The 57,671-nt window shown below is 35.6% G+C and carries 49 protein-coding genes, 5 tRNA genes and 1 riboswitch (1 of these 55 running past the window's edge); of the genes, 34 read left to right on the top strand and 20 right to left on the bottom strand.

The features are described 5' to 3' along the window. A protein-coding gene (dprA, locus tag BLW20_RS02435; protein WP_091095950.1) for a DNA-processing protein DprA crosses the window boundary here: on the bottom strand, window positions 1–152 show its beginning. The gene continues 955 nt to the left of window position 1, outside the view; the window shows 152 of its 1,107 coding nt (coding positions 1–152); its start codon is at window positions 150–152; its stop codon lies off the left edge, out of view. 162 nt (window positions 153–314) lie between these two features. Here dprA and BLW20_RS02430 point away from each other — a divergent pair, with 162 nt between their 5' ends. From BLW20_RS02430 to BLW20_RS02420, 3 genes are all read left to right on the top strand, one after another. Continuing rightward, window positions 315–1,259: an HU domain-containing protein gene (locus BLW20_RS02430; protein ID WP_091095948.1), complete on the top strand. Its 945-nt coding sequence runs from the start codon at window positions 315–317 to the stop codon at window positions 1,257–1,259. A 64-nt stretch (window positions 1,260–1,323) separates the two neighbouring features. Continuing rightward, entirely contained in the window at window positions 1,324–1,833 is a 510-nt protein-coding gene (locus BLW20_RS02425) for an acyl-CoA thioesterase (protein ID WP_091095946.1), read from the top strand. 62 nt (window positions 1,834–1,895) lie between these two features. Beyond that, window positions 1,896–2,684, top strand: coding sequence for a S1/P1 nuclease (locus BLW20_RS02420; RefSeq protein ID WP_091095944.1), 789 nt, complete (start codon window positions 1,896–1,898; stop codon window positions 2,682–2,684). A 48-nt stretch (window positions 2,685–2,732) separates the two neighbouring features. On the opposite strand, the gene BLW20_RS02415 is transcribed toward BLW20_RS02420, so the two are convergent. The 3 genes from BLW20_RS02415 to BLW20_RS02405 all read right to left on the bottom strand — a co-directional run bounded on the left by BLW20_RS02415 (window position 2,733) and on the right by BLW20_RS02405 (window position 5,183). After that, complete coding sequence (locus BLW20_RS02415) at window positions 2,733–3,776, bottom strand: TerC family protein (RefSeq protein ID WP_091095942.1); 1,044 nt, start codon at window positions 3,774–3,776, stop codon at window positions 2,733–2,735. A 6-nt stretch (window positions 3,777–3,782) separates the two neighbouring features. Next, window positions 3,783–4,778, bottom strand: a complete 996-nt coding sequence (locus BLW20_RS02410; RefSeq protein WP_091095940.1) for an NAD(P)H-dependent glycerol-3-phosphate dehydrogenase — start codon at window positions 4,776–4,778, stop codon at window positions 3,783–3,785. 171 nt (window positions 4,779–4,949) lie between these two features. Next, window positions 4,950–5,183: a DUF6341 family protein gene (locus BLW20_RS02405; protein WP_091095938.1), complete on the bottom strand. Its 234-nt coding sequence runs from the start codon at window positions 5,181–5,183 to the stop codon at window positions 4,950–4,952. A gap of 109 nt (window positions 5,184–5,292) precedes the next feature. Between BLW20_RS02405 and BLW20_RS02400 the strand changes: the two genes are divergently transcribed. Beyond that, complete coding sequence (locus BLW20_RS02400) at window positions 5,293–6,222, top strand: DUF6427 family protein (RefSeq protein WP_091095936.1); 930 nt, start codon at window positions 5,293–5,295, stop codon at window positions 6,220–6,222. Here BLW20_RS02400 and upp read toward each other — a convergent pair. Continuing rightward, the gene (upp, locus tag BLW20_RS02395; RefSeq protein ID WP_091095934.1) at window positions 6,217–6,858 is read right to left on the bottom strand and encodes a uracil phosphoribosyltransferase; all 642 of its coding nucleotides are present in this window, start codon (window positions 6,856–6,858) and stop codon (window positions 6,217–6,219) included. The genes BLW20_RS02400 and upp overlap by 6 nt on opposite strands. A 67-nt stretch (window positions 6,859–6,925) precedes the next feature. On the opposite strand from upp, the gene BLW20_RS02390 reads away from it, so the two are divergent. From BLW20_RS02390 to BLW20_RS02380, 3 genes are read left to right on the top strand one after another with little or no spacing between them, the layout of a single operon-like run. Beyond that, window positions 6,926–7,531: a DUF4254 domain-containing protein gene (locus tag BLW20_RS02390; protein WP_091095931.1), complete on the top strand. Its 606-nt coding sequence runs from the start codon at window positions 6,926–6,928 to the stop codon at window positions 7,529–7,531. Between the two features lie 41 nt (window positions 7,532–7,572). After that, window positions 7,573–7,872, top strand: coding sequence for a hypothetical protein (locus BLW20_RS02385; RefSeq protein WP_091095929.1), 300 nt, complete (start codon window positions 7,573–7,575; stop codon window positions 7,870–7,872). Next, entirely contained in the window at window positions 7,873–8,898 is a 1,026-nt protein-coding gene (locus tag BLW20_RS02380; RefSeq protein WP_245725260.1) for a glycosyltransferase family 9 protein, read from the top strand. Window positions 8,899–8,990: 92 nt separating this feature from the next. On the opposite strand, the gene dnaG is transcribed toward BLW20_RS02380, so the two are convergent. Together dnaG and BLW20_RS02370 are read right to left on the bottom strand one after the other, a co-directional pair. Beyond that, a complete protein-coding gene (gene dnaG / locus BLW20_RS02375; RefSeq protein ID WP_091095927.1) occupies window positions 8,991–10,958 on the bottom strand; it encodes a DNA primase in 1,968 nt (655 codons plus the stop codon). A 30-nt stretch (window positions 10,959–10,988) separates the two neighbouring features. Beyond that, window positions 10,989–11,936: an ADP-ribosylglycohydrolase family protein gene (locus BLW20_RS02370; protein ID WP_091095925.1), complete on the bottom strand. Its 948-nt coding sequence runs from the start codon at window positions 11,934–11,936 to the stop codon at window positions 10,989–10,991. A gap of 145 nt (window positions 11,937–12,081) precedes the next feature. On the opposite strand from BLW20_RS02370, the gene BLW20_RS02365 reads away from it, so the two are divergent. Beyond that, complete coding sequence (locus tag BLW20_RS02365) at window positions 12,082–12,441, top strand: DUF488 domain-containing protein (RefSeq protein ID WP_091095923.1); 360 nt, start codon at window positions 12,082–12,084, stop codon at window positions 12,439–12,441. Between the two features lie 7 nt (window positions 12,442–12,448). Beyond that, window positions 12,449–13,087 carry an alpha/beta hydrolase family protein gene (locus BLW20_RS02360; protein WP_091095921.1) on the top strand — a complete coding sequence of 213 codons (639 nt, stop codon included), beginning with the start codon at window positions 12,449–12,451 and terminating at the stop codon, window positions 13,085–13,087. Window positions 13,088–13,144: 57 nt separating this feature from the next. On the opposite strand, the gene BLW20_RS02355 is transcribed toward BLW20_RS02360, so the two are convergent. Continuing rightward, window positions 13,145–14,554, bottom strand: coding sequence for an MBL fold metallo-hydrolase (locus BLW20_RS02355; RefSeq protein WP_091095919.1), 1,410 nt, complete (start codon window positions 14,552–14,554; stop codon window positions 13,145–13,147). A 73-nt stretch (window positions 14,555–14,627) separates the two neighbouring features. Continuing rightward, entirely contained in the window at window positions 14,628–15,428 is an 801-nt protein-coding gene (locus BLW20_RS02350) for a sulfite exporter TauE/SafE family protein (RefSeq protein WP_091095918.1), read from the bottom strand. A gap of 110 nt (window positions 15,429–15,538) precedes the next feature. Between BLW20_RS02350 and BLW20_RS02345 the strand changes: the two genes are divergently transcribed. Together BLW20_RS02345 and mscL are read left to right on the top strand one after the other, a co-directional pair. Next, the gene (locus BLW20_RS02345; RefSeq protein WP_091095915.1) at window positions 15,539–17,965 is read left to right on the top strand and encodes a bifunctional UDP-N-acetylmuramoyl-tripeptide:D-alanyl-D-alanine ligase/alanine racemase; all 2,427 of its coding nucleotides are present in this window, start codon (window positions 15,539–15,541) and stop codon (window positions 17,963–17,965) included. Window positions 17,966–18,040: 75 nt separating this feature from the next. Beyond that, window positions 18,041–18,478 carry a large conductance mechanosensitive channel protein MscL gene (gene mscL / locus BLW20_RS02340; RefSeq protein ID WP_091095914.1) on the top strand — a complete coding sequence of 146 codons (438 nt, stop codon included), beginning with the start codon at window positions 18,041–18,043 and terminating at the stop codon, window positions 18,476–18,478. Between the two features lie 122 nt (window positions 18,479–18,600). On the opposite strand, the gene BLW20_RS02335 is transcribed toward mscL, so the two are convergent. Together BLW20_RS02335 and BLW20_RS02330 are read right to left on the bottom strand one after the other, a co-directional pair. Further along, window positions 18,601–18,673 (bottom strand) — tRNA-Gly (locus BLW20_RS02335). Window positions 18,674–18,709: 36 nt separating this feature from the next. Next, window positions 18,710–18,782, bottom strand: a tRNA-Gly gene (locus BLW20_RS02330). Window positions 18,783–19,011: 229 nt separating this feature from the next. Here BLW20_RS02330 and BLW20_RS02325 point away from each other — a divergent pair. The 6 genes from BLW20_RS02325 to BLW20_RS02300 all read left to right on the top strand — a co-directional run bounded on the left by BLW20_RS02325 (window position 19,012) and on the right by BLW20_RS02300 (window position 26,410). Continuing rightward, window positions 19,012–19,491, top strand: coding sequence for a GbsR/MarR family transcriptional regulator (locus BLW20_RS02325; RefSeq protein WP_091095912.1), 480 nt, complete (start codon window positions 19,012–19,014; stop codon window positions 19,489–19,491). Further along, window positions 19,488–20,651, top strand: a complete 1,164-nt coding sequence (locus BLW20_RS02320; RefSeq protein WP_091095910.1) for an efflux RND transporter periplasmic adaptor subunit — start codon at window positions 19,488–19,490, stop codon at window positions 20,649–20,651. The genes BLW20_RS02325 and BLW20_RS02320 overlap by 4 nt, the downstream gene beginning before the upstream one ends. A gap of 12 nt (window positions 20,652–20,663) precedes the next feature. Then, complete coding sequence (locus tag BLW20_RS02315) at window positions 20,664–23,807, top strand: efflux RND transporter permease subunit (protein WP_091095907.1); 3,144 nt, start codon at window positions 20,664–20,666, stop codon at window positions 23,805–23,807. A gap of 2 nt (window positions 23,808–23,809) precedes the next feature. Then, the gene (locus BLW20_RS02310) at window positions 23,810–25,210 is read left to right on the top strand and encodes a TolC family protein (RefSeq protein ID WP_091095905.1); all 1,401 of its coding nucleotides are present in this window, start codon (window positions 23,810–23,812) and stop codon (window positions 25,208–25,210) included. 83 nt (window positions 25,211–25,293) lie between these two features. Next, entirely contained in the window at window positions 25,294–25,872 is a 579-nt protein-coding gene (locus BLW20_RS02305; RefSeq protein ID WP_091095904.1) for a hypothetical protein, read from the top strand. Then, window positions 25,850–26,410: a hypothetical protein gene (locus BLW20_RS02300; RefSeq protein WP_091095902.1), complete on the top strand. Its 561-nt coding sequence runs from the start codon at window positions 25,850–25,852 to the stop codon at window positions 26,408–26,410. The genes BLW20_RS02305 and BLW20_RS02300 overlap by 23 nt, the downstream gene beginning before the upstream one ends. On the opposite strand, the gene cls is transcribed toward BLW20_RS02300, so the two are convergent. Beyond that, on the bottom strand, window positions 26,405–27,871 hold the full coding sequence (cls, locus tag BLW20_RS02295; protein ID WP_245725259.1) for a cardiolipin synthase: 1,467 nt from the start codon (window positions 27,869–27,871) through the stop codon (window positions 26,405–26,407). The genes BLW20_RS02300 and cls overlap by 6 nt on opposite strands. 106 nt (window positions 27,872–27,977) lie before the next feature. On the opposite strand from cls, the gene pth reads away from it, so the two are divergent. The 5 genes from pth (at window position 27,978) to BLW20_RS02270 (ending at window position 32,558) form a co-directional block, all read left to right on the top strand. Continuing rightward, window positions 27,978–28,544: an aminoacyl-tRNA hydrolase gene (gene pth, locus BLW20_RS02290; RefSeq protein ID WP_091096077.1), complete on the top strand. Its 567-nt coding sequence runs from the start codon at window positions 27,978–27,980 to the stop codon at window positions 28,542–28,544. A 113-nt stretch (window positions 28,545–28,657) separates the two neighbouring features. After that, window positions 28,658–29,173, top strand: coding sequence for a hypothetical protein (locus tag BLW20_RS02285; protein ID WP_143037719.1), 516 nt, complete (start codon window positions 28,658–28,660; stop codon window positions 29,171–29,173). A gap of 55 nt (window positions 29,174–29,228) precedes the next feature. Beyond that, window positions 29,229–29,422: riboswitch (cobalamin riboswitch) on the top strand. 93 nt (window positions 29,423–29,515) lie between these two features. Further along, on the top strand, window positions 29,516–30,637 hold the full coding sequence (locus BLW20_RS02280; protein ID WP_091095895.1) for a T9SS type A sorting domain-containing protein: 1,122 nt from the start codon (window positions 29,516–29,518) through the stop codon (window positions 30,635–30,637). A 250-nt stretch (window positions 30,638–30,887) separates the two neighbouring features. After that, the gene (locus tag BLW20_RS02275) at window positions 30,888–32,396 is read left to right on the top strand and encodes a carboxypeptidase-like regulatory domain-containing protein (protein ID WP_177165015.1); all 1,509 of its coding nucleotides are present in this window, start codon (window positions 30,888–30,890) and stop codon (window positions 32,394–32,396) included. 75 nt (window positions 32,397–32,471) lie between these two features. Further along, window positions 32,472–32,558 (top strand) — tRNA-Ser (locus tag BLW20_RS02270). A gap of 112 nt (window positions 32,559–32,670) precedes the next feature. Here BLW20_RS02270 and BLW20_RS02265 read toward each other — a convergent pair. From BLW20_RS02265 to BLW20_RS02230, 8 genes are all read right to left on the bottom strand, one after another. Next, a tRNA-Met gene (locus BLW20_RS02265) sits at window positions 32,671–32,743 on the bottom strand. Between the two features lie 123 nt (window positions 32,744–32,866). Further along, a complete protein-coding gene (locus BLW20_RS02260) occupies window positions 32,867–33,187 on the bottom strand; it encodes a hypothetical protein (protein ID WP_091095891.1) in 321 nt (106 codons plus the stop codon). Window positions 33,188–33,255: 68 nt separating this feature from the next. Then, window positions 33,256–34,485, bottom strand: a complete 1,230-nt coding sequence (locus tag BLW20_RS02255) for a hypothetical protein (RefSeq protein ID WP_143037718.1) — start codon at window positions 34,483–34,485, stop codon at window positions 33,256–33,258. A gap of 62 nt (window positions 34,486–34,547) precedes the next feature. Beyond that, a complete protein-coding gene (locus BLW20_RS02250) occupies window positions 34,548–34,961 on the bottom strand; it encodes a hypothetical protein (RefSeq protein ID WP_091095887.1) in 414 nt (137 codons plus the stop codon). Between the two features lie 12 nt (window positions 34,962–34,973). After that, complete coding sequence (locus BLW20_RS02245) at window positions 34,974–35,486, bottom strand: hypothetical protein (protein ID WP_091095884.1); 513 nt, start codon at window positions 35,484–35,486, stop codon at window positions 34,974–34,976. Window positions 35,487–35,710: 224 nt separating this feature from the next. Further along, on the bottom strand, window positions 35,711–35,935 hold the full coding sequence (locus BLW20_RS02240) for a hypothetical protein (RefSeq protein WP_091095882.1): 225 nt from the start codon (window positions 35,933–35,935) through the stop codon (window positions 35,711–35,713). 81 nt (window positions 35,936–36,016) lie between these two features. Then, window positions 36,017–37,171 carry a hypothetical protein gene (locus BLW20_RS02235; RefSeq protein ID WP_091095880.1) on the bottom strand — a complete coding sequence of 385 codons (1,155 nt, stop codon included), beginning with the start codon at window positions 37,169–37,171 and terminating at the stop codon, window positions 36,017–36,019. 157 nt (window positions 37,172–37,328) lie between these two features. Continuing rightward, window positions 37,329–37,401: transfer RNA gene (locus tag BLW20_RS02230), tRNA-Met, on the bottom strand. Between the two features lie 116 nt (window positions 37,402–37,517). On the opposite strand from BLW20_RS02230, the gene era reads away from it, so the two are divergent. From era to BLW20_RS02170, 12 genes are all read left to right on the top strand, one after another. Further along, entirely contained in the window at window positions 37,518–38,402 is an 885-nt protein-coding gene (gene era / locus BLW20_RS02225; RefSeq protein ID WP_091095878.1) for a GTPase Era, read from the top strand. A gap of 83 nt (window positions 38,403–38,485) precedes the next feature. Next, window positions 38,486–39,796 (top strand): ribosome biogenesis GTPase Der, encoded by a 1,311-nt coding sequence (der, locus tag BLW20_RS02220; RefSeq protein ID WP_091095877.1) that lies wholly within the window; start codon window positions 38,486–38,488, stop codon window positions 39,794–39,796. Window positions 39,797–39,866: 70 nt separating this feature from the next. Further along, on the top strand, window positions 39,867–40,301 hold the full coding sequence (locus tag BLW20_RS02215; RefSeq protein WP_091095875.1) for a DUF1801 domain-containing protein: 435 nt from the start codon (window positions 39,867–39,869) through the stop codon (window positions 40,299–40,301). 75 nt (window positions 40,302–40,376) lie between these two features. Further along, on the top strand, window positions 40,377–42,521 hold the full coding sequence (locus BLW20_RS02210; protein WP_091095873.1) for a TonB-dependent siderophore receptor: 2,145 nt from the start codon (window positions 40,377–40,379) through the stop codon (window positions 42,519–42,521). Continuing rightward, the gene (locus tag BLW20_RS02205) at window positions 42,521–43,720 is read left to right on the top strand and encodes a PepSY-associated TM helix domain-containing protein (protein ID WP_091095871.1); all 1,200 of its coding nucleotides are present in this window, start codon (window positions 42,521–42,523) and stop codon (window positions 43,718–43,720) included. Before BLW20_RS02210 ends, BLW20_RS02205 begins: the two co-directional genes overlap by 1 nt. Before the next feature lie 82 nt (window positions 43,721–43,802). Further along, window positions 43,803–46,610 carry a TonB-dependent receptor gene (locus BLW20_RS02200; protein ID WP_091095869.1) on the top strand — a complete coding sequence of 936 codons (2,808 nt, stop codon included), beginning with the start codon at window positions 43,803–43,805 and terminating at the stop codon, window positions 46,608–46,610. A gap of 191 nt (window positions 46,611–46,801) precedes the next feature. Beyond that, window positions 46,802–47,611, top strand: coding sequence for a siderophore-interacting protein (locus BLW20_RS02195; RefSeq protein WP_091095867.1), 810 nt, complete (start codon window positions 46,802–46,804; stop codon window positions 47,609–47,611). Between the two features lie 370 nt (window positions 47,612–47,981). Beyond that, window positions 47,982–50,747, top strand: a complete 2,766-nt coding sequence (locus tag BLW20_RS02190; protein WP_245725258.1) for a TonB-dependent receptor — start codon at window positions 47,982–47,984, stop codon at window positions 50,745–50,747. Window positions 50,748–50,750: 3 nt separating this feature from the next. Next, the gene (locus BLW20_RS02185; RefSeq protein WP_091095865.1) at window positions 50,751–51,977 is read left to right on the top strand and encodes a DUF4876 domain-containing protein; all 1,227 of its coding nucleotides are present in this window, start codon (window positions 50,751–50,753) and stop codon (window positions 51,975–51,977) included. Window positions 51,978–51,986: 9 nt separating this feature from the next. Next, window positions 51,987–53,531 (top strand): DUF6850 family outer membrane beta-barrel protein, encoded by a 1,545-nt coding sequence (locus BLW20_RS02180; protein ID WP_091095863.1) that lies wholly within the window; start codon window positions 51,987–51,989, stop codon window positions 53,529–53,531. Window positions 53,532–53,533: 2 nt separating this feature from the next. Next, window positions 53,534–54,676 carry a cytochrome-c peroxidase gene (locus BLW20_RS02175; protein ID WP_091095861.1) on the top strand — a complete coding sequence of 381 codons (1,143 nt, stop codon included), beginning with the start codon at window positions 53,534–53,536 and terminating at the stop codon, window positions 54,674–54,676. Window positions 54,677–54,782: 106 nt separating this feature from the next. Then, window positions 54,783–57,557, top strand: coding sequence for a TonB-dependent receptor (locus tag BLW20_RS02170; RefSeq protein WP_091095859.1), 2,775 nt, complete (start codon window positions 54,783–54,785; stop codon window positions 57,555–57,557). The last annotated feature ends 114 nt before the right edge of the window (window positions 57,558–57,671 follow it).

The following is a 57,671-nucleotide window of genomic DNA, read 5'->3' as shown; positions in this document are numbered from 1 at the left end:
GAAACAGAAAATTCTTCAAATATTTTCTGGTTGCCTGGATCAAAGATGGCATTTACATCTTTAAAGACATCAAGTAATTTGCGGGCATTTAAAACACCTATTCCGTCACAGGCCAATAATTTCAGGTAAGATGTTAAAGTTTGATGATTCATTTACTTTTTTGATTATCATTCTTTTATAAATATAAATCATTTTTTACATTTGAAAAACTGTTCAACCTAACAATTCAGAAAAATGTTAACAATGGTTAAAAATTGTTGATAACATTTGTGAATAAATTTCTTTAAACTGTATTGTTTCATTATTTTTGCCTTATGATGATCGAGAAACACATTTCAGCATTATTGTATCGTTACCAATGTGTAACTGTACCGGGTTTTGGTGCTTTTATTACAGAAGCCGTTTCGGCACGTTATAATACAACGACCAATACTTTTATTCCGCCAAAAAAAACCATTTTGTTTAACAGTTTGTTGAAGCAAAACGATGGATTGTTGGCGAATCACATAGCACTGGAAGAGCATATTACATTTCATGAAGCAGTAGCTGTGATTCAGGAGCAAGTTGCTTTATGGAATGATAATTTAAAGGAAAATCAAGCTGTTTATTTGAAAAACATAGGGGAACTTTCTTTAAATGCAGAACAAAAAATTCAGTTTGAACCGGTGGGATCTACCAATTATCTGACGTCTTCTTTTGGATTGACTGCAGTTATGGCAACTGCCTTGCAACACGATATGCAGAAAGAAGAAACTAAAGTTGTTGAATTACCTGCAGCCGTTCAAAAAAGCAAACCACGTTTACAATGGATGCGTTATGCAGCAGTAATTGCCGGAGGTATTGGTTTATACACTTCTGTTTCAACATATCAGGAATATGAAGTGTATCAGGATAAAAAAATAGCCGTTGAGAAAGAAGTTCAAAATCAAATTGAGCAGAAATTGCAACAGGCAACCTTTGTGATTGAAGCTCCAAAAGTGGTTAAAGAAAAAATAGCCGAAGTAACAGAAAATGTTACCACATCTGCAAAACCTTTCCATATTGTAGCAGGTGCTTTCAAAACAGAAGCCAAAGCTCAGATTTTAACAGATGAGTTAAAAGCCAAAGGTTATACAAACGCTAAATACCTGTCAAAATCTAAACATAATATGCGACAAGTGGTTTATAACAGCTACGCTACACAAGAAGAAGCCCAGAAAGATTTACGTTTAATACACGAAAAAGTAAACAAAGACGCTTGGATTTATATCGAAAATTAGAAAAAGACCTTTCCAGGTCTTTTTTTTATACCTGCAATTCATCTATTTTTGTAAAAAAATTAATATGCAATCTAAAACGCCTAAAGAATCTATTACCATTCTTACAGATATTGTTTTGCCGGGAGAAACAAATCCTTTAAATAATTTATTTGGCGGTGAATTGCTGGCCCGTATGGATCGTGCTGCAAGTATTACTGCCCGTCGTCATTCACGCAGAATTTGCGTAACCGCATCGGTAAATAACGTTGCCTTTAACAAAAGTATTCCTTTGGGAAGCGTTGTTACTATAGAGGCAAAGGTTTCACGTACTTTTAGAACTTCTATGGAGATTTTTTTAGATGTTTGGATTGAAGACCGGGAATCGGGCAACCGTCAAAAAGCAAATGAAGCTATTTATACTTTTGTTGCTGTTGATGAAATGGGGGCTCCGGTAGAAATTGCTCCGGTGATTCCTGAAACAGCTGAAGAAAAAAGCAGATTCGAGGCCGCATTAAGAAGAAAACAATTAAGCCTTGTGTTGGCAGGTAAAATGAAACCAAGCGAAGCTACCGAACTAAAAGCTTTATTTCAATAAACAGAAATCGATCTAAACGGTCGATTTTGTTTTTAATAAACAATATTTTAAAATCTATACAAATGAACTCTATTTTTAAAGTTGCCATGTTAACATTCGCCATATTGTTTTCAAGTAATATTTGGGCGTGGGGAACAACAGGGCATCGGGTAGTAGCTGAAATTGCAGAGAAAAATTTATCTCGTAAAGCAAAAAGGGAAATCAAAAAGATTATCGGAAATCAAAAATTGGCTTACTGGGCAAATTGGCCCGATTTTATCAAATCAGATACCAGTTGGAAATTCGCCGATTCCTGGCATTATGTGAATATTCCCGGTAATTTGTCTTATGATGCTTTTTTAACGGAATTAGATCATTCATCCAACGATAATTTATACAAGCGGGCCTTAATTTTGATGGAGGAACTTAAGAAAAAAGAGTTGCCGTTAGAGAAAAAACAACAATATCTTTATTTTCTGATTCACATCATTGGTGATGCGCATCAACCTTTACACGTAGGAAGAGCAGAGGATTTAGGCGGAAACAAAGTAACGGTAGAATGGTTTGGTTCTAAAACTAATTTACACACCGTTTGGGATTCTAAACTGGTCGATTTTGAAAAATACAGCTATACGGAATATGCTGATGTTTTAAATAGATTGTCAAAAAAAGAAATCAAAGAGGTGCAAAACGGATCTTTAGAAAACTGGATCTATGATTCTTATACTGTTTCAAATAAAATTTACGGTGAAGTGACTAAAGATGAAAATCTTAAATACCGTTATCACTACTTAAATAAAGAACGTGTTGAACAGCAATTGCAAAAAGGCGGACTTCGTCTTTCAAAGGTTTTAAACGAGATATTCAGATAAAAAAATCCGATATTTATCGGATTCTTTTTTATAGAAGCTTTTGGTTAGTTAAAACCGTGCTTTGGTGTTATGGTGTTTTTGCTTATTCGAAATTAAAGACCAAATAACCGAAATTGCCAATACCGATCCGATAATGGTTAAGGATACCGAAGAATCAAAATGATAGTAAGGCATGATAATCATTTTAACACCAATAAAGGTTAATATAAGTGCCAGCCCGTAATGCAATTTAGAGAACATATCCATTGAATTTGCTAACAAGAAATACATGGAACGCAATCCTAAAATAGCAAATATGTTAGAGGTGTATAAGATAAACGGATCATCTGGTGCAATGGCAAAAATAGCAGGAATACTATCTACGGCAAAAACCAAATCGGTAATTTCAATTACTGCTAATGCAACAAATAACGGAGTTACCATTTTTACACCGTTCTGAACAGTGAAGAATTTATCGCCGTCAAAACTTTTTGTTACTTTAAAAAGTTTATGAACAATGCGGACGCCTAAATTTTTAGATAGATCGCTGTCTTCTTCATCGTGATCTGATGACCATGATTTGATTCCGGCAATGATTAAAAAGATTCCAAAAACAAATAAAATCACATTCAATTGACGAGGACTGCCGGTTTCGGGATCAATCCCTAAAAAGGGTAAATTGACATAGGTTAATTTAATCAATTCAACTCCGGCAAAAATAAAGATTGCTCTAAAAACCAACGCTCCTAAAATTCCCCAAAACAACACTTTATGCTGATATTCTTTAGGAATTTTAAAAAATCGGAACACCAAAATAAACACAAAAAGATTATCGACCGATAATGCTTTTTCTATCCAGTAAGCCGCTTGATATTTGGCAAAATTATCAGTAATACCGTAAGGTTTATCAAGTACCCAGTAAACCACACCGCTGAAAACCATAGAAAGGGCAATCCAGACAATGGTCCACGAAAGTGCTTCTTTGTTTGATATGGTATGGCTTTTTTTATTGAAAACGCCTAGATCTAACAATAACATTATAACAACTGCAATTGCAAAACCGCCAATTAACCACGGGTGATTAATTAAATGATCGTCTGGTAAATTTTTCATAAGGTGTTAATCTAGTTTGTCTGTCAATTTTTTAAATACTTTTTTTGGTTCTTTATTGTTGTAGAGTATATCGTACACCGCATCGATAATTGGTGTTTTCGCTTTCAGTTCCTGATTCATTAAATAGGCACTTTTTGTAGCATAATACCCTTCAGCAACCATATTCATTTCCATTTTAGTAGAAATTACGGTATATCCTTTACCAATCATGTTCCCAAACATACGGTTACGAGAAAACAACGAATAGCCGGTCACCAATAAATCACCTAAATAGGCAGAATCGTTAATGTTGCGTTTTAATTTATGGACTTTCTTAATGAATTTTTTCATTTCCCGAATGGCATTACTCATTAACAACGCCTGGAAATTATCGCCATAACCCAAACCATGTGCCATTCCGGCGGCAATAGCATAGATATTCTTTAGCATGGCAGCATATTCGGTCCCCATTACATCGTCTGATGTTTTGGCTTTTATGTAATGGCTGCTTAAGCTTTTGGCAATTACGTCGGCTTTTTCTAAATCGCCACCGGCAATGGTTAAATACGATAATCGTTCTAAAGCTACTTCTTCGGCATGGCAAGGACCAGCCAAAACAGCAATGTTTTCTATAGGGATATTATAAGTTTGCATAAAATGCTGCCCAACAATTAAGCCTGTTTCAGGAATAATTCCCTTTATTGCCGATACGATTACTTTATCTTGTAATGAAACGGTTATTTTTTCTAATTCGGTACTTAAAAAAGCTGAAGGAACAGCAAACACGATATAATCAGCATAGTCAGCAGCTTCGTTTATATCACTTGTAAGTTTTAATTGCTCAGTATCAAATTCAACTGAACTTAAATAATTAGGGTTGTGCTTATTAATTTTTATTTCTTCAATTGCAGCATCATTGCGCATATACCAAGCAATTTCGCTTAAATTATGACAGAGCATTTTTGTAATAGCTGTTGCCCAGCTACCACCTCCAATTACTGCAAATTTTGGATGGTCAATCATTTTAAATGTTTTGAATTGCAAAAATAATACTTTTCGGCATTCGTTTAATTTATTATTTTGTTAAGCTATTCTATTTAGAACAATAATATGACTTTTTTGACGTTTTATTTATGATTTTTAATTTGATTATTGTTTTTAATAAAAAAAGCAGGTTTTAAAACCTGCTTTTTATTATTTTAAGAATGAATGTGCCGTTGTGTCTTGCTCATCTTCATTGTTTGCTGCAAAAATACGCAATTGTTTTAACCAGTAAACAAAAGCCGAGCAACAAATAATGATAAAGATCCATGTTAGGATGTTTGCAATCCACCAGTTTGATAATTCTAACTTAGCAAGCCAATCCATTGGCACAAACAAAACATCAACAAATAAAAATTCTATTCCTTTAAAGATAGATGACCACATAATATTGTTATTAAATTATTTATGTTTAATTTCAGTTTAATTCTAACTTTGTAGCAAAAGTAAAAAAAATATCAACAACTTTATTTACAAAATCAAAATAATATAATTAATGCTTGTAAATCTTTTTTCCAAAAGCAGACCCATAGGCTATGTAGTGATAGGTTTAGCCCTTTTAACTATTTACTTTTTACAGTTGATAAGTGATTTAAGCTGGTTGCAGTCGCCGGCTGTGGTTATTGAAAAAAGCTTCTTGTTTTTAATAGTTATCTTTTCGGTTTTGTTGGTACAGTTTATTACGGTTAAAAATCATTTGGCGGTTAACAATTTGTATTCGTTATATTTGTACGCGTGTTTTTTGATTCTGTTTCCCACTTTTTTTAGTGATGCCCAGCTGATTATAGGAAATTTGTTGGTGCTTTTAGCGTTGCGCAGAATAATTTCTCTGCAAACGTTAAATGAATCTAACCTAAAAATATTTGATGCCAGTTTATGGATTTTTCTTGCAACGTTATTTGAATCGTGGACGATTTTGTATTTTGCCATGGTTTATCTGGCAATTATCTGGTATGTAAGTAACGATTACCGCAACTGGATCATTCCTTTAATTGCATTGTTAACGGTTACCATTTTGTTTTACACGTACAGTTTATTTTACGGAATTGATTTAGTGGCGTTCTGGACAGATAAATATGCAGTGGGATTTAATTTCAGTTATTTTGAAAACATTTATCAAAACCTGGCATTGTCGTTTCTGGCTACACTTGCTGTGTTGTTCACCGTTTACCAATTGATGTATTTAAAAAACATCCCATCAAACCAGCTTAGGCTGTATAAAAACATTGTGCTTTGTTTTATTATCGGATCGGTCATTTACATCATTACTCCCGAAAAATCAAATGGATTATTGGTATTCACTTTCTTTCCGCTTTCTATAATTGGAGGGAACTTTCTGGCATCTACTCCCGTAAAATGGGTTAAAGAAACCGTAATGATTACCATTTTAGCCGTTAGTTTACTTTTGTTTTTACTGAAATTATAATTTTTCGCCGTAAGCCAAATCGCCCGCATCGCCAATTCCCGGAATAATGTATTTATCGTTATTTAAGCCATCGTCTAAACTGGCAACCCATAAATGTACGTGATCGGGCAAATGTTTTTTCAGGTAATTAATTCCTTCAGGAGCAGCAATTACAACACAAATGTGAATTTCTTTAGGAGTTTCCTGCTGGATCAATTTATTAAAAACCGCGACCATTGAATAACCTGTTGCCAGCATTGGATCAAGCAATAGCAAATGTTTTCCTTCAAAAGACGGAGCTGCCTGATATTCTACCAAAATTTCTGTAGCGCCATGAATTCTTGCAGCCGAAACAAACCCGTTTTCAGCATCATCGAAAAAGTTCATAAATCCTGTATGTAAAGCCAATCCGGCTCGAAGAATCGAACATAAAACCACATTGTCTTCTATAACGGTGGTTTGTTTTTTGCCTAACGGAGTTTGCACCTCAACATCTTTATACGGAAGGATTTTACTCAATTCATAAGCCATAATTTCACCAATGCGTTCGATGTTTTTACGAAACCGCATAGAATCTTTCTGGATATTTACATCACGCAGCTGTGCCAAAAAGTGGTTTAAAATACTGTTTTGCTCAGATATATAGTGAATATGCATAACTTTACCAATGATTTTTGTTGATGTAAAAGTATTAAAACTATCTTTGTAAATAAAAAATATAACAATGTTTGCAGAATTTGCTTTTCCTGTTTTTGAAAAAAGTATTCAAGATTATCACCAGTTTGACGATGTAAATCAACCAGTAAACAACCCGTACGAAAAAGGTTCTATTGAACATTTATTGTATGCAAAAAACTGGGTTGATACCGTACAATGGCACTATGAAGACATTATCCGCGACCCACAAATAGATCCTGTGGCTGCGCTGGATTTAAAAAGAAAAATTGATGCGTCTAACCAGGTTAGAACAGATATGGTTGAGTACATCGACAGTTATTTTTTGGATAAATATAAAGATGTTCAGGTAAAAGCTGATGCCAAAATTAATACCGAAAGTCCGGCGTGGGCAATTGACCGTTTGTCGATTCTGGCATTGAAAATTTATCACATGCACGAAGAGGCTACCCGCAAAGATGCGTCAGATGATCACAGAGCTAAATGTCAGGCTAAATTAGATGTGCTTTTAGAACAAAAACAAGATATGTTCACATCGATCAACCAACTGATTACAGATATTGAAAACGGAGACAAATTCATGAAAGTGTACAAACAAATGAAAATGTATAACGATGAAGAGTTAAATCCGGTATTGTATCAAAATAAAAAATAGTATTTTTGAAAGACTTTCTCATAACAGAAAGTCTTTTTATTATGAATAAACTTTTAAAAATAGCACAAACACTGATTTTTACCATTTTAATACTTTTGGTAATCGTATTCATTTGGCAGTTTTTCAACAATTATGCACAATTGTTGTTTTTGCCATTGGGCGTTTTAAGCATTTATTACCTCCTCATTTATTTATTTGCCAGACTGTTACAGCAGCAGCAATCAAAAATGTGGTTTTATACAGGAATTATCTTTATCATTATTCCTTTAATTGCTTTTTCGGTGGCATATAAACCTGTTTTAGAATTTTCGTATAACATTTTACAAAGTTTGAGCAACTAAATGACGCATGTTTTAGTTATACGCCTTTCTGCAATGGGCGATGTGGCAATGACCGTTCCGGTAGTTAAAGCTTTGGTACAGCAACACAGGCATGTAAGAGTAACGGTGGTATCGCGTCCGTTTTTTAAACCTTTTTTTGAGGGAATTGACCAAGTGGATTTTTTCAGCGTTGATTTGCAAAAACGCCACAAAGGCTTTTTAGGAATTTATCGTTTATATCATGATTTAAAAAAGTTGCAGATAAATGCCGTTGCCGATTTTCACAATGTATTGCGTTCAAAAATTTTACGGACATTCTTTAAATTATCTGGCACAAAAACAGCTTTTACCAACAAGGGCAGGGCAGAAAAAAAAGCATTGACACGTACTGAAAACAAAGTGTTAAAACCATTAAAATCAATGATTAATAGGCATGTTGACACTTTAGTTTGTTTAGGTTTCAGGGTTGATGTATCTAACATTAATTTTCCTGAAAAATCAGTTTTACCTGATGAGATTTTAGCTGTTACATCTGAAAAATCAAACAACAAATGGATAGGTATCGCACCGTTTGCACAATATCAAACCAAGGTGTATCCGGCAGATTTAATGAAAAAAGTTATTAAAAAACTGGCGGAAAAACCATCGCATAAAATTTTTCTGTTTGGCGGAAAGAATGAGTTACAACAATTAGGAGATCTAAAACAACATCTTGAAAATGTTAGTTTAATTCCCGAACACTTTAACTTTAAACAAGAATTACAGTTTATTCCGCATTTAGATATTATGCTTTCAATGGATTCAGGCAATGCGCATATTGCGGCTATGTATGGCGTAAAAGTGATTACGTTGTGGGGTAATACCCATCCGTTTGCAGGTTTTGTACCGTTTAACCAACCTTTAAAGAACAGTTTAATTCCTGATTTAGAAAAATACCCTTTGCTGCCAACTTCGGTTTACGGAAATAAAATCATACCGGGTTATGAAGACGTAATGCGAACCATTGCACCTGAAAAAGTGGTTGATAGAATAAATGGGTTGTTGTAAGTTTCGAGTGTTTTTTGCAATGAGTTCTCGACAACTCCGATAGCTATTGGAACGAACTGAAGTGAAGTAAAACTTCTCGATTTTTTTTGATTCTAACTAAACCGTGGCATCACTCGTCCTAACTGGGCAGAAAGGGTGTGTTTTAGTTTGTTGTATTCCACAATATCACTAAGCAATTCTCTAATGTTTTCAGTTTGTTCGGGCAATTGCTTTTTAAATTCTTCTATAACGCTAAAAATAAGATATGATCGTAATGTTAAGATGGTTTCGCTAACGTATTGACTAATCGCAACCTCTTTGCTTTTAACAAAAATGTTCTGCTTTTCCCAATTGTGAAGGTTGTAGCGTTCGTCATCCATAATGATAGACGTGATTTCGTCAGACAAATCAGGTGGTACTTGTTTAAGGTAATTTTCTAAATTCCAGCTTTCATTGATGTGATAAAAAGAAATAATATCGTTTAAAATGGTACGAAACTTTTCATTGCTCATTTCTACTTCATCTTCTTGTAAACTCAGAAATACTTGATCAAACACTTTTCGTTTTACCCTTTTTTTCTCTGTAACAACCTTTTCATCTACAATTTTGAGCTCGTATTCATCAAAAAGTTCTTCATAATTACCATAAATCAATAAAATTTCAATGATTTTCCGTTCTAACAGATAAATGATGTCAACTTGTTCTTTGGTTTCTTCTGGTGTGTTTTTAACTACCTCCATTTTTCGATCCTGAACAAATTTTTTATTAGCTTCCTGCAGTTCTTTTTTACCGATTTGTGCCAAGGTACTGAACAAAACATCTTCTGAAATATCCATAATCGATGCACATTCCTGTACATAAACTTCACGTTGGATATGGTCGGGAACTTTAGAGATCGAAACCACAATATCTCTGATAACATCGGCTTTTTTAATCGGGTCGTTACCGGCATCTTTCATTAAAAGATTCGCTTTAAAACGGATAAAATCGGTCGCATTGTTCTTCAGATAATTCTGTAATTCATCAATCGGCGTTTTTCGGGCAAAACTATCCGGATCATCGCCATCGGGAAAGGTGCATACGCGTACATTCATTCCGGCTTCTAAAATCAAATCGATTCCGCGCAACGAAGCACGCATACCCGCAGCATCACCGTCAAACAAAACGGTAATGTTTTTGGTCAGTCGATTAATCAACCGGATCTGATCGGGTGTTAAGGCAGTACCTGACGATGCCACCACGTTTTTAATTCCTGCCTGATGCATTTGAATCACATCGGTATATCCTTCTACCAGAAAACAGTTATCTTTTGATGCGATTTCCTGTTTGGCGTGAAAAATACCGTACAAAACTTTGCTCTTGTGGTAAATGTCGCTTTCCGGGGAATTCAAATACTTCGCCGCTTTTTTATCGTTGGTTAGAATTCGTCCGCCGAAACCCAATACCCGTCCCGACATACTTTGGATGGGGAACATGACGCGACCTTTGAACCGATCGAATGTTTTGTCTTCTTTTACAATGGTCAATCCGGTTTTTTCTAAAAATTCTAACTGATAGCCTTTTGCAAGTGCCTCTTTGGTAAATGCGTCCCACTGATCGGGCGAATAGCCCAATTGAAAGGTTTTTATGGTATCTTCAGTAAAACCACGTTCTTTAAAGTACGAATGACCAATTGCTAAACCTTCATCGGTTTTTAATAAAATATTGTGGAAATATTTTTTGGCAAATTCTGAAACCACAAACAGACTTTCACGCTCGTTTAAAGCTTGTTTTTCCTCGTCAGATTGTTCGGTTTCTTCAATCTCAATCTGGTATTTGTTGGCAAGGTAGCGCAATGCTTCAGGATACGAAAAATGTTCGTGCTCCATAATAAAGCTAATGGCATTACCGCCTTTGCCCGACGAAAAATCTTTCCAGATCTGTTTGGCAGGCGAAACCATAAACGACGGCGTTTTTTCGTTTACAAACGGACTCAATCCTTTGTAATTACTGCCTGATTTTTTTAGTTGCACGAAATCGCCAATAACCTCCTCTACACGAGCAGCCTCAAAAATAGCATCTATGGTTTCTTTTTTAATCATACTGCAAATATAGAGATTTGGAAAGAAATGCTATAAATTGTTACTCATTCGTGATGCTAAATTTTCAATATCATTAAATCGGGCAAGGTTTTGTAACCAATCTGGAGGAATGCTGTCGAAGCCGTACAAAAGTCCTGCCAATCCGCCGGTAACAGCTGCTGTTGTATCGGTATCGCTACCTAAATTAACCGCTTTTAAGACTGCATCATGATAATTGTCAGTGGTTAACAAACACCAGATGCTTGCTTCTAAAGTATAAAGAACATAACCGCTACTTTGAATTTCGTTTTCTGGAAGTTCAAAAATATTTCCTTTGAATAATCTGTCAAATAAGGATATTTCGTTTGGATTTATAGAAAGAGATTTTAGAAATTCAGGTATTGATGACTGTAAAAGACGGTATGTTTCAAACTTATCGTATCCCTCTAAAATCTGTTTGGCAAATTCAAGGTAGTAAAAACAAGCGATGACCGAACGAATATGTGCGTGGGTAATAGATGAAACTTGTTTGGTTATTTGATAACGTTCGTTAATAGGTTTGTTTTTTACATAGAAAAGTAAAGGTAGCATCCTCATTAAAGAGCCGTTTCCGTTAGATGATTCCTCAAAATTCCCAGCCAAATCAGGACGTTCGCCTTTTGAAAGCCGCTCAATAGCTTCTTTTGTTGCTATCCCAATATCAAAAACTTCGCCTCGTGCAGTCCAGTAATTTTCATAAAACCATCTTACAAAATTGCCTCCGATAGCTTGTAAATCAAAATCTTTTGTAAGTGCTTCTGCTAAACAGAATGTAAGTGAACTGTCGTCAGACCAGGTTCCTTTTGGTAAGTTATATGTGCCATAACCAATCATATCGGTTACGGGATTTTGAGCGATTGTTTCTCTGCTGTTAAATTCAACGGGAACTCCCAAAGCATCTCCAACCGCAATTCCAAAAAGTACTGATTTTATTTGTTTAAAATTTTTATTATAATTCATAAATCTACTATTAAGGTTCTGACAAACTTAATTTAAAAAAATAAGCTGCGGAAGTTGAAAGAGCATAATTTAAAGGAACTTACAACCCAATGTGAAAAATAGAGCGAAAACAGTAGAAAAATGTTATCTTTAAAAGTAAAAAGAAATGACGGAATTAGTAATAAAAAGAGTTTATGAGGAAGTGTTGCCTACGGACGGTTACCGTATTCTAGTAGATCGGTTGTGGCCTCGGGGTATTTCTAAAGAAACCGCAAAGATTGATGAATGGAATAAAGAGGTGGCACCCTCAATAGCATTACGAAAATGGTTTAATCACGATCCGGAAAAATGGCACGAATTTTCAAAAAAATACATAGCAGAACTACAAGCCAACAATATCGCGGAAACTTTTTGGGAAGCTCATAAAAAACAGGAGAAAATCGCTTTGGTTTATGCCGCTAAAGACGAAAAACATTGCCACCCGTTGGTTTTGTTGAAGTATTTGAAGTCCGTTACAAAGAAATAAGATTAAAATGCCAAAAATCTATATTTTTAGTGGTTTAGGAGTAGATCAAAGAGTATTTGACAAAATTAACTTTGATGGATTTAATGTGGAATTTATTGACTGGATTTTACCTTTAAAAAGCGAAGTCATTGAAAATTATGCCAAGCGCATCTCTCAAAAAATCATTGAAAAAGATGTTGTCCTTATTGGTTTATCGTTTGGCGGGATGATGGCTGTTGAGGTAGCAAAGATCATTCCTGTAAGAAAAGTCATTTTGATTGCATCTGTAAAAACCAAATTTGAATTGCCTTTAATGTATCGCATAGCCGGAAAACTTCAATTACATAAATTGATCCCTTCTGCTGTGTTTAAATGGAGTAATCTTTTAAGCTGCCGGGTTTTTGGTATTCAGACCAAAGAAGAAAAAGTACTGTTTAAAAATATTTTAAAAGATACCGACTCTCGTTTTCTTCGTTGGGCAATTAACGAAATTGTTAGTTGGAAGAATACCGAGCTACCTTCTAATTATGTGCATATTCACGGGTCAAAAGATCATATTTTACCCTCTCACAATTGCAAAGTAGATTATCTTATTCAAAACGGTGGACATTTTATGACGGTTAATAAAGCCAAAGAAATTGAAAAGATTGTAAAAGAGATTGTTTAAAATAAATCCTCGTCAGAGTTTCAACTCTGACGAGGTCAGGATAAGTAAATCCTATTATTACTTGGCACTGCAACTGCTTTCGCATTCCTCAGAAACAATCGGTAAGCTGGTGTTTTTAATTTGTCCGAAACCGCCTATCACGTCAATCATGTTGTGGAAGCCGCGTGCTTTTAAAATCGAAGCGGCAATCATTGAACGGTAACCACCTGCACAATGCAGATACGTTGTTTTTTGTGAGGGAAAATCAGAAATATGTTCGTTAATAAAATCTAACGGAAGATTTGGTACTTTTTCAATATGTGCGGAAGTATATTCTCCGGGTTTTCTTACATCGATTACTGATTCTTCTCCGTTGTTCATTAAGGTTTCTAATTCCGTAGCTGTGATTCTTTGAATGCTGTCGGTTTCAAAACCTGACTCAATCCAAGATTGGATACCACCCTTTAAATAACCTAATGTGTTATCGTAACCCACACGCGACAAACGGGTAATGGTTTCCTGTTCACGTCCTTCTGGAGTTACCAAAATAATCGGTTGGTTGATATCGGTAATCAAAGAACCTACCCACGGAGCAAAACCTCCGTCAATACCAATAAAAATTGATCCCGGGATATGTGCTTTCCCAAAGCTGTCGGCATCACGAACATCTAAAATCAACGCTTCGTCTGCTGTTTGTTTAAATTCGGTAGCATTAAAGGCTTTGTTTTTTTCAATGATTGTATCAATGGCTTCATATCCTTCTTTGTTTAAACGTACATTTTCAGGGAAATAAGCGGGTGGTGGCAATAAACCGTCGGTTACTTCTTTTACAAATTCTTCAACGGTCATGTCGGCACGTAACGCATAATTCGTGCGTTTTTGTTCGCCTAACGTTCCTACAGTCTCTTTGCTTAGATTTTTTCCACATGCCGAACCTGCTCCGTGTGCCGGATAAACAATGACATCATCTGCCAACGGCATTATTTTGGTTCGCAAGCTGGTGTATAAAGTCGCTGCCAGTTCTTCTTGTGTCATGTGTGCCGCTTTTTGAGCCAGATCAGGACGACCAACATCGCCTAAAAACAAGGTGTCACCACTAAAAATAGCATGGTCTTTTCCGTTTTCATCGCGTAACAAGTACGTGGTGCTTTCCATGGTGTGTCCCGGTGTGTGCAGCGCTACAATGGTTAAATCTCCAATTTTAAATTCTTCCCCATCGGTGGCGATATGAGCATTAAACGTCGGTTGTGCTGTGGGACCATACACTACGGGTGCATTGGTTTTTTGAGAAAGCGTCAAATGTCCGCTGACAAAATCAGCGTGAAAATGTGTTTCAAAAATGTATTTAATTTTGGCGTTGTCTGCCGTTGCTTTATCAATATATTGCTGTACTTCTCTTAAGGGGTCAATGATCGCAACTTCGCCGTTACTCTCAATGTAATATGCTCCCTGAGCCAGACAGCCTGTATAAATTTGTTCAATCTTCATGATTTCAATGATAACGTTCTTAATGCAAAAATACTAAATTCTTAATAGATGGAAATGATAAGTGTCATATCGGTTAAAAGAGTTCCTTAAACATAATGTATATGGACATTAACACGATGAACCACCCGAAAATCCGTCGTAAATTTCCGTCGATTATTCGTTTCGATAAACGATTTCCTATAAATAATCCCACTATCGAAACAGTTGAAAATGATAGTATCAAAACCCAATCGATAGAATGATGACCTAAATCGCCTGTAAAGCCAATTAAACACTGGATAGCGATGATGGTTAACGATGTGCCTACGGCTTGTTTCATGGATAAATTGGCAAAAAATACCAAAACGGGAATGATTAAAAAGCCACCGCCGGCACCCACCAAGCCAGAAACTGTTCCTATCAGCAAACCTTGTGTAATCAATGGCACGGCTGATGTAACGATTTTTGGGGTTGCCAAATTCTTCTGTCTGGGTTTTTTGATCATTTTTGATGATGCTGCGAACATAACCACCGAAAAGATAAGCATAATTAGTTTAGGTTTAGAAACACTTACATTGTTTGAAAGCGTAATTACATCGGGCAACAACGGAACTAACTGCGAACGTGTAAAAAAAACCGCTAATAAAGAGGGAATACCAAAGAGCAGTACAATTTTAAAGTTTACATTCTTATCGATCGTATTCTTAATACTGCCAACCGCCGAAGTGCTTCCCACAATAAAAAGGGAGTACGCTGTTGCAATCACAGGATCAATCCCCACAACATATACCAGAATAGGAACGGTTAAAATGGATCCGCCGCTGCCAACCATACCCAACGTAACCCCGATGAACAGAGCCAGTGATAAGCCGATATAAAAATGTATGTCGTGCATAGAAAATTTAAGACCTTGCAAATTACAATAATATCATTGCTTAACAAAGCTAAAATTTCAATGATTTTTCAAAAAATATCTTAGTACCTTTGGGTATATTTTGGTTGAATATGAAAATTACATCAGGTACTTTAAACGAAATTTTACCTACCATTGCTTCCGTTCCGGAGAAAGAATTGACTCTTTTAGATATTTCGATTGATTCTCGTTCGTTACGAAATACAGAAAACACATTGTTTTTTGCATTAAAAGGAACGAATCACAATGCACACGATTATCTAACCGATTTGTACGCTAAAGGTGTGCGGTATTTTGTGGTAAGCCAACAGGTTAATTTACCATCAGATGCCCTTGTTTTTAAAGTAGATGATACATTGCGGGCACTGCAACGTTTTGTGGCTTTTTACAGAAAAACGTATCATTTTCCAGTAATCGGAATTACAGGAAGCAATGGGAAAACCATTGTGAAAGAGTGGTTAAACCAGTTGCTGGCGCCTTTGTATAACATTATTAAAAGTCCTAAAAGTTATAATTCGCAGGTGGGTGTACCATTGTCTGTAATCGCTATAAATGAAGAACACAATTTAGGGATTTTTGAAGCAGGAATTTCAAAACCCGGCGAAATGGATTTTTTAGAAGAAATCATTCAGCCAACCATTGGGATTTTAACCAATATCGGTCCGGCACACAACGAAGGGTTTTCATCAAAAGAAGAAAAATTGCAGGAGAAATTAAAGCTATTCAAAAATTCAGAAGTTTTAATCAGTGAAAAAACGGATTTAATCGCTGCTTACAAACCTGAAAAACTGCAATGGTTTACCTGGAGTTTTAACCAGCCTGCTCATGTGCGGTTTGAAAAATCAGTATCAACTTTAAAAGTGAACTATCTTGATAAAACTTTTATGGTTGATTTGCCTTTTAACGATCTGGCATCAATAGAAAATATAGCAACCTGTATTACCGCTTTGCTTTATCTGAATGTTTCTGTTGATTATATTAAAAAAGCTGTTCCGCGACTGCAAACCGTACAAATGCGCCTTCAGGTAAAAAAAGGAATTAACGATTGTTTGTTGATTGATGACAGTTACAGCAGCGATTACCAATCGTTAAAAATTGCTTTGGATTTTTTAGAACAACAAAAAACACATCAGCAAAAAACAGTTATTCTTTCTGATATTTTTCAAAGCGGTTTTCTGCCTGAAGTTTTGTATCAAAAAGTAGGTCAGTTGCTTACGCAAAACCATGTGTCAAGAGTAATTGGCATTGGAGATAAAATAGGTTCATATCTAAAAGATATTCCGCAGTTTCAAAGTTTTCCGGATACCGAAACTTTTCTGAATAACTTCAACTTAAAATCGTTTCGCAACGAAACCATTCTCATAAAAGGATCACGCAGTTTTCTGTTTGAAAAAATTGTAGCCGAATTAGAAGAAAAAACACACGAAACCGTTTTAGAAATTAATTTGGATGCCATTAGCCACAATCTGAATTTTTATAAATCAAAACTAAAATCTGCTACCAAGATAATGGTGATGGTAAAGGCATTTGGCTACGGAAATGGTAGTTACGAAATAGCAAAATTACTGGCACATCATCAGGTTTCCTATTTGGGTGTGGCGTTTGCCGATGAAGGAGTGGAATTGCGTAAGGCCGGAATAAAAATCCCTATTATTGTGATGAATCCTGAAAATTCTGCTTTTTCAACAATGATTGCTTATCAGCTGGAACCTGAAATATATAATATGCAAGAACTAAAAGCGTTTATGCAAGAGGTAGAAAATCAAAACAGCCATCCGTATCCCATCCACCTAAAATTAAATACGGGAATGAACCGCTTGGGCTTTACTGAAAAAGATTTTGATGAATTAACGACTGTTCTTTCACAAACCGATCTGGTTAAAGTAGAAACCATTTTTTCGCATTTGGCAACCAGCGATATACCCCAAGAAAGAGCGTTTACCCTAAAGCAGATTCATACCTTTCAGAAATGGACGGCTGATATAAAAGAGCGATTGAAAATCAATCCTGTTTTGCATATTTTAAATACATCGGGCATTTACAACTTCAATGAATATCAAATGGATATGGTTCGTATTGGCATTGGGTTGTATGGTGTGGGTAACGATGTGGAAGAAGATGCACAATTGCAGAATGTAGCCACCTTAAAATCGGTTGTTTTGCAGATTAACGAAATTGAAAAAGACGAAACAGTTGGTTACGGACGTAGGTTTAAAGCAACCAAAAAAAGCAGAATAGCCACCATTCCCATAGGTTACGCTGATGGAATCCGTCGCAGTTATGGTAACGGCAAGGGATATGTATTGATTAACGGCAAAAAAGCGGCAATTGCAGGAACCATTTGTATGGATATGTTAATGGCTGATGTTACTGATATTGATGCAAACATAGGCGATGAGATACTTGTTTTTGGCAATGATTTACGAATAACCGAAGTAGCAAAAATATGGGAAACAATACCTTATGAAGTAATGACATCGATTTCTCATAGGGTAAAGCGGGTTTTTTATAAAGAATAGAATTTAGTTAAAAAAGTTGTTAAAGAAATCAAAAATTTTACCTTTGTATAAATAAAATTAAAAATAAATATTGTTATGGGATTTGTAAAAGAATTTAAAGAGTTTGCTGTAAAAGGAAACGTAATGGATCTTGCGGTAGGGGTAATTATCGGCGGGGCGTTTGGTAAAATTGTGGACAGCGTTGTAAAAGACCTTGTGATGCCAATTGTATCGGCAATTATCGGTTCTCCTGATTTTAGTAATATGTACGTGGTTTTAAAAGATCCTACAAACGGAATAACAAACGGCATGGCATTGGTTGATGCACAAGCTGTTGAAAATGCAGTAGTGTTTGCTTATGGAAATTTTATTACCGTAGCAATAAACTTCTTATTGTTGGCATTTGCAGTATTTTTAATGGTGAAAGGAATTAACAAATTAAAACGAGAAGAAGCACCTGTTGAAGAAGCACCTGCAGGTCCAACACAAGAACAATTGTTGGCAGAAATCCGCGATTTGTTGAAAAAACAATAGTTAGGTTTATATTAATATTATTTTTAACTGCCGACGGAGTTCAAAACTCTGTCGGGGTTTTGTTTTTAGAGTCTATTAAATAAAAAAATCCTTATCGTTTTCGATAAGGATTTATTCTTTAGAGCGGAAGACGAGGGTCGAACTCGCGACATTCAGCTTGGAAGGCTGACGCTCTACCAACTGAGCTACTTCCGCGTTTACGATTTTTGAATCTTCGTTTGATTTTCCAAGAGCGGAAGACGAGGGTCGAACTCGCGACATTCAGCTTGGAAGGCTGACGCTCTACCAACTGAGCTACTTCCGCGTTTACGATTTTTAAATCTTCGTTTGATTTTGTGAGTGCAAATATAGATATTAAAAAATATTCAATGCAAATTTTTTTTAATGTTTTTTAAGAAATGAATAATGGCTTAGCTGTAATGATAAAACAATCAAATGATTAAATACCTAATTTAGATTTAATAAAAAATTAACAGGTTTTTAGTTCGGTAGTTGCCGAACTAAAGGTAAATTTGCAGTGAAAAAAAACAGCAATGATGCAAGATATTTTAGAGTTGGATCTGTTTAAGGAAGTAGCTACACATTACGAAGTGTTCTATAAATTACCGCCGTTAACAGCCCGTATTTATGCACTGTTGGTATTTAATAACTGCAAAGAAGGGTTGACGTTCGATGATGTTTTAGAAACATTTCAGGCAAGCAAAAGCTCTGTTTCGCACAGTATTAATTCGCTGATAGAACTTAATTTTATTGAACAATTTAAAAAAGATTGTGAACGCAAACGTTATTTTAGAGTAAAAAAGAACCTGTTCCTTATCCGTATGGAAGATGTTTACAAACGTTTGATCCGCGAGAAAACAATAACCCAAAAATTAAGAGCATATAGAAAAACACAAGGAAACGAATTATTTAAACAAGAAGAAGTAGATGTTTACATTTCGCATTTAGACAATGTAACAGAATCAATAGAAAAAACAATTCAAAACTTAAAACTCCATATCAAAGACAAATGAAAAATACCATTCAGAATTTTTTAATGATAGCAATAACAGCATCGGTAATAGGCTGTTCTAATAAAGAAGAAGCACCGCAGGCTGCAGCTCCGGCTTTAGATGTTGTTGCAGCAACTACCAAAGATGTGGTTGGATTTACTACATTTCCGGCTACAATTCAAGGAAAAATAAATAACGATGTTCGTGCCAAAATTCAGGGATATATTCAGGAAGTATATGTTCATGAGGGGCAGGCTGTAACTAAGGGACAACCTTTGTTTAAATTAGAAGCCAATACGTTGACAGAAACGGCGAGCGCGGCAAAATCAGGTATTTCGGTAGCACAGGCAAACGTAAACGTTGCACAGGTCGAAGTAGATAAATTAGTGCCATTGGTTGAAAAGGGAATTATAGGAAGTGTGCAGTTAGAAACCGCAAAGGCAAATCTGGCATCTGCAAAAAGTGCTTTGGCTCAAGCAAAAGCAAATTACGGTTCGGCAAATGCCAATGTTGATTATTCGGTGGTTCGTGCACCAATAAGCGGAGTTGTTGGTCAACTACCCTTGAAAAAAGGAAGTTTGGTTGGTCCGTCTGACCCAACGGCTTTGACAACCATTGCAGATATTAGCTCGGTATATGCTTATTTTACAATGAACGAAAAAGAATATTTTCAATTCTTAAACAGTTCAACGGGACAATCATTAAACGAAAAAATTAAAGGTCTTCCAGAAGTAGAATTACAGTTGGCAGACGGAAGCATTTATGCTGAAAAAGGTAAAATAGAAACGGTTTCAGGACAGATTGATGCAGCTACGGGAACAGTTCAGTTTCGTGTGGCATTTGCCAATCCTAACAAATTGTTGAGCAACGGAAACAGCGGAACCATTCGTTTACCAAAACAATATGCCAATGTGTTGGTAGTTCCTGAAGTAGCTTCTTATGAACAACAGGGAAAAATCAACGTTTACAAGGTGGTAAATGATACGGCTGTTTCAACGGTGGTTGATGTGGTTGACCGTGTCAATAATATGATTATCGTAAAAGAAGACGAAAAGAATTTAATTAAAAAAGGCGATTTAATTATTGTAAGCGGTGTGGGATCATTAAGAAACAAAGCTGCGGTTACACCTAAAACTGCAAATTTCGATTCTATTGTTAATGCTGTAAAACCGGTTTTTTAATCTGAAAATATTATGTTAAAAACTTTTATCGAAAGACCTGTATTATCTACAGTAATTTCTACTTTAATAGTCATTTTGGGTGTTTTGGGATTAACGGTTTTACCTGTTACCCAATACCCTGACATTGCACCGCCAACGGTTCAGGTGGCTGCTTCATATCCCGGAGCCAATGCACAAACGGTGCTTGAAAGTGTTATTGTACCTATAGAAGAACAAATCAATGGTGTAGAAGGAATGGATTACATTACCTCTACAGCCAGTAACGATGGTTCGGCTTCTATTCAGGTTATTTTTAAACAGGGAATTGATCCCGATATTGCAGCGGTAAATGTACAAAACCGCGTTTCTCGTGCCACGCCTTTATTGCCAAGTGAAGTAACGCGTTCGGGTGTAACCACTCAAAAACAACAAACTTCTTCATTGATGTTCTTGTCGTTTTATTCAGAAAATGAAAATTACGATGCAACTTATATCCAGAATTACATGAACATTAATGTAATTCCTGAAATTAAAAGGGTAAATGGTGTGGGAGATGCAAGTGTGTTTGGAGCAAAAAACTACTCGATGCGTATTTGGCTGGATCCTGCAAAAATGGCTGCCTATGGCTTGGTTCCTAACGATGTTACTGCGGCAATCAATGAGCAATCATTAGAAGCTGCTGCCGGGCAATTAGGGGAAAATTCAGGAGAATCATTCCAGTACATTATCAAATACAGCGGTAAATACAAAACCGAAGATCAATATGAAGATATTGTGATAAAGTCGTTAAGCAACGGACAGGTATTGCGTTTAAAAGATGTTGCTGAAATTGAATTGGGAGCACAAACCTACGGGGGATATTCAGAATTGAACGGAATGCCCGCAGTAGCGATGGCTATTTACCAGACGCCGGGTTCAAATGCTCAAGAAATCATCAATAACATAAAAAAAGAATTAAATACGATTGAGAAAAACCTGCCTGAAGGAATCAAATATAAAATCAATTTAGATACGAATGAATTCTTAGAGGCGTCGATAGACAAGGTGGTTCACACCTTGATAGAAGCTTTTATCCTGGTTTTTATAGTTGTTTATATTTTCTTACAGGATCTTCGTTCTACGTTAATTCCATTAATTGCAGTACCAGTATCTATTATTGGTACGTTCTTTTTCCTTAACCTGTTTGGGTTTTCGTTAAATCTTTTAACCTTATTTGCCTTGGTGCTCGCCATTGGTATTGTGGTTGATGATGCCATTGTGGTGGTGGAAGCCGTACACGCAAAAATGGAAGAAACCGGTGAAGATGCAACTACTGCCACCAAGAAAGCAATGAGTGAAATTTCCGGGGCCATTGTTTCAATTACTTTGGTAATGTGTGCTGTGTTTATTCCGGTAACGTTCATCACAGGTCCTACAGGGGTATTTTACAAACAGTTTGGTGTTACGTTAATTGTGGCTATTGGTATTTCGGCATTAAACGCATTAACATTGAGCCCCGCTTTATGTGCTTTGTTCTTAAAACAACACGGTGACAAGCACGGAAAAAAACGCAATTTTGTACAGCGCTTTTTCGATGCTTTTAACGATGCCTTTATGGCAATGACCAACAAGTACGGTCGGTCGTTTAAATTTTTGTTTAAACACAAGTGGGTTTCGTTCGGAATTTTAATAGTCTGTTTAGGATTGACGTATTTTGCAAATAAAACCATGCCGGCAGGGTTCGTACCAAGTGAAGACCGCGGTTTTATTATGGGGAATATCGAACTTCCTGCAGGTGCCTCTGTTGACAGGGTTTATAAATTAGAAAAAGAGTTTTCTGCACAGGCAGAAAAAATTCCAGGTATTGAATCGGTAACTGTTATTTCGGGGCGAAGCATTATTTCCGGAGCAGGTTCAAACTACGGTTTCTTGCTGATAAAAATGGAAGGTTTCGATAAACGGGATACACCCGATAAAGAAGCTGATGCCGTAATTGGACAGTTGTTTGGTTTAGCAGGAAAAAATTTCCCCGAAGCTAAAATGATTTTCTTCCAGCCGCCAAGTATTCCGGGGTTTGGTATGTCGGGTGGTTTTGAATTGAAGCTGTTAGATAAATCAGGTGGTGATTTAAAAGATTTTGATCAAACCACGCAAAATTACCTCAATGCGTTAATGCAGCGACCAGAGATTATGTACGCACAAACGCCATTTAATACTAATTATGCTCAATATGAAATTAAACTGGATATTGTTCGTGCAAAACAGTCGGGTGTTTCGGTAAGTAATATCTTCTCGGCATTGCAAGGATATATCGGAGGGAATTACGTAAGCGATTTTACCCGATTTGGTAAACAATACCGTGTGATGCTACAATCATTACCAGACGACCGCAAAAACATATCAAGCCTTAATGGAATGTTTGTTCGTACCGCAACAGGAGCAATGGCACCTTTAAGTCAGTTTGTAACCTTAGAAAAAGTGTACGGACCACAATCGGTCAACCGTTTTAACTTGTTTACATCAGCAAACGTTTCGGGTGCACCAAAACCGGGATATTCGTCAGGTGATGCCATTAGAGCCGTTCAGGAAGTAGCGCAGCAAAATCTATCGACCAATTACGGTATCGATTTTACCGGATTGTCTCGTGAAGAAATCAATGCCGGTTCACAAACCGTCTTAATCTTCGCGTTGTGTATCGTGTTTGTATATTTTATTTTGGCAGCACAGTATGAGAGTTATATGTTGCCATTTGCGGTAATCTTATCATTGCCAACAGGTATTATGGGAGCATTTATTTCGCAAAAGCTTGCCGGTTTAGAAAACAATATCTATTTCCAGATTGCACTGGTCATGCTCGTGGGACTACTCGCCAAGAACGCCATCTTAATTGTTGAGTTTGCCTTACAGCGAAGAAAGCACGGCGAAACTATTTTACAGGCAGCTATTGATGGAGCCAAGGCACGTTTACGACCTATTTTAATGACATCATTCGCATTTATTTTAGGGTTGATGCCATTGGTTTTCGCCGGTGGGGTTGGATATATAGGTAACCGTTCCATTGGTACAGGTGCAGCGTTTGGTTTGTTGATAGGAACTGTTTTAGGGGTTTTTGTTATACCTGTGTTGTTTGTAATTTTCCAGGCAATACAAGAAAAAATAAAACCTATGAAATTTGATCAAAAAGCAATAGAAGAATAAATATGAAATCAATATATAAAATAACTTTTGTAGCAATAGCGGCAGTTTCGTTGCAGTCGTGTATTGCTACAAAAGATTACCAAAAACCACAGGTTTGGGACAACGCATCGTTTAACACTACCGATGTTTTAAAAGACAGTGCTGTGCAAAGTGTTATGCCGTGGCGGCAGGTTTTTACCGACTCGTTTTTACAACAACATATCCAAACAGCGTTAGATAATAATCTGGATATTCGCTCGGCAATTGAAAACATCAATCAGGCACAATCTTATCTTGCACAGGGCAGGGCAGGGTATTTACCCACCTTTAATGTGGGTGTCAATTATACACATTCGGTCAACTCCATAAATACACAGTTTGGTCGTATCCTTGGTCAACGCCAGCGATTAGACCAGTTTGATATTACCGGAAGTTTAGGTTGGGAAGCCGATATCTGGGGTAAAATCACCAGTAAAAAAGCAGCAGCCGAAGCTACTTATTTACAAACCGTAGCGGCGCATCAAGCAGTAAAAACACAGCTGGTAGCTATGGTGGCATCGGGTTATTACAATTTATTGGCGTTAGATGCCCAGAAACAAGTAGCTTTAAAAACGATTGAAAACCGTTCAAAAAGTTTGGAAACCAACAAAGCATTGAAAGATGCCGGCAGAGTAACCGAAGTAGCCGTTAAACAAACCGAAGCACAAATGTTGAATGCTCAGGCTTTATTATTGGATATAGAAAACAACATCAAGGTTCAGGAAAATTCGTTGAGTATTTTACAGGGAATGTTTCCGCATACTATAGAACGTTCATCGTTTGATACCATGCAGTTGAACATTAATACAGAGGAAGGAATTTCAATTGAAACACTAAACAACAGACCCGATGTACTGGCGGCTGAATTGGGCTTTAGAAATGCTTTTGAGTTAACCAATGTTGCCAAAGCCAGTTTTTATCCTACATTAAAACTAACGGCAAGCGGTGGTTTGCAATCGGTAGATTTTGAAAAATTGTTTGATCCAACGTCGTTTTTTGCAAGTATTGTAGCCGGTATTGCACAGCCTATTTTAAACGGCAGACAGATTAAAACCCAGTATGAAATCAGTCTATCAAATCAAGAAAAGGCTTTTGTAAACTACAAGCAAACCGTGTTAAACGCAAGCAAAGAAATTTCGGATGCGTTATATGCCATTGATACCAACGAAAAGAAATTGGTTTTAAAACAAAAAGAAGCCGAAGCTTATACCACAGCAGTTAACTATTCTCAAGAATTGCTAAACAATGGTTTGGCAAGTTACTTAGAAGTGTTGACAGCTACTGAGAGCGAATTAAATGCACAGTTAAATATTATTACCACGCAATACAACTTATGGAATGCAAACATTCAGTTATACAAGGCAACTGGTGGTGGTGTAGAGTAATAGCTTTTAATTACAGAAATTCTCTTAAAGGTTGCCAAAATTTTGGCAACCTTTTTCTGTTTTGTATCTTTGAAAGAAAAAAAATGAAAAATATAGTTTTTTTATTTTTTATTGTGTTTTCATTCACCGGCTTTGCACAGCAGTCATTTCAGTACAAAACCAATAAGCAGCAAACATTTAACCTTCGTGTGGGAATGCATAAAACGTTCCATTACGTAAAAATGGATAAGCAGGACATTGTAAAAAATGATTTGTTTGAGATAGATGAAAAAACCCAAAAGCTTGTCATACCAGAAAACGGATTTTACGAAATATCTGCGTCTTTCAATTTTAATCCCAGTACAAGTGTAATAAAATTTAATAGAGGTGGCGTAAATTTTGGTATTGTTCAGATTTCCGATAACAATGAACAGTATGTAGCTGCAACCCGCAAATCATTTGATAAGGATAACCAGGATATGTTTTCACGGATAGAAGTATATCCCACTATTGTTTATTTGCAAAAAGGAGTGGCCATTGCACCTGCGGTTAATTCCGGCTTAATAGGTAACGTGCTTTTAGGTTGTGTGCTTGGTTGCGAAAAAAAGAATAAGAACTGTACCTCGTTTTCCATGAATATAACATTAATAAGTGAAGAAGATGCGTATCAAAAATATTTTTAGCCTTGTTTTTTTATTGATTTGCGTACACGGGTTTGCTCAGGAACCTTCGTTATATATCCGTAGTTTACGCAGCATTCATTTAGAAAATAAGCCTTTGGTTCCACAACAAATTAAATTCAGAGATGTGGATATGGTGTACAATAAAATCGGACAGTTTTTAAATGAACGGATTACCGTTTCCTCTTCAGGTATTTTTGAAGTTTCAGCTTTTGCAAACATCAATCCGGGAGTAATGGGCAGCTCGTCTAAAGACAGTATTCACATTGAGTTGTACGTGATGAAAAACCATAACCAGCCTACTGAACAAGTAATCGGAACAACCGTGTTTAAATACAGTTACGGTAATTTTGATGTGGCGGCCGGATTAATGATTCCTCCAAAAGAAATCCAATTACAACAAGGCGATGAGATTTCCTTATGGGTTAAAATTCTTCCTTCAACAACGATCGATATTAATAAAAGTACAAAATACGACCACGTAAACAAACCCACGGGTATGGAACAAATTGCCGGAATAAGGATTGCTAAGGTTTTATAACAACGGCGCCAACAGTCTGCAAATTGAAGCAAATGCCTTATAGTACCATTTTTTGTTTTGCCAGGTTTCAGCAGTAAAAAGCCTGCTTGATAAAACGTCTTCTTTAAATTGTTCCGTTAACTGTTGGGCAATATTTTTGTCTAAAATTACAGCCGATAATTCAAAGTTGATTAAAAAACTTCTTGAATCTAAATTGGTGGTACCCACATAGCTGAGCAATCCGTCAATGCAAATGGTTTTGGCGTGTATAAATCCTTTTTCGTACAAAAAAACCTTCATTCCGCGTTGTACAAACGGTTTTAAAAACGATAACGAAGCCGCCTGAACCACCGCCGAATCGCCTTCAGCAGCAATCATTAGCGACACATCAACTCCTTTTGACACAGCAGTAAGCACAGCAGTTTTAAACGAGTCAGTCGGGATAAAATAAGGTGTACACAGTTGAATGCTTTTTTGAGCCGCCGAAATACTTAGAATCATTGATTCCATAACATACGGTGGTGTGTTTCCAGGTGATGAAAAAGCAAACGTAACCGGTAATTTATCGGGAAAAACTGTTTGAATTTCGGGTAAGTATTTTAAATTCAGGGAAAACGATCTTTCCGAAATACTTTGCCAATGCAGCCAAAATTGTGCCTGAAGCATTTTAACAGAATCGCCTTCAAACCTTACAGATGTATCGCGCCAGTACAAATTAAATTTGTTGGGATTGATGTATTTGTCAGAAATATTGATTCCGCCCACATAACCAACTGTACCATCTATCACAATAATTTTTCGGTGGTTGCGGTAATTGCTGTTTGCCAGCGAAGAGAAACGAACCGGCAGGAAAACCTCAAACTGTATGCCTTTTTTCTCGTAGTATTTTTGACGTTTTGCTAACTTTGAAGAACCAAAATCATCAATAATCAATCGGACTTCAACATTTTGTTGTGCTTTTTCAACCAAAAGATCCAAAATTTGTGAGCCAATAGTGTCTTCATCAAAAATGTAATATTCTAAATGAATGTGGTGTTGTGCATTTTTAAGATCGGTAAGCAAATGCTTAAATTTTTCTTCACCGTTAATTAAAAGTTGTGCATTGTTATTTGATGTAGGAATGGCATTACGGGTATTAACCAGATACTCAAAAGCATCGTTTAAATGAGAATCGTAACTATCGGTTAGCTGAATTTCTTTGGTAATGAAAGGTTCTAAATCAATCCAGCGTTCTTCTAATTTTTGTCTGTACCGATAATCTAATTTTTTAAAATATTTTTCTTTTTGAAATTTCTGACCAAAAAAGTAGTACAAAACAACACCTGCAAACGGCAAAAAAACAATAACCATTAACCAGGCAATGGTTTTTTCGGGCTTGCCGTTTTCTACCAAAATGGTAATGAAAGCGGTGGTATTTATCAGTGCTAAAGGAATCCAATACCATTCTACAATAAACTCCCAGATTGTATGTAAGTTTTCCATAACTTGCATTTTTTTCGTTCTAAATTACCTATTAGTTAATACATTTGCAATGAATTTTTTTACAAAGTGGTTTTTAAAACCGCATACACAAGCAAACTCCCAGGTTATGAAAAAATATTTAATTGTAGGGTTGGGCAACATTGGTGCCGAATATGTCAATACGCGACACAATATTGGTTTTAAGGCCGTTGATTTTATGGCGAATGAATCCGGAGCAACTTTTGAAACCGTAAAATTGGGAGCTTTGACCGAAATCAAGGTGAAAAACAAAATATTATTGCTGTTAAAACCCAATACCTATATGAATTTATCGGGCAAAGCCGTACAATATTGGATGGATAAAGAAAAAATTACCAAAGAAAATGTGTTAATTATTACAGATGATTTAAATTTACCATTTGGAACCGTACGCATAAAAGGCAAAGGGTCAGACGGCGGGCATAACGGGTTAAAGAATATTCAGTTAGTTTTAAACAGTGCCGAATATCCGCGTTTACGCTTTGGAATATCCGATCAGTTTAAAAAAGGACAACAGATAGACTACGTTTTGGGCAACTGGACAGACGAGGAATCCACCGCCCTAAAAGAACGCTTACAGGTAGTTTCTGATGCGGTGAAAGAATTTGCCCTGGCAGGTTTAAACCATGCAATGAATAATTATAACGGTAAATAAATATATAAAATCGCTGCTAATAGCTTGTTTGTTTTCAACAAACACCGATGAAAATAAAGTGATTCCGTATGACCGATAAGAAGATAAATAATAGATATTTACATATGAAAAAAATGATTGCGCTATTGGCTTTCTCGGCTGTAGCAATTAGTTGTTCAACTACAAAAGGGGTTGAATCTACCAACTGGCTTGGAAAAAAAGTAACAATGATTTCGGTTGCACCTGAAAACGGAAAGGTAACTGCAACACGCGAATTTGAAAAAGGATTAAATTTAAACGGATTTAACGAATTGTATCCGCAAACTCATTTTGATCCCGAAAAAGTTCTGGTAGAATACAGTTTTGACAGAAACAAAGCAGAAGGAAATCACGCAGATGATTTTTATAAAGAAGAATTGTTTATGGAAATTCCTGTAGAAGCATTTAAAAAGCAGTATAAAGACGCCGAATTAGACCAGGTAAAACTTGTTTATGGCAAGCATTGTTATTGCAAAGGCGAAGCAGGATATTTTAAAATTACCGAAGGAACCTTGAAAATAGATCATTCCGACAAACAAACAAAAGTAAAACTGGCTTTTAAAGCACCGTCAAGTTCTGTTATCGAAAACGTAGAATTTGTAGTAGAATAAGTAAAAAAGATGCCAACAAGGCATCTTTTTTGTCTGAATATAAGATATATATTCCGTATCTTTGTGCCGATTATGGTAGAACATTGAGTTCTTTAATAGGGAATCAAGTAAGATATCATCGAATCTTGAGCTGTACCCGCAACTGTATGCTATTAAACTTATTGTAAACTAAAACGTCACTGAATTTTTTTCGGGAAGACTTAATAATAAGATGCAAGCCAGGAGACCTGCCTAATCGTTTTTTAACTTTCGGGAATAAAAGTGATAAAAGGATTCTTCAAAAATCTTTTCATAATTCTATTCCCATAAGTTTCGGGAACAAAACTTTAAATTTTTTATATTATGAAGAGAATTACTTTAGTGTTCTTATTGTTTTTTACGAAATTTATTTTTGCCCAATTTACCGCAAATGATGTTAAATACTATGTAGGATCAGGTACTGAAACTGCCTATTTGGTTGTTGATTTTAAAGATGGAACAGACGATCGCTCGTACGCATGGGGGTATCGTTTTAATACAGGAAACGGTGAAACTTTTGGAGGAATGATGGCAGCTATTGCCAGTGCAGAACCTAATTTTTCAATTGATCCTGTATCAGGAGCCGGTTTCTTAAATCATGTTACCTTTAATTCTCATACCAGTATTGGCGGAAGTGATTGGTGGAGTACTTGGTCAGGTATTTCTGCCCAAGCATTTACAATGAATGGAGGAATTTCGGAAGCTTTGACAAATGGACGTTGGTATGGTGTTTCTTATGGTTTTAGCAACCCTACATCGCAAGCTCCCGCAACGCCCATTCCTGCTTATAGCTCTCAATGGTATGATGCTGCAGATATCATTACGTGGTTGGGAACAGGATCTAATCAAAGCGTGATTGTTATTGATTTTGGAACAGACACAGCTACTATCGCCGATTCGTATGCTTTTGGAATTAAATACAACGGAACAATTTCCGCAGAAGACGCTTTGGATTTAATAGCGACTGAAATAAACGGAGGTTTTGATTACGTAATGAGCGGTACAGATATTGCTTCTGTAACCATTGGATCACGTACAGAAACAGCAGCGGGAACTACTCAGTGGAGTACTTATTCAGGAACAGATCTTTCAAACTGGAAAACAGAAAGCGATTTATCTTTAGTTACTTTAGATAATAACGCTTGGTTGGGTTTAAGTTTTGGTACACGAAGACCGTTTATCCCTCAGGATATAACCGCATCGTTATCAACAAAATCGTTTAACCAAATAAAAGTAAATGTGTATCCTAATCCAACTTCAGATGTGTTGAATATTGATACAACAGAGAACATTAACAATGTAATCGTTTATAATTTATCGGGTCAAAAAGTATTGCAGACAAATACTCAGCCAACCGTTAACGTTAGTGCTTTAAATGCAGGAGTGTATCTTTTAGAGGTTCAAACTGAAAAGGGTACCGGTATAATGAAATTTGTTAAGAAATAAATTGACAGTTACTAACTTTACACCAAAAGATGTTTAGACTCGTCTCTCCGAGTAGCGTAACAAAGTGAAGCTTATCGAGAAGTCATTGAATTAAAGGTTCTTGGCAAGCTCGAACTGACGAGCTATTAATTATATTCTACTTGGTATAAATTTCGTAATAATCATTTAAAACAATATAATCTAACGATATATTTTTAAGATGCCCAACAAGGCATCTTTTTTTATATCTTTAAAAATCAAAAGAATAAATATGAAGTTTTCTTACCTTTTGCTCATTTGTTTATGTGGCATATATGCAACGGCACAAAACATTCAGGGAATTGTTACAGATAAAACCACGGGCAAGCCATTAGAATCGGCCGCTGTTTTTTTTGATAACACCACAACAGCAACCGTAACAAAGCCCGACGGAACATTTGACATAAAAATACCTTTAAATAATAAAAACGCACTCATAGTAAGTGTTGTTGGATATGATTATTTTATTGATGCTAATCCGTCTGCGGGGTTTTTAAAAATTCAGTTAATGCCGGAAGATAACGTCTTAGAAGAGTTGATCATTGACAAAAATGTTTTTACAAGGAAACAAATGCTTCAGGCTTTTCGTTACTTTTTCATCGGAAACACCAAAAACGGCAAGCGGGCAAAAATCTTAAACGAAGACGATTTAGTGTTTTATTACGATACAAAAACCAACCAGTTTTCTGCATATTCAGATAAACCAATTGTTATCAATAATGAAAACTTAGGTTATCAGCTAAAGTTCTATTTAGAAACTTTTCAGGTGCAGTTCAATTATCAAACGTTAGATCCTGAAAATTATGTAAATAGTTTTTATTGGGGCTATTCGCAGTTTATCGAAACATCAAAGCCAAAAAATAAGATCATTAAAAATCGGGAAGAAACTTATAAAAAATCTTCTGCAGCTTTTTTTAAAAATTTAGTAGTAAATAATTTAGAATCAGAAGATTTTATCTTGGCAGTAAATGGTTGGAAAGTAGATCCGTTAGCATATTTTAAAATTAGCAATCAGGGAACTACGGCAACTTTGTGCGTAATACAAAAGCCGGTTCGTAAAACACCTGTAATTGATAAAAACGTTTTTGTAAACGGTGTAATTGATGCCAATAAAATTACCGGGTATAAAGAAACCGAAGTGCCCTTTACCATTCTAAACATGAAAACAAAAGAGCAGTCTATTATGTATTTTCAACAAGAATGTACACAGGTTTCAACTAGCGGACAACTGTTAAAACCAACTGATGTGTTATTTGGCGGATTTTTTGGCGATTTAAAAACCGCTGATATGTTACCTTTTGATTTTACTGTTGCAGTTGCAATGCCAGAGATAAAAACAAATAATATGGAAACAACTAAAGAAATGCCTGCTTATGCCGATTTTGAAAAAGAAGCAATTGCATTTTATACATCTGAAAATTATAATGCTCATAGAAAAGCACGGAAGGCATTTTTTGATAAGTTAAAAGTTCAATATAACGATAAAGTTCATGAACCTTTCGTACTGTGGATTGAGGAGAATTTGAAAAGTACTTTATTTGCTTCAAAAGAAGAAGCTATAACATTACATGATAATTTTGTATCAACTTATAAATTGATCAATGATCAAAAAGAAGATATTGAAAGAAAGGAAGATTATTTTAGTAAATTATATGGAGAGGAAGAATTTGGTAAAATGTATTATAACAAAGTTATACAGGGGCTGTTAAATAAATTAGTAAATACTGAAAAAGAGAATTAAAAACACCGGTATAAAGGTTGAGGCTTTACGTTCTTTGCTAAAACAATTTTTTACTGTAAATTTGCAAACCTAAACAGAGAGGTGTCCGAGTGGTTGAAGGAGCAAGCCTGGAAAGTTTGTATGTGGGTAACTGCATCGAGGGTTCGAATCCCTTCCTCTCTGCAATTTTGGTTGTAACCATATTAATAAAAAACAGATTCTGTTTTTTACAACTTTTGTAAAATAAATTTAAGTATAAACAAAAAAGAGAATCAATTTCTTGATTCTCTCTTAGTAGCGGGAACTGGACTCGAACCAGTGACCTTTGGGTTATGAGCCCAACGAGCTACCTACTGCTCTATCCCGCGATATTGTGGTGCAAATGTAAGGCTACTTTTTGGATTACCAAAACTTTTTTGCATAAAAATATAAAAGTGAGCCTCTTAAAATATCTAGGGTATGCCGAATTATGAGCCTCCAATTTAAAACTGCTAACATAATAGAGAATGATAAATCTGAGAATTAATCTTTATATCTGATTTATAAAAATAATGATTTACTTGTTTATATCCTATCAGAGATAGTTTCTGAACTCCTGGTAAATCGGAATTATTAAAATCTAAAATAATTGTTACCAGGAGTTCCCAATAAAATATCAATTCTATTTTTCTGGGTTTAATACCGAATATTGTAATTTCTTTGATATAAATATAGCTGTCGTAACCTTTAATTCTACTATCAATTGGTTTTAAATCAAATTCCCAGTTTTCATATTGCATTCCTAAACGAAAAGGTAAAATATCTGTTTCCATAATTGGTTGATTTGTGAGAATAAAAAAACCACTCTGAAAGTGGTTTAGATAAAAATATTGGTTCGTTTTTAGAGGATAATGCCTCTTTGTTTTAAGTGATAAGTTAATGATGAAAAATTGTGCGACATTTCATTATATTCTTTGTTATGTTGTTTAAACTCTTCTTCACAGTATTCCCTTATATATTTATGTAAAAAATCATCATTGTTTGTGTTTTTAAGGTATTTCACAAATTCTTCTTCATCTTTAATCTTAGGTTTATTTCGGAATAGATTCTCATACTGTTGTAAATAGTTTAAATATTTGTTTTTGCTGTCAAGTATATGCTTTTCTCTGACGGACTGGATAAATTTTTGTTCAAAATCATATAAATCACCGTTTTTAGAAGTGGTATATTTGTCAAGCATATCATAATAGTGTTCTGTAGATAAATGGCATAATTTAATGATATATTCAAAATCTGACGTTTTTAATCTGACGTTATGAATTTCAAAAAATTCAGTATCATCGTCTTCTAAATATAAATCCATAAAGAAACCAAGCTTATTGTATGTTTCTTCATATTTAACAAGCCATTTCAACAAATCATTTTCGTCAGCTAAGTTTAGTTCATTATATTCTTCTATGGCTTTTTTTGCATCCTTGTGTTTAGGAAGATAGTAATCTTCATACACTTCTTTTATGTGACGATACATCCAATAAAAATTATCTGAGATAGAAGTTTCTTGAGGATTAGCATCTTTACCTTTTTTATCAAGAGCATCAACTATTAATTTAAATAATCCAACTTTTCTATTTGGCAGAGTTCTATTATAAAGTTGTTGATGTTTTTCTAACCATTGTGCATATATTTCAACGCCAATTATTGTTTCTTTATATTGAAGCAATTCATTAATAGCCGATATATATCTTTCGTCATAAGTATGATACTTCTTGTACCTTTTGTAGTTTGCTCTCTCTTGATGTAAAATATCAATAGGTATTTGCTGTTTTCTTCGAACTGTTTTATCAAAAAGCTCCAAATCGTTACAATTATAAATATTTGTTATTTCATCAAATGCAGTCCCTTCAAAGATAAAGTCAATATGTTTACGGCTATGGTTTCCTACAAAAGAAAAGCCTGTACGGTTCCAGGAATCTTTCTCTGAATGACTAATTCCTTCAAAAGATTCCAAAGAAGTGTCTCCTTCCTTTTTTAAGGCTATGAAAGCCTTTTCTATTTTTTCTAAAAATTTAGATTTTGTAGCACCTTGATAGATGGTGTCTGGCAATAAATCATTTAATAACCAAATATCCATTTTTTGGAAAGCTCTAATAATAAGGTATAGTTTATTGTTGTACATTAAGGTCTTTTTAGTTTTTATTTCAGGATTTGATATAAAAAGAATGCAACTAAGAAAATAAGTAATACAACATATTTAATGTTTTTATTTGTCTTTGAAATCTTATTAGGAACATCAGAATTGTTATCATTATTGATTGCATCAATCAACTTTTGGGAGTCAATATAATTATTCTCTTTATTCTCATAAACAACATCACAATAAATTCTAAAATAAAAAGCAAGGTTTCCATTACCTTTCTTCTTTTTTATTTCCTCGTCAAAAAAGATTTTATTTTTCTTAATGATATTGAATACTTTTTCCACCTCATTTTCTGATAAATTATAATCTGAAATATATCTTGAAATTTTGCTAAAATGGTATCCATCGCATATAATATCAGTTTCTGAATAGATTTTATGAAATAGCATTTTCAATGCTTGTTTTTTCATATAGCTCTGTTTTTAATCTGTGTTCGAGAGTCCAATATGAGCTTCTTCTCCACTTAAACCTCCCCATTTAAAACTATCGTCTAAATGATTATTTACAAATTTGTTATTTACACATCTTTCATTTTCCATTTCTTTTTGTATTTCAGAAACCATCTTATATTTTAGTTTTAAAAGAGCATTTATCTCATAATTATCCAAAGCCCAATACTTATTTTCTTTATTAATTAACTCCGTAATTTCTTTAATTAATTGAGAATAATGCTCGTATAGGTCGGTAAATTCATCAATCTCTTTATCTGTGAAAATAAAGTTTTCATCAATATCATAACCGAACGTCTTTTTTCTTTTTTCTACTTCTGCTTTCACTTCTTTACTTTTATTATACTGTTCACTTAAAAAACTAATTTCATAATCATTGAGTTTTGTATTGCGATTAAAAGTTTTATCGCTAACCTTCTGTAGATCTAAAATCAATCTTTCAACTGAAATATTCAAATCTATAGCTATTTGAAATAATCTTTTCATACTATTTTTAAATTAATATTATTAAAAATATACTAACCCAAAATACATATTCAACGTCTAACTTTTAATTATCTATAATATATATTATTTTTTTCTGTTTTCTTTTTCACGGTTTTCATTTATTCTATACACAATTAGTTTAAATATGATGTATATTATGAAAATTTTTATCACTACTCCCAGGAAGTATAATAAGACTGTAAATATTGAATCTATAAATTCTGTCATAGCTCTGCTGTTACGAAAATATCGTGTTTACAAATAGAATCTCTTCCTTCAAAATTTCCCTCTTTACTTTCGTGTAAAATTATATAGTCATAACCTTCTTCGGGATAATAATCTTGCCTACATACAGGGGAAGTATATGGTTCTGATTTAGTAGCTACAATAAGTGCTTTTTTGCCTGATACTCTTAACGTAACAATATCGTTCACTTTGTGTTTTTTCATAAGTTAAATTATTTAATTGTTATTTCCCGACAAATTTAAAAAATATCCAAACTGTAAGATAACAGTTGCAACCTTGCAAACCTATAATAAATTATAAAGGTCTTCATCACTCATTTCTTCTAAAGTTTTTGTAGTAGGAGAGGGCTGAAACCAAGAAGAAAATCGTTCATCGTTTGGAAACCATTTATTAATAAAATCCTTAATGTTGGTCAAAGACCTGTCAAGCTGTATCCTTTTAGGTTTGTTTCTGTCTCCAAGTATGTAATATTTTTTTACGATACTTTTATCAATACTTTTACAAAATGCTGACTTTATTCTTGAAAAATGAACATATATTTCATCATTGCTATTCTCAACCAAGTCTGAAATTGATTTAGCCATTTTCTCGTGATTTTCTTGGTAAGAAATATGTTTGTAAATAATGAGTAAATCAGCTTCAAAATCTTTTAAATCGCTTAAGTCAACTTGGTCAACTAATAAAAACCAAAAATATAATGCTTTGGTAAGATGACTTAATTTAATTTCAATATTATTGTAGTCAGGTAGAAAAATTCTGTAATCTTCATCTATGTATAACCGACTTACTTTATCCTTTGTTTCTTTTATTTCATTAATATGATGTTGAATAAACGGAAGAATCGCTAAAAACTGTCCTGTTTTTTTTAAACCTTCAAGTTGTTCTTTTATTTCATCCACTATTTTCTGGATATTCTCTTCAAATGGAATGTCTCGCTCATTTTCATTTCCATCCGAAAAGCTATATCTAGAATGAAAAGCACCTTCCTCTAAACGGGTTGATTCTGTAGGAAAATTGAATAAAAAAGTATCTAAATCCTCAAAACCAATTATTCCGTCATAAATAACACTAAATGTTATTATTACGAGCTCTCCATAATGAGTATATACGAAAATGTCATTAATATTATCTTCTATTTCAAAAAGTTGTAATAAATATTTGAAATAGTTATTGTCAGAAGGAAGCTCCTTACTTATATCAAATTTTGGATTATAATATTTGTACAAGGTAAGTAAATTAAATACATCTTCAGTGTTATGAGAAAAATGTATAAAATCAAAACCGTTTTTTGCCAAATTTGATTTAAGAAGATTCAAATCATATATTTTGGGTAAAATAGTTTTTCCATTACTTATATAATAAACCGTTCTTTCGTTGAAAGAAAAAGGTTTAAGCTTTTTAGAGATATCATAATATGATTTGGTATATGTTTTTGTCATAAGGAAGCAGTATGAAAGTTTGTGTTACTAAAGTACAAAAAAAGATGAAATACTAAAGATTTTGATTATTAGATTGGAAGTGTGCTGGAAAAAAAGTTATAATGTATTTGATGCCATTATACAAAAAAAGAGAACCAATTTCTTGATTCTCTCTTAGTAGCGGGAACTGGACTCGAACCAGTGACCTTTGGGTTATGAGCCCAACGAGCTACCTACTGCTCTATCCCGCGTTATTGTGGTGCAAATGTAAGGCTACTTTTTGGAATACCCAAACTTTTTACAGAAAATTATAAAATTTAGTGTGTTTCGCTATTATTCGTTAACTTTGCAAATTATTAAAGAAATTATGTCGCACAAAGCCGGTTTTATAAATATTATAGGAAATCCAAACGTAGGAAAGTCCACCTTAATGAATGCTTTTGTGGGTGAGCGTTTATCTATAATCACATCGAAAGCACAAACCACGCGCCACCGCATTTTCGGTATCGTGAACGGTGACGATTTTCAGATGGTTTTTTCGGATACTCCGGGAATCATCAAGCCTGCTTACGAGTTACAGACTTCTATGATGGATTTTGTAAAATCGGCGTTTGAAGATGCCGATGTTTTGCTGTACATGGTAGAAGTTGGCGAACGCGAGTTAAAAGACGAAGCCTTTTTTAAAAAGATAACCCATGCCAAAGTTCCGGTTTTATTGTTGTTGAATAAGATCGATAAGTCAAATCAGGAACATCTGGAAGAACAAGTGGCTTTGTGGAAAGAAAAAGTGCCAAATGCTGAAATTTATCCGTTATCGGCATTAAACAATTTTAATGTGGATACCGTTTTTAACCGTATTTTAGAATTGTTGCCACAATCACCACCTTATTTTCCAAAAGATGCGTTGACCGACAAGCCCGAGCGTTTCTTTGTGAACGAAATCATCCGCGAAAAAATCCTTTTGAATTATCAGAAAGAAATTCCGTATTCGGTTGAGATCGAAACGGAGGAATTTATAGAATCCGATGACATCATTCACATTAAGGCGGTCATCATGGTAGAACGTGACAGTCAAAAAGGAATCATCATTGGTCACAAAGGATCTGCACTGAAAAAGGTGGGAATGGAATCACGTGTCGAGATGGAAAAGTTTTTTGGCAAACAGGTACACATTGAACTTTTTGTAAAAGTAAACAAAGATTGGAGAAACAACACGTATCAATTGAGACGTTTTGGTTATAACAACAAGTAATTCGCATAAGCTATCAGCTTAAAAGATATATAATAACAAAAATGGGTTTATAGCTTACTGCTTAAAGCCTAAAGCAACAAAAAATGAGCAACATTGTAGCAATTGTGGGTAGACCAAACGTAGGAAAATCTACCTTTTTTAACCGACTGATTCAAAGACGCGAAGCCATTGTAGATTCGGTAAGCGGTGTAACCCGTGACCGTAACTATGGTAAATCGGAATGGAACGGAAAAGAATTTTCTGTAATTGATACCGGTGGGTACATCAAAGGATCAGACGATATTTTTGAAGGAGAAATCCGCAAACAGGTAGAATTGGCAATAGATGAAGCCGATGCCATTGTTTTTTTGGTGGATGTGGAAGAAGGAATTACGCCAATGGATGATGAAGTTGCCAAACTGCTTCGCAAAGTAACCAAACCTGTTCTTTTGGTGGTTAACAAGGTAGATAACGCCAAACGCGAACAAGACGCCTTTGAGTTTTACAATTTAGGTTTGGGCGAATACGTAACCATGTCGGGAATGAGCGGTTCAGGAACAGGCGAGGTGTTGGATAAAATTGTTGAAATTTTACCTGAACTACCTGAAATTGAAGAAGTACAGGACGAATTGCCGCGCTTTGCAGTTGTTGGAAGACCAAATGCAGGAAAATCGAGCTTTATCAATGCGTTGATTGGCGAAGATCGTTTTGTGGTAACCGATATTGCCGGAACCACCCGCGATGCCATTGATACCAAATACAACCGTTTTGGTTTTGAATTCAATTTGGTTGACACTGCCGGAATTCGCAGAAAAGCGAAAGTTAAAGAAGATTTAGAGTTTTATTCAGTCATGCGTTCGGTTCGTGCCATTGAACACGCCGATGTATGTATTTTGGTTATTGATGCAACCCGCGGATTTGAAGGTCAGGATCAAAACATTTTTTGGCTGGCAGAAAAAAACCGCAAGGGAATTGTCATTTTAATCAACAAGTGGGATTTGGTTGAAAAAAGCACCATGACCGCCCGCGATTATGAAAACAAAGTCCGTGAAGAAATTGCACCGTTTACCGATGTTCCCATTTTGTTTGTATCAGCATTGACTAAACAGCGTTTGCTAAAGGCTTTAGAAGCAGCCGTACAGGTGTACGAAAACCGCAAGCAACGCATTGCTACATCAAAATTTAACGAAACCATGTTACCGATTATCGAAAATAATCCGCCGCCGGCAATTAAGGGTAAATACATCAAAATTAAATACTGTATGCAGTTGCCAACCGCTATTCCGCAGTTTGTGTTTTTTGCGAACCTGCCGCAGTATATCAAAGATCCGTATAAACGTTTTGTAGAAAACAAATTGCGTGAGATTTATAATTTTGAAGGCGTGCCCATTGATATTTACTTCCGCCAGAAATAATAGATACATTAGGAAAGATTCAGGTCTTTCCTTTTTTTGTATTAGATTTGAAACAACTTAACTTTTTGTTATGGATACACATGAACAAATTAAAACATATATTGACGGATTAAACGAAGCTAAGCGCAGTGATATGCGGCAACTTCATCAGTTTATGTTAGAAATAATACCCAATGGCAAATTATGGTTTTTAGACGGTAAAGACGAAAAGGGAAAAGTAATCGCAAATCCTTCCATTGGTTATGGCGAATTTATAATCAATTATAAAAGTGGATCAAGTAAAGCATTTTATCAAATCGGGATCAGTAGTAACTCTACAGGTATTTCGGTTTACATCATGGGACTTACAGATAAAAAATATTTATCGCAATTTTTCAAAGAAACCATAGGCAAAGCAACTGTAACAGGTTATTGTATTAAATTTAAAACCATATCAGACATTCATCTAAACACGCTGAAAGAAGCAGTAGCATACGGGTTGCAACAAACCACTTCTCATTCTTAAAAAAAACATAAAAAAATCATCTATTTTTATTTGATTTAAATAAGTATAGTGTAATTTTGTCGAAATTTTTTAACAATGAAAAAATTACTAATCTTTTTACCTACTGTGCTTCTTGTAGCTCAAACAAACGCTCAGGAAACCGATTCAATACAATCAAACAAATTAGAAGAGCTTGTTATCGATGCTTATTTTTCAAAAAATGTAAATGCTGCTAACAAAATGCCTTTAAAAGATATCGAAAACCCACAGGTTTACAATGTTATCAGCAATAAAGCCATCAAAGAGCAGGTAATTACCAATTTTAATGATGCACTGAAAAATGCAACCGGGGTGTTCCGCTTATGGGAATCTACAGGTCGTGGAAGCGACGGAGGTGAGTATTATTCTATGCGCGGTTTTTCTACACAACCAACATTGTTAAACGGAATGCCAAGTTTTTCTAACGGAACTTTAGATCCTGCAAACGTGGAAAGCATTGAAGTTATCAAAGGTCCATCGGGAACAATGTACGGGGGAAACATTGTGTCTTACGGCGGTTTAATCAACGTAACAACAAAAAAACCGTATGAAGCTTTTGGCGGAGAAATGGGCTACGTTAACGGATCTTATGGGTTAAACCGTGTTACTGCCGATATTAATACACCGTTAAGCAAACAAGCCTTTTTACGTATTAATACAGCGTATCAAAACCGCAATTCGTTCCAAGATGCTGGTTTCAGCAAATCGCTTTATTTTGCACCGTCGTTAAAATTTATAGCAAACGATCGCTTAACTTTTTATATCAATACAGAGATTAAAAGTTCAGAATCGGCAAATGCACCAATGATTTTCTTAAGCAGATACAGTCCGATTTCCTTTCACTCAATGGATTTGTTTGAACAAAACTACAAGAAATCTTATACCACAAACGATTTAACCATAAAAAACCCAACGTTTAATTTACAGGCGTACGCCGTTTATCAGCTGTCAGATAACTGGACATCTACCACCATTGTTTCAAAAAGCAATGCCAAAACAAACGGTTACTACCATTATTTATGGGATTCCGCTAATGGCGATGAATTTACACGATTTATTACCAAAGGAGAAGCAGAGACTGATGTTACAGGTATCCAACAAAACTTTGTGGGCACTTACAATATTGGAAGTATGAAAAATAAATTGGTAGTGGGATTAGATTACTTTCAAAGAAAATTTTCTGGAGGTGGTACCGGCTATGCAGAATATGGAACGGTTTCTTTGGTAGATCAAACGGATACAATGGCAACACAGCTTACAACATCAGCTGTTGATGCGGCATTATCACAAACTACACAGGATTTATTCAGTGCCGAAACAAAGATTTACAGTGCGTATGCATCAAACGTTATTGAATTTTTACCCAATTTATCTGCTATGTTAAGTTTGCGTATAGATCATTTTACAGGGCAGCCAACAGCTTATTCAACCGAAGAAATAAAAGACAAAACTACCTTATCGCCAAAATTCGGCTTGGTTTACCAGCCTATTCAGGATAAATTATCGGTATTTGCAAACTATATGAATGGGTTTCAATACATACAACCAGAGGCTATTCCTATTACCGATGCAGATGAAAATATTATTGGTAGAGAAATACGCTATTTTGATCCGGAACAAGCCAACCAATGGGAAGTGGGAACAAAAGCCAGCCTGATTAAAGAACGTTTATCGGTAACGGTAAGTTATTACAACATCAATGTAAAAAATAAAGTAATGGGTAGTGGGGTAGATGCTACACAATCTGGAGAAGTAGAAAGTAAAGGTTTTGAAATTAGTGTTTTAGGCAGCCCAATCAATGGATTAAATATTATTGCAGGGTACAGCCATAACGATAACGAAGTAATTAAAGACGATCCAACATTGGGGTATTTAGGTATGAGAACAGAAGAATCTGGCCCTGAAAATTTATTCAATTTCTGGGCAAATTATACCGTACAACAAGGTGCTTTAAAGAATTTTGGACTTGGATTGGGAGCCAACTCTGCAAGCAAATTACTAACATTAAACAGATTAACTACCGGAACGTTTGCTTTACCGGGTTACACCGTCTTTAATGCTGCTGTTTCGTACAACGCCGAAAAATACAGTGCTACGTTAAAGGTAGATAATCTTACCAATGAAAAATATTTTACGGGTTGGTCAACCGTTAGTCCACAATTTGCCCGTTCGGTTTCATTAGGTTTAAATTATAAGTTTTAATGAGAAAAACGAAAAAGAAAGAAAATAAATTTAAAAAATTAACAGGCAAGCTGCACCTTTGGTTCGGCTTGCTTATTGGTTCTATCGTGTTTTTTATTTCGATTACCGGAGCATTGTATGTTTTTAAAGACGAAATAGAAGGAATTAACAGAAAAGAATACATTCATCATAACGAGCCCGACTACCAAAACAAAGAAAAACTGAACATCCGTACCTTAGAAAAAATGGTGCAGCAACAGGTCAAAGAAAAATATCCGGTACATTGGGTGAATATCCCCGTTGACCGGTCGATGTCTTATCAGTTTTTTTATTTTGAGCACAATCAGAAGGCGTGGCATTATTTTGACGAATATCCCATTTATAAATCGGTCTATGTAAATCCGTACAGCGGAAAAGTGCTGCAGGTTTACGATGAAAAAAACGGTTTTTTCAATATAGTGAAAATGCTTCACTGGAGTTTCCTGCTTAATTCTGCCTGGGGAAAATGGCTAACCGGAATTCCTGTTTTAATTTTTGTATTTATGTTGATTTCGGGTATCATCCTCTGGTGGCCCAAGAACAAGGCGGCACGCAAACAACGCCTTTGGTTTAAATGGAAAAACATTAAAAACTGGAAACGCAAAAATTACGACCTGCATAACATTTTAGGGTTTTACTTTTCTGTTTTTGCACTGATTTTCTCAATAACCGGGCTTTTTTATGCGTTCTTTTTTATTCAGGCAATGATTTATGTTGTTTTTTCGGGCGGAAAAACGCAGTATCCCGATTTTTCGCACATTACAACCAAAGCTCCCATTGAATTGCGTACCGAAACCACATTAGATAAAATTGCCCAAAAGGTAGAAACATTATACCCAAATGCTTATGCGTTTTCGATAGATTTAGGAAACGACCATTTAGACGATCACGAACATCCAAATTTCGATGTATATGTAAAACATCTATCCTATTCGTACCACAAAAGCAGCAGCTTGATTTTTGATGAGAACTCAGGTGAATTGCTTCACACCCACGATCCAAAAGATAAAAACCTGGGCGAAAAAATGGTTGCCGCTAATTATGACATCCACGTGGGAGCGATTTTTGGATTACCTACCAAAATTATAGCATTCATTGTAAGTTTGCTTTGTGCAAGTTTACCGGTTACCGGATTTATGATCTGGTACGGACGTCGCAAGAAAACAAAAACTACCACTTAACTATTTTAAATAAATAGGTAAAACCCCTTTAAAAAGCGATTTTTCAATTTTTTATGAAGCATCGCTTTTTTACTTTTGTAGTATGAAAAAGATATTATTGATAGTGCCCTTTTTAGTGTTCCTGATTTCACTGGGCAGCTCGGCGCAAAACATACAGATAAAAGGAAAGGTAATCGATGAAACAAAAGCACCTGTTTCTGACCTAACGGTTTATTTGTCTAAAGCAAAAGATTCTACCTTAATTCAATACGCCACAACCGATGTTGCCGGCTTGTTCTCAATGGATTTAAAAGCTGTTGAAGAGCCTTCTTTTTTAACCTTTTCACTACTTGGTTTTATAGACAAAGTAGAAACGTTTGATAAAATAACCGAAACAAAAGATCTGGGTACGTTAACCATGGAAAACGATTCTGATGTGTTGTCTGAAATTGTCATTGTGACTGATACACCCATTCGGGTGAAAAACGATACGTTAGAGTTCAATGCCAAATCGTTTAAAGTACGTCCTGATGCCAATGTAGAAGCGTTATTGAAAGAATTGCCGGGTGTAGAGATAGATGCCGATAAAAAAATAACGGTGAACGGCAAAGAAGTAACACAGATTCTGGTCAACGGAAAACCGTTTTTTAGTTCAGACGGAACAATAGCCCTGCAAAACCTGCCAGCCGATTTAATCAAAAAAGTACAGGTAACCGATTATAAAACCAAAGCAGAAGAATTCTCTGGCAGAAAAGCAAAAAGCGACGATGCCAGTATTAACCTGACCATTGACGAAGAAAACAACAAAGGTTTAATGGCAAAATTAAATGCAGGTATTGGTAGCATTGTTGATAATGCCAACCGGTACGAAAGCAGCGGGCTGTTGAATTATTTTCAGGGTAATCGTAAAATTTCGATACTGGCATCGTCTAACAACATCAATTCCGAAGGTTTTTCAATGGATGAACTTTTTGACAATATGGGTGGCGGGCGTAGCCAGTTGTTCAGCTTTGGCGGTCGTTCGGGCGGGCCCGGTGGTTTTGGAAGCAACACCGGAATTATCCGTACCAACATGGTTGGTGTAAATTATTCAGACCAGTTTTTTAAAGACTTAGAAACCAATGCAAGCTATTATTTAAAAGATACCCAAAATAAAAATAACAACCGTTCGCGTGTGGTAAACTTGTTGCCCGATGGCGATTTTATTACCGAATCGCAATCACAGCGTTTAAACAATAATACCAACCATAATGCCAATGTGCGTTTAGAATACAAGTTAAACCCAACCACCAAACTGTTTGTAAATCCGCAAATTACCGCAAATAAAAACGAATTCAGTTCTCAAAGCACCTCGCAATCAATGGATGCCGATGGAAATCTTTATAATGAAAGTAATGAGAAATCGTTCTCGTCTGCAGATAGTTTCACGTTTACCAACTCTATTCAGTTTAATAAAAAATTAAACGATAACGGTAAAAACATCAGCGTGCAGTTAAGCAATAATAACAGCAGTACTACCGGAATTGGAAACACCAATTCGGCTACGTTGTTTTATCAGGATAATCAGGAAGACGATATCCGTAATCAGGAAGAACAATCAAAAAGTACCGCCGACAATTATAGCGTAACCGCAGAATATTCGCAACCTATCAACAATAAGGCATTTATTGATTTGGGGTACACGTTTGATTACAATAACCAGACCGATTTATTAAGTACTTATAATTTCAATGAAACAACTAATGGTTTTACCGATTTTAATGATCGCTTGTCGAACCAGACGCATACAAATATTGTTACCAATACCCCTTATGTGGGCATTAATTATCAAACCGATAAAATAGATTGGTTTGTTAATTCGGGTGTAAATGTTGCAAACTATAACGCATCTGCTACTTATATGGGTACAGATTATTCGGTAGATAGAAAATTTGTATCGCCTTATGTACGTGCAAATTTCAGATATAAATTGGACCGAAGCAAAAACCTGAGCTTTAATTACAATTATAATGTAACTAACCCCAATGCTACGCAGATTTTAGCTTACGAACGCTTAAACGACCCGTTGCAAACCTATATTGGTAACGAAAATTTAGAGCAGGCAAAATACCATTCGTTGCGTTTGGGATACCGTAATTTTAATTTCCAGATGCGTTCAGGGTGGATGGTCTTTGCCAACGCCAGTTTCTATGATTCGCAAATTGTCACATCGACCACTTTTGACGAAAACAGAAAACGTACCACAACCTATCAAAATGTTACAGGAGCATATACCACAGGACTTTTTGCAAACTGGAACAAATCGTATAAATTTAACGAACACAGCATTCGTTACGGTATTGGTGCCAATATAAGTTATGCTAAAGATAAGGGATATGCCAACGGAACCCTTTATGATGCCAACAGTTTAACCTTTAGACCCAACGTGTATGTTTCTTGGGATTATGGCGACTTGTTAAGCATTGCCCCATCATACAACGTTTCTATAAACAACACCAAATATCAAAATTTTCAATTGGCAAAAACCGATTATATCAAGCATAACGTAATGCTGCAAACCACAACTTATTGGCCCGAGAATTTTACATGGGGTAATGATTTCAGCTATACCTACAATACCAATATAGCCGACGGCTTTAAAAAAGATTATTTCTTGTGGAACACGGCAATATCTTATACGTTCTTAAACAAAGCCTTAACAGCCAAAGTAAAAGTGTACGATTTATTGAACCAAAACATTGGTACATCGCGTACCATTAATCCCACTACCATTGTTGACCAGGAAAATACCGTTTTAGAACGCTATGTCATGTTTTCATTAACCTGGAAATTCAACAAATTCGGAAACGCAAGCTCCAATCGTAACCGCGGCGGGCGTATGGGACCACCGGGAATGATGAGAGATTTGTAATTTTTTTTCATAAATATTGGTTAACGGACAAGAGTAAATCACTTGTCCGTTTTTCTATTGATCTGGCTTATCATTATTCCATCAACAAAATACCAATTATAAGTTAACCAGAGGAGAAGACTATGAATTTTAATTCATATCTTGTTGCATCGGTAAAATAAACACTTAATATAAAACAGAACATCAAAATTATGAACCCGCCAAAAATCCATAGAGACGTATTTATATTAGAAAAAAAAGAATACACCACACCACACATGATCCGCATAACCTTAAAGGGAAATGTACAACCTTACAAAGACTGCGTCATTGGCGTGAACAATAAAATTTTTATTCCTCCTGTAGCTGTAAAAAAAGTATATTTTCCGGAAACCGATACAGAAACGGGTAACGTGGTTTTACCAGCCGAAAACGTCCGACCGGATATACGCACATATACCCACCGCGGTATTAATATAGAAAACAACCTTTTAATAATAGATTTTGTAAACCATGGCGAAAACGGACCCGCTTCTCGTTGGGCACTCCATGCCAAGATAGGTGATGAGCTGGGTGTGGCAATGAAACTGAAAGATACACCTTTACATCCGCAAGCCGATTGGTATTTTTTAATTGGTGACGCCACCGCATTACCTGTTTTAAGCTGTATTTTAGAAGCGTTGCCCAAAACGGCAAAAGGACAGGTTTTATTAGAAGTCCCCACAGCAGAAGACGAGCAAGATTTAATAAAGCCAGAAGCGGTTGAGGTCATCTGGCTGCATAACCAACACCCCGAAAAAGGTAGTCAATTGGCACAAAAAGCACAAGAAATAATCATTCCTGCAACCCAATCTAAATTTGCTTATATAGCAGCAGAGTTTTCAACAGTAAAAACCTTACGCAATTATTTCCGTAAAGAACGTAAGTGGTCAACAAATGAACTCAACGCGTACTCTTACTGGAAAGCAGGTGTAGCTGAAGATAAATCAACTGCAGACCGCCAACAAGAAAAGAACAGCTAAAGTTAACACAAAACGTAGCAACAACTTTATAAAAGCTTCTCTGTCTTACCAAACCGTCACTTCGGGTAACGGGGTGTATCGAGAAGTCGGCATCTCATACCAAGAACCTTAAAAATGCCATGGAAGTACTGATTTCGTTGATAAAGATCACGTAATAGAACATTCTGAATGCAGTGAAAAATCTATAAAGTATTTGAAACCTTGCATGATAATGAATCGGCGTAATTCGTGACAAAAAACAAACACTTAAATTTTTATTCTTTAATTGAATGACACCTAAGTACTTAGGTTATTAAAAATAAGTCTAAATAAGTTTTGAAAATTTAAATGGTTTAAATACTTTTGCAACGGAAAAAAAGGCGTTTTTTAGATGTTTAAATTGTCAAAGTGTTTTTGGGTAATTTGTTTGTTTATAATGACTTGTGTGGGTTACGGACAGGGTTTTTCCTTAAATCTGACAGTTTCCGACAGTTTAAAAACAGCTGTTAACGACGCTTTTATAATTCTTACCAATGCGGATGGTTTTTCTCAGACGTATCAAACAAATACGTATGGAAAAATGTCTGCAAATTTACCTAAGGGGGTCTATCGCTTAGAGGTTAACCACGTTAATTACAAACCGTTTTCAAAAGAAATCAACCTGTCGCAAAACAGCTATGAAAGCATTTTGCTGCATTTTGACGGTAACCAGCTAGAAGAAATTGTGATTACTGCCAAAGAAAGCAAGGGTTTAATCACTTCATCTAAAATAGACCGGCAGGCAATGGCACATCTGCAGCCATCGAGCTTTACCGATTTATTAGAGTTACTGCCCGGGGGTAAAGCAAAAGACCCTGATTTAACAGGAACAAATACGATTACAATCCGCGAATTTGAAAAACCCACAGGTGATTACAATACCGGTTCTTTAGGTGTACAGTTTATGATGGACGGCAACCTGATGAATTCTGCTGCAGATATGCAGGTGTCTTCTTATAGTAGACACACGGTAGGGTCAGCAAATACAGTTACATCACGCAATACCACCACCACCGGTATAGATATGCGTACCATATCAACCAACGATATTGATAATGTAGAAATTATTCGCGGGATCCCAACAGCCTCGTACGGCGATTTAACTTCAGGCTTGGTTCTTATCAACAGAAAATCGGGCGAAACGCAATGGCAAAGCCGGTTAAAGATAGATGGATTTAGCAAAATGTACTATCTGGCAAAAGGATTTAAGGTTTCTGATAAATGGGACATCAATGCAAGTGTTGATTATTTAGATGCCAAAGCCGATCCGCGTAACACCAACGAAAATTATCAGCGTTTTTCGGGTTCGGTACGTTCTACTGCCTGGTTAAACGTGGGGAACAACCATTTAAAATGGCAAACCAATTTAGACTATAACTTTAGTATGGACGATGAAACGGTGGATCCGGACAGCGGCTATGCAAAGGTAGATGCTTATCTGAATAAAAAACAATATGTATCTTTAGCCAATAATTTTGATTTAAAAATTAAAAACGGATTCTTTAACCGTTTGCAGTTAAACACCTTCATTAAACAAGGTTACGAAGATTTAAAACAAACCAAGTTAACACAACTTTCCGGCCCAACGTCTATATCAATAGCAACAGAACCCGGGGTAAACGATGGATACTTTCCGGAGCTTACTTATATTTCTTACCTGAAAACCGAGGGACGTCCGTTGGATATGTCGTACAAATTAACGGCAGACGCATTGACTTTTACCGGAAACATATCGCACAATATAGAAGCCGGTTTTGACTTTAAGTATTCTAAAAACAACGGCCGCGGACAAATGTATGATGTTTTAAAACCGCCTTTCCCCACAATGGCAACCCGCCCCAGAGCGTACCGTGATGTACCTGCATACCAGAACATGGCTTTTTTTGTGGGCGACAGAATGCAATATGATTTTGAAAACCACGGTTTGATGCTGTATGCCGGTGCACGTATTTCAAAAATGTTAGGAATGCCTGATGCTTATGCATTAGGTGAAAAAATATATGCCGAACCACGCATTAATTTACAGTGGAATGCACCTGTGATGCAGATAGCCGGTAAAGATCTTAAAACCGATGTAACAGTGGGATACGGAATGTTATATAAGCAACCTACCCTAATGATGCTGTATCCTAACCTAATATACAAGAATTTCCAGCAATTAAACTTTTACCACAACAACCCCGATTTGCGTTATGTGAATTACATGACGTACGTGGTAGATGTTGCCAATTACGATTTGGTTGCGGCAAAAAACGTAAAAAAAGAAATCCGTTTAGATGTATCTTATGAAGGACATCAATTCTTTGTAACCTATTTTAACGAAGATATGAAATCGGGGTTCAGATCCGGAGCGTTTTTTCAAACGTTTTATTACAACCGGTACGATGCCAGCGGTTTGGATTTAGAAAACATGACCCAACATCCCGATATAAACGATTTGCCTTACGAACAGCAATACCAGTTTTTAGGGTTCAGTACCCAGCAAAACGGCAGCAGAACGTTGAAAAAAGGAATTGAGTTTGGGTACCATTCGCCTAGATTTAAAAGCATCAATACCCGCATTACCTTAAACGGTGCGTGGTTTAAAACGCTGTATGAAAACTCGGTACCCTATCACGAAAAGCCTACACAATCAATAGGCGGAATTTCGTTTCCTTATGTGGGCATCTATAAAAACGATGACGGTTATATTCACACAGGTTTAAATTACAACTGTATTGTTGATACCTATTTGCCTGCTTTGGATATGAACCTGTCTTTATCGTTACAGGGAACATTGTTCTTTGACAAAGAGCGTTCAAAAAGAATCGCCGAGCCTTATGCCTATTACGATAAAGACGGAAATATTTTTGAATTTACAGAGGCTGATAAAACCGATCTTTACAAACAATGGCTGGTACGCAATGTATCAGTAACAGATAATATGGCTACGAATTATACATTTGATGTGGTAGCAAACCTAAAAGCAACCAAGCGTTTATACAATAATTTAAAAGCATCGTTATTTGTAAACAGGCTGTTTAGTTATTATGCACCTTATAAATTTAATGGTAGAATAGTAGAACGCAACTTTTGGAACGAACCTTATTTTGGAATGGAATTAACTTTTAATTTTTAATATATGAATACCCGATTTTTATTTATGTTTTTAGCCGTAATGGGCTTAACCTTAACTACCGTTTCTTGTAACAGCGACGACGATGTTAACACTATAGTAGATAACACACCCAGTAAATTAACTTTAACTTTTACAGGCAGCAATATTGAAGCCATCACAACAATGTCGGTAGAATTTAAAGAAACCAATACCGGTGCTGTAACCACACAAGATTTTACGACAGAACCTTTTGAAACGGATTTGAAAAAAGGATCTTACACGGCAATAGCAAACGGAACGGTTAAATTAACATCAGGCGAAGAAGTGGAAGTAGCCGGAACTGCTGTTTTTGACTTAACCCAAGATACACAAAGTGTAAATATTAAACTAACTATTAAAGCGTTTAGCGAAGATTTTATTATTGAAGAAGTTTTTTTTACAGGAGTACAGACTAATGAAGGAAAAAATTACAATTCAGGAAAATACTTTAAGTTAACAAACAATACCAACAAAGTATTAAACACCGGTGGTTTATTAGTTATGAAATCAGAATTAACACCTTCGTCAAATCATGATATTTCTCCTGAAATCAGAGCAACCGATTTTGCCGTAAATGGTGTATTAATGATTCCTGCCGAATTAGGGAAAGAGGTAGAACCGGGCGATTTTATCGTGATTGCCGATATGGCAGCAGACCACAAAGCAGCAAACACGCCGGGATACAATTTAACAAATGCTGATTATGAATTTCCTAATTTAGAAAACGCAACCTTAGGTCAGGTTGATAACCCGAATGTACCTGATGCAGTGGTTATTTTTTCAACTATGAATTATAATATGTTCTTTATGAACAACCGTGGATTGGAGAGTTATGCTATTGCCCGTTTTCCTCAAGGCGAAACCGTTGAAAGCTGGTTGGCAAATTACAAATACGATTACGAATATCCGAATGCAGCAGGAGCAATCACTAAAAAAAGTGCGTATAAAATACCAAACAGCTGGATTTTAGACGGGGTAAACTGTGCCGTGCCTGCAACGTGGGAACACAACCCGTTACACGCATCTATTGACAGCGGTTACACATCTTGCGGAACAATAAACAGTGATCCGGAACGTTTTGGCAAAACAGTTCGCAGAATTTCTATAGGCACAATGGAAAACGGAAAACCAATCTATAAAGACACCAACAACTCTGATGTTGATTTTACCAAATCATCGCCATCAAGCTTTGCAAACGGAATTGTTCATTAATAACAAACGATGTCAGCCAATTATTCTAAATTTTTAACGTTTATCATTTGCTGTCTGGGTATTTCCACCCAGGCACAAGATTCGCTTTCTCTGTATCAAAACATAGAAAACCAGTTGACCCAATTTAGAATTTTAAATAGTGAATATTACTGTAATCCGGCAAATATGGCGGGTTACAGTACATATTCTTTTTCAAACATAGGTTTAAATTATCAAAATTTAAATAAAGAGACGTATTTGCTGCAAGAAGGTAAATCGCACAAAACCTTTAGTTTATACACCAATTCTTATAAAGCAATAACTAAAAATACCACGCTTTGGGGTGGTGCATCTTATACCAGTACCCAAACTAAAAACGTACAGTGGAACAACACGCTTGATTTAGACCGGACTGCTTCGATGGTTATAGCAGATTCGGTGGGTGGTACCATGAATTTACAGACATACCGTTTTAACGGCGGGTTGGCAAAAAACTTTACTAAATTTACGTTAGGCGGTGAGGTGGCATATAATGCAGATTTGAGTTACAAAACACAAGATCCGCGACCTAAAAACGTTACTTCGGATTTGTATTTAAAAGTAGGAGCTACGTACCATTTGAACAGTAATTACAACATTGGATTATCAGCGGGAATCAACCGTTATATTCAAACATCAACCATAAAATTCTCAAGTGAAGTGTACCAAAATGCTTTGTATCAGATGAATGGATTGGGTACTTATAATTTTTATTTCAGCAACAAAACAGAAAACGCTTTTTATAGCGATTTTTCGCACCACTATCTTTTCACTTTTGGTACAGCAGACGATCTATTTACTGTTACTGCCGGAACGTTGTTTGGAACTTTAACCAAAGATGTTACTATAGGCAACAGTACCAGTACTGGCAATAACTCTTACGAAATTAACAGGCTGGAATTAAGAAAGAACTTTGCAAGCATTATCAAGGTTTTTAACCTGACAGATTCTTATAAAATTGGCGGAAAAATAAATTACCATAAAACCAACAAAACAGGAACCGAAGTATTGTACTCTAACAATACCGGTATATTGCAAAAAATATTAGAAAAAGAAAATTACGAATTTTCAAACAGCGAACTTTCCTTCAATGTCGTTTTGCAGTATCAAAATAATGGTTCAACCGTTTATTTACAGCCATTTTATACGGTTTCACAAACAAAAGAAAGTAAATATGATCCTGCATCACAACAAAATTTTGATGATTATTTTGCAGGCATCAAATTATGGTATTTGCAACAGTTAAACAAAACCAACAGCTTAAGTTTTACCGCCGATATTTATCAACGAACGGTAAAAAAAGCGTCTGATTTAAACATGCTGACCTTATCTCAGCACCAGGGAATCAACCAATGGTTAATCAACGATTATAACATTAAAAACACCAATTATAAAGCGGTGCAGGCAGCTTTAAGATATGACGTTAAAGTGCTGCCAAAACAATCTATTTATGCTATCTTTGCACTTGATTATTTTAAGTTCTCTAACAGTGCGGTTAATACACAAAGCACATTTAGTTTAGGCATTACTTTTTAAAAATGAACAAATTCTTAATTTTAGTTGTAGCGGTTGTATCGTTAGTGTTATTTGGTTTTTTTCCTGCAGTAAGTTATTACACGGCAAACAATCCTGCGTATGATTCCATCGTTCCATTATATAAAAAGCCAATAAGCCAATGGCCGGCACCTACCATTGATGCTGGTGTAAACTGGCAAGAATTTGAAAGCATAAAACGCGATTCAAACTATTTTAAAACACAAGACTTGCCCGATGTTATCTTAGGCAAAATGTTGTTTTTTGATCCCAAGTTGTCTAAATCAAATCAAATATCGTGCAGTACGTGTCACGACCCTGAAATGGGGTGGACAGACCGTCGCCGTGTGGGGCTTGGGCACGACCATTTACAAGGTGCAAGAAACACGATGTCGCTTTTTAACATAGCCGACCGCACATCTTTTTTCTGGGACGGAAGAGCCGAATCATTAGAAAAACAGTTAAGAGAACCTATTGCTGCCCATAACGAAATGGCAATGAATTTAGACAGTGTGGTTGTAAAACTAAATAAAATAGAAGCATATAAACCGTTATTTAAAGATGCTTATGGAAGTGAAAAAATAACTTTTGACGGTATTGCAAAAGCATTGGCAAGTTTTCAAAGAACCATTAAAAACCAGCCCAGCCGTTTTGATAAATTTATTGATGGAGCGCATGATGCTCTTACAGAACAGGAAATTTACGGGATGCATATTTTCAGGACAAAAGCCCGTTGTATGAATTGCCATTCGGGTAAAAACCTGACAGACGAATCGTTTCACAACATTGGTTTAACGTATTATAAACGTAAATACGAAGATTTAGGCAGATACGAAATCACAAAGTTACCCGAAGATGTGGGTAAGTTTAAAACACCAGGCTTACGCGATTTATTGATAACCCGCCCGTGGATGCACAATGGCTTATTTGATAATTTAGAAGGTGTGGTAAATATGTATAACAGCGGTATGCACATGATTGATCCTACAGAGGAGCAGAAAAAAGCAGATGGATTATATCCTGTTACTGATGAACTTTTAAAACCTTTGAATTTAACACCGGAAGAAAAAAAGGCATTGGTAGCTTTCTTAGAATCGTTATCGGGAACAACTTATAAAATGCGTCGTCCGGAATTCCCGGTGGAATAAGTTTTAGTGTAAAAATGCAAAAAGTGTGTGAAAAGTGATTTACACATTTTTTTTATATACTTTTTTTTAACACTTTTGCGTTACACTAAAACTAATAACATTTTATATGAAAAACTTGCTAAGCATTTTTGCTATTATTTGTAGCACTCTTACATTTGCTCAAAAAATTGAATTAAAAGGAAAAATTACCGATACCGATAAAAAACCCGTAGAAGCCGCAACGGTGTATCTCTCTTCTAAAAAAGATTCAACTTTAATTGATTATACCATTACCGATGTTTCAGGAAACTTTAAAATGCCGGTAAAAACAATTGAAAATCCTACTTTTGTTACAATATCTTCTATTGGTTTTGAAGACTTCTCTAAAGAATTCGAAACCATTAAATCATCTGTGGATTTGGGTACCATACAGCTCATTCCCGGTAGCGACGTATTAGAAGAACTGGTTATCACTACCGATGCAGCACCTGTTCGGGTAAAAAAGGATACATTGGAATTTAACGCTGCTTCGTTTAAAGTGCGACCGGATGCTACGGTAAAGGAATTGTTGGAACAATTGCCGGGCGTTGAGGTAGACGATGAAGGCAAAATAAAAGTAAACGGAAAAGAAGTAAGCAATGTTTTGGTCAATGGGAAACCATTTTTTAACGAAGACGGAAAAGTAATTTTAGAAAACCTACCTGCCGAAATCATTAATAAAGTACAGGTAACTGATTATAAATCTAAAGAAGAAAAACTTACAGGTGCATCAACTACCGGTGAAACCCAAACCATAAATCTAACAATTGACGAGGATAAAAACAAGGGACTCTTTGGGCGTTTTATTGCAGGTTACGGTACCGATGACCGGTACGAATCGTCTATGCTGTTTAATTATTTTAAAGGCGATTTCAAGGTTAGTGTTTTGGGTTCGTCAAACAACATCAATTCCACAGGCTTTTCTACCAACGAGATTTTTGACAATATGTCGGGCGGACGAAACAATTATTACTCATCGTCTTCTGATGGTTCATACAGCATCAACGGATTAGAATTTGGAGGTGGAAAGGGGATTTATCAAACAGATATGATCGGTGTTAATTACGGCGATAATTGGGGTAAAAAGAATAAGGTTAGCATGAACTATTTGTTTAACGAGGTAGAGAATAACAATACCAACAAAACGCGAATGGAGAATTTATTGCCCGATAACCGCTACATAACAGAATCAGAATCAAAGCTAAAATCAAAAACAGGCAACCATACCTTTAATTATGATATTGAGATGGAGCTAGATTCGTTAACCACTTTAACCATTGTACCAAACATTAAGAACACTAATAGTACTAGCAGAAACAGTGGTTTTAGCGAAACACGTAACGAAATGGGCGAACTATTGAACAAAAGCAATAATACCGATTTTTTAAGTGTTGATAATACAATTTTTAGTAATGAGTTTTTAGTGGCACGCCGTTTTAAACGCAAAGGGCGTAGTTTAAGCATTGGCTTTAATAACGAAAACAGAAAAAACACAACCGATCAGTTAAAAGATGCGGCGGCTTATTTCTATCAAACCAATTTGCCCGAAGATATTCGTAACCAAAGCATTAACACTAACAGCCATACCGATGCTTATACCGTAAATGTAGTGTATCGTGAGCCTATTGCACCTAAACAAACGTTAACTTTTATGTTTAACAATACCTGGACTAATGAATACCAAGGGCGTGCTACTTACGATTTTAATACTGCTACTGGTAATTATAGTAATTACAATAACTTATTATCGTTTCAAAATAGTTTAAAAGGCGTTAAAACAGCGCCATCGGTAGGGTATCAAATCAACGGTGAAAAGTATTTTTTTAGCATAAACAGTGGTACTACTATTAACAACTATGATGTATCATCGCTTTACAATAACGAACGCTATTTAAACCAACGTTTAGATATTTTGCCAAGCGTACGTACGTATGGTAACTACCGTATTGGTAAATCAATGAGTGTTTACGCTAACTACTCGTACACAGAGACTAGTCCTTATATGGCACAGTTGTTAGAATATGTAGATTTATCAAGCACTTTATCAACCACACAAGGTAATAAAGATCTTAAAACAAGTACACAACACAGTTTTTACTTAGGTTTTAATAACTATGACTGGCAATCGCGTTCGGGTTACTATTTATATGCCGGCGGTAGCTATAATGCAAGAAGTATTGGTATGGTAAGCACTTTCGATGAAAACTATTTTAGCACCATAACTTACACCAATATTAACGATACGTATTACTATTGGTCAGGTATTAATTATAGTAAAGATTTTAAGTTAAGCGATAAAAACAAACTAAGTATTGCTGCTGGTTTAGATTTTAATGGCAATAAAAACAAAGGAATACAAAATAATATTTGGTACACATCTAACAACACCTCTTTAAAGCCCGAGGTTAGCGTTACCTTAGATTTAAATAAAAAACTTATCCTAAAACCAAGCTATAGTTATGATATTAACTATATGAAATACGATAATTTGCCTATACAAAAAACCAATTACTTTGTTCATAACGCAGGATTTATGGCAACAGCGTACTGGCCTAAGAATGTAGTTTTTGGTAGTGATGTTATGTATCAATACAATTCTAACATTGCCAATGGTTTCAAAAAAGATTATTTATTATGGAACGCCAGTTTGGGATACAACTTCTTAAACGAACGATTCCTTGCAAAAGTAAAGGTGTATGATATATTAAACCAAAACCAAAGTGTACGCAGAACAGCCACACCAACCAGTATTTATGATTCTGAGGACACCATTTTAAAACAATACGTTATGTTTTCACTTACTTACAAATTAGAAAAATTTGCCGGTAAAAAGAAAAGCAGATTTAATATTGATGAAGACTAATGTAAACAAAGAGGCTGTCCCAAAAGGGCAGCTTCTTTGGTTTATGGATAATATAGGTTTTATGCAGCTACTTTATAAGATGGGTCAATTCTGACAAAAACAGCATTTTTTTGA

The organism is Paenimyroides marinum (assembly GCF_900108395.1).
GTDB classification, from domain to species: Bacteria; Bacteroidota; Bacteroidia; order Flavobacteriales; family Flavobacteriaceae; genus Flavobacterium; species Flavobacterium marinum.
Note: the sequence above shows the minus strand (reverse complement) of the source record. Positions and strands in the feature narration are given on the sequence as shown.

Bases quoted from the DNA above. Each gene is read 5' to 3' on its own strand.
- BLW20_RS02430 (WP_091095948.1), top strand. From the start codon at position 315: ATGATGATCGAGAAACACATTTCAGCATTATTGTATCGTTACCAATGT.
- BLW20_RS02425 (WP_091095946.1), top strand. From the start codon at position 1,324: ATGCAATCTAAAACGCCTAAAGAATCTATTACCATTCTTACAGATATT.
- BLW20_RS02420 (WP_091095944.1), top strand. From the start codon at position 1,896: ATGAACTCTATTTTTAAAGTTGCCATGTTAACATTCGCCATATTGTTT.
- BLW20_RS02415 (WP_091095942.1), bottom strand. From the start codon at position 3,776: ATGAAAAATTTACCAGACGATCATTTAATTAATCACCCGTGGTTAATT.
- BLW20_RS02410 (WP_091095940.1), bottom strand. From the start codon at position 4,778: ATGATTGACCATCCAAAATTTGCAGTAATTGGAGGTGGTAGCTGGGCA.
- BLW20_RS02405 (WP_091095938.1), bottom strand. From the start codon at position 5,183: ATGTGGTCATCTATCTTTAAAGGAATAGAATTTTTATTTGTTGATGTT.
- BLW20_RS02400 (WP_091095936.1), top strand. From the start codon at position 5,293: ATGCTTGTAAATCTTTTTTCCAAAAGCAGACCCATAGGCTATGTAGTG.
- upp (WP_091095934.1), bottom strand. From the start codon at position 6,858: ATGCATATTCACTATATATCTGAGCAAAACAGTATTTTAAACCACTTT.
- BLW20_RS02390 (WP_091095931.1), top strand. From the start codon at position 6,926: ATGTTTGCAGAATTTGCTTTTCCTGTTTTTGAAAAAAGTATTCAAGAT.
- BLW20_RS02385 (WP_091095929.1), top strand. From the start codon at position 7,573: ATGAATAAACTTTTAAAAATAGCACAAACACTGATTTTTACCATTTTA.
- BLW20_RS02380 (WP_245725260.1), top strand. From the start codon at position 7,873: ATGACGCATGTTTTAGTTATACGCCTTTCTGCAATGGGCGATGTGGCA.
- dnaG (WP_091095927.1), bottom strand. From the start codon at position 10,958: ATGATTAAAAAAGAAACCATAGATGCTATTTTTGAGGCTGCTCGTGTA.
- BLW20_RS02370 (WP_091095925.1), bottom strand. From the start codon at position 11,936: ATGAATTATAATAAAAATTTTAAACAAATAAAATCAGTACTTTTTGGA.
- BLW20_RS02365 (WP_091095923.1), top strand. From the start codon at position 12,082: ATGACGGAATTAGTAATAAAAAGAGTTTATGAGGAAGTGTTGCCTACG.
- BLW20_RS02360 (WP_091095921.1), top strand. From the start codon at position 12,449: ATGCCAAAAATCTATATTTTTAGTGGTTTAGGAGTAGATCAAAGAGTA.
- BLW20_RS02355 (WP_091095919.1), bottom strand. From the start codon at position 14,554: ATGAAGATTGAACAAATTTATACAGGCTGTCTGGCTCAGGGAGCATAT.
- BLW20_RS02350 (WP_091095918.1), bottom strand. From the start codon at position 15,428: ATGCACGACATACATTTTTATATCGGCTTATCACTGGCTCTGTTCATC.
- BLW20_RS02345 (WP_091095915.1), top strand. From the start codon at position 15,539: ATGAAAATTACATCAGGTACTTTAAACGAAATTTTACCTACCATTGCT.
- mscL (WP_091095914.1), top strand. From the start codon at position 18,041: ATGGGATTTGTAAAAGAATTTAAAGAGTTTGCTGTAAAAGGAAACGTA.
- BLW20_RS02325 (WP_091095912.1), top strand. From the start codon at position 19,012: ATGATGCAAGATATTTTAGAGTTGGATCTGTTTAAGGAAGTAGCTACA.
- BLW20_RS02320 (WP_091095910.1), top strand. From the start codon at position 19,488: ATGAAAAATACCATTCAGAATTTTTTAATGATAGCAATAACAGCATCG.
- BLW20_RS02315 (WP_091095907.1), top strand. From the start codon at position 20,664: ATGTTAAAAACTTTTATCGAAAGACCTGTATTATCTACAGTAATTTCT.
- BLW20_RS02310 (WP_091095905.1), top strand. From the start codon at position 23,810: ATGAAATCAATATATAAAATAACTTTTGTAGCAATAGCGGCAGTTTCG.
- BLW20_RS02305 (WP_091095904.1), top strand. From the start codon at position 25,294: ATGAAAAATATAGTTTTTTTATTTTTTATTGTGTTTTCATTCACCGGC.
- BLW20_RS02300 (WP_091095902.1), top strand. From the start codon at position 25,850: ATGCGTATCAAAAATATTTTTAGCCTTGTTTTTTTATTGATTTGCGTA.
- cls (WP_245725259.1), bottom strand. From the start codon at position 27,871: ATGGAAAACTTACATACAATCTGGGAGTTTATTGTAGAATGGTATTGG.
- pth (WP_091096077.1), top strand. From the start codon at position 27,978: ATGAAAAAATATTTAATTGTAGGGTTGGGCAACATTGGTGCCGAATAT.
- BLW20_RS02285 (WP_143037719.1), top strand. From the start codon at position 28,658: ATGATTGCGCTATTGGCTTTCTCGGCTGTAGCAATTAGTTGTTCAACT.
- BLW20_RS02280 (WP_091095895.1), top strand. From the start codon at position 29,516: ATGAAGAGAATTACTTTAGTGTTCTTATTGTTTTTTACGAAATTTATT.
- BLW20_RS02275 (WP_177165015.1), top strand. From the start codon at position 30,888: ATGAAGTTTTCTTACCTTTTGCTCATTTGTTTATGTGGCATATATGCA.
- BLW20_RS02260 (WP_091095891.1), bottom strand. From the start codon at position 33,187: ATGGAAACAGATATTTTACCTTTTCGTTTAGGAATGCAATATGAAAAC.
- BLW20_RS02255 (WP_143037718.1), bottom strand. From the start codon at position 34,485: ATGGATATTTGGTTATTAAATGATTTATTGCCAGACACCATCTATCAA.
- BLW20_RS02250 (WP_091095887.1), bottom strand. From the start codon at position 34,961: ATGAAAAAACAAGCATTGAAAATGCTATTTCATAAAATCTATTCAGAA.
- BLW20_RS02245 (WP_091095884.1), bottom strand. From the start codon at position 35,486: ATGAAAAGATTATTTCAAATAGCTATAGATTTGAATATTTCAGTTGAA.
- BLW20_RS02240 (WP_091095882.1), bottom strand. From the start codon at position 35,935: ATGAAAAAACACAAAGTGAACGATATTGTTACGTTAAGAGTATCAGGC.
- BLW20_RS02235 (WP_091095880.1), bottom strand. From the start codon at position 37,171: ATGACAAAAACATATACCAAATCATATTATGATATCTCTAAAAAGCTT.
- era (WP_091095878.1), top strand. From the start codon at position 37,518: ATGTCGCACAAAGCCGGTTTTATAAATATTATAGGAAATCCAAACGTA.
- der (WP_091095877.1), top strand. From the start codon at position 38,486: ATGAGCAACATTGTAGCAATTGTGGGTAGACCAAACGTAGGAAAATCT.
- BLW20_RS02215 (WP_091095875.1), top strand. From the start codon at position 39,867: ATGGATACACATGAACAAATTAAAACATATATTGACGGATTAAACGAA.
- BLW20_RS02210 (WP_091095873.1), top strand. From the start codon at position 40,377: ATGAAAAAATTACTAATCTTTTTACCTACTGTGCTTCTTGTAGCTCAA.
- BLW20_RS02205 (WP_091095871.1), top strand. From the start codon at position 42,521: ATGAGAAAAACGAAAAAGAAAGAAAATAAATTTAAAAAATTAACAGGC.
- BLW20_RS02200 (WP_091095869.1), top strand. From the start codon at position 43,803: ATGAAAAAGATATTATTGATAGTGCCCTTTTTAGTGTTCCTGATTTCA.
- BLW20_RS02195 (WP_091095867.1), top strand. From the start codon at position 46,802: ATGAACCCGCCAAAAATCCATAGAGACGTATTTATATTAGAAAAAAAA.
- BLW20_RS02190 (WP_245725258.1), top strand. From the start codon at position 47,982: ATGTTTAAATTGTCAAAGTGTTTTTGGGTAATTTGTTTGTTTATAATG.
- BLW20_RS02185 (WP_091095865.1), top strand. From the start codon at position 50,751: ATGAATACCCGATTTTTATTTATGTTTTTAGCCGTAATGGGCTTAACC.
- BLW20_RS02180 (WP_091095863.1), top strand. From the start codon at position 51,987: ATGTCAGCCAATTATTCTAAATTTTTAACGTTTATCATTTGCTGTCTG.
- BLW20_RS02175 (WP_091095861.1), top strand. From the start codon at position 53,534: ATGAACAAATTCTTAATTTTAGTTGTAGCGGTTGTATCGTTAGTGTTA.
- BLW20_RS02170 (WP_091095859.1), top strand. From the start codon at position 54,783: ATGAAAAACTTGCTAAGCATTTTTGCTATTATTTGTAGCACTCTTACA.